This window comes from Lysobacter sp. GX 14042, from assembly GCF_021390425.1.
Lineage (GTDB): Bacteria > Pseudomonadota > Gammaproteobacteria > Xanthomonadales > Xanthomonadaceae > Novilysobacter.
The window spans coordinates 1-56,768 of record NZ_JAJUWY010000007.1; the positions used below are offsets into that span (position 1 = coordinate 1).

Genomic DNA, 56,768 nt, shown 5'->3' on the forward strand with positions numbered 1-56,768 from the left:
CTAGTGAGGCGGTAATGGATTACCACCCTGCTTCCGAGGCGGTAACGCCGGTCGGCCGCCCCTTGCGCCTGCTCGACCAAGTTCGTGCAGCCTGCCGGGTTCGGCATTACAGCCTGCGCAACGAGCGCGCGTACGTTGGTTGGACCCGGCGCTTCATTCTCGCCAACGGCAAGCGCCACCCCGGGACATGGGCGCAGAAGAGGTCACGGCCTTCCTGACCCGGCTGACCACTCAGGGGCAGGTGGCAGCCAGTACCCAGAACCAGGCGCTCTCGGCGCTCTTGTTTCTGTATCGCCAGGTATTGGACACCGACCTTCCCTGGCTGGAAGGAATCGTCCGGGCCAAGCGCCCGGCCAGGGTTCCGGTGGTCCTGACCCGCGAGGAGATCACCCGCCTGCTGGCAGCGCTCGAGGGGCCGCACTGGGACATGGGCGCACTCATGTATGGCGCGGGGCTCCGGCTGATGGAATGCGTACGCCTGCGGGTGAAGGATGTCGACTTTGCGCGGCGGGAGATCGTCGTGAGGCCTGGCGCTGCCGCGATGGGCGACACTGGCGGCCGCGCTCGCCGCCCCGGGGCTCACGGGGCGGCCTGACAGGAGGCGTCGTCCACTCAATGGATTTCACCCGGGGCTCCATCCCGCCGAAGCTGTTCCGCTTCTCCCTTCCCATCCTGCTGGCCAACCTGCTGCAGGCCTCGATGCAGCTGGTCAACGGCTTGTGGGTCGGGAACCTGCTGGGCAGCGAGGCATTCGCGGCGGTGACGGTGGGCACGACGCTGCTGGTCGTGGTGCTGGCCTTCGTGCTGGGCATGAACAACGCGACCCTGACCATCTTCGCGCAGCTGCGTGGCGCCGGCGACGGGCGCGCGATCGACGCCTACCTGGGCGGTTTCGTCCTCATCCTGGGCGTCTTGTCGCTGATCGTGGGGGTGGCGGGCCATGCGTTCGCCGAGTCGCTGCTCGTCGTGCTCAATACGCCGGCGCCGATCATGGAGGAGGCGAGGGGCTACCTGCAGGTGAGCTTTCTCGGGACGGTGTTCCTGGTGGGCTACAACTTCATCGGCACGATGCTGCGGGCCTTCGGGGACAGCCGGACGCCGCTGTATTTCGTGCTGCTGGCGACGGTGCTCGCGGCCATCATCACCCCGCTGCTCATCGTGGGGCGGGGCATGGGCGTGAACGGCGCCGCCTGGGCGGTGGTGCTGGCGCAGGCGGCGGCGTTCCTCTACAGCCTGTGGTACCTGGCGCGCAGCTCCGGGCGTTACCGGCTGCGGCCGCAGCGGCCGAAGTTCGCGCAGCTGCGGACGATCCTGGAGCTGGGTATTCCGTCGGGCGTGCAGATGATCGTCATCTATGCCGGCATGACGGTGATCCTGTCGTTGGTGAACGCCTTCGGCGCGGACGTGGTGGCCGGCTTCGGTGCCGCCCAGCGACTGGACAGCATCATCCTGCTGCCGGCGATCGCGCTGGGTACCGCGGTGAACGCGATGGCGGCGCAGAACATCGGCGCCGGACAGTGGGGCCGGGTGGAGCAGATCTCGCGGGTGGGAGTGCTCCACAACGTGGGCGTCATGACGGCGATCGCGGTCGTGCTGCTGGTCTGGGCCGAGCCGTTGGTCCGTCTGTTCATCCGCGACGAGGGCAGCGTCGCGTTCGGCGTGTCCTACCTGCGCACGATCGCGCTGTTCTACCCCTTCCTCGGCCTGAACTTCATCTTCAACGGGGTGGTCCGCGGCTCGGGCGCGATGGTCCAGGTGCTGGCGCTGAACATCATTTCGCTGTGGATCCTGCGCGTGCCGCTGGCGTACTGGATGGCGTCGCTGTACGGCGAGCGCGGCATCGCGCTGGGCATGGGCATCGGTTTCCTGCTCAGCAGCCTGTTTTCCGCCGCGTATTACCGCTGGGGTGGGTGGCGCGACAGGCAGCTGTTCCGGGAGTCGTCGGCACCGGCCGGTCCTGGCTGATCAGCCGCGCCCGGGCGGCGCCTGGCGTTCCAATGTTTCGGCATCCACCGCCTGCTTGATTGCGTCGACAAAGTCCCGCCGGGCTTTCACCAGCTCGCTGGAGGTCGCGCGCGGCCACGCCGCCAGCTGCACGATGACCAGGTCCCGCGAGGGATCGACGTAGACCATCTGGCCGAAGATGCCGACCGCCGAGTAGCTGCCGTCGGTGTCGGTCCACCACTGGTAGCCATAGCCGCGTTCCGGTGCGTCCTCGCTGCCGTGCCCTTGCACCGCGCCCTGCATCCAGGCCTCGGCGATCACCGACTCGCCGTCGATGCGGCCGCCCTCGAGCATGAACTGGCCCAAGCGGGCGTAGTCCTCCAGTGTTGCCGACAGCCCGCTGCCACCGGTGTTGCTGCCGTCGCACTCGTCGCGGATCCAGGTCGCGTCGGCGGCCATGCCGTAGGGCTTCCAGATCGTGTCCGACAGGTAGTGGGCGAGCGGGTGGCCGGTGGCGCGCTCGACCACGATGCCGAGCAGGTCGGTCTCGGCGGTGTTGTAGTTCCAGTGCGTGCCGGGCGCCCACTGCCGCGGCAACCCGCGCAGGTAGGACAGCACGTGCGCCTGGCCGTCGACGCAGGCGCCGCGGTACATCTGCGCCACGTCCGACTGGTCGTCGGCGTAGTCCTCGTTCCAGCGCACCCCCGAGGTCATGGTCAGCAGCTGGCGTACGGTGACCCCGTCATAGGCGCTGCCGGCGAGCTCGTGGATGTAGGTCGGCAGGGTGTCGTCCAGGCTGCCGATATCCCCCTGCTGCAGGGCAATGCCAAGCAGGGTGGAGGTGACCGACTTGGCGACCGAGAACGACTCCCAGCGGTCGTCCGGTCCGAAGCCGAGGCCATGGCGCTGCAGGCGCACCTTGCCGTCGTGCAGCACCATCAGGCCGGCAACGTGGTGGCGGTCCATGTAGCCGTCCAGCGCGTCGTCGTCCAGCCAGGCGCTGCCGGAGAGGGGCAGCGGCTCGCCGGCGGGCAGTTCGCGCACCTGCATGCCATGGGAGGCAACGTCGCTGGGGAATTGCGCCTGCATCCGCCGGAACCCGGCCTCGCGCTCGGCCTGCGACCAGAACAGCACGGCCTCGCGTTGTTCGCCGATGGTGGGTTCCGGTGCGCGGGTGCCCGTCGTGCCGCCGGTCGTGCAGCCCAGCAGGGCAAGGGCCAAGGTGGCGGCGAGCAGGTGGTGGAAGCGGGAAGGGGACATGGCGCTGTGAAGGAGAAGAGGCCGCCGCAGTTTACCGGCGGACGCCGGCTTCCACCCTTCGAGGTAGGAGGTCTTCGCCATGAGCGATCTGCCCGAACGCTCCATCGGTGCGGCCTGGAGAGGGCGAGCCACCGCTCGACGATGCGGCACTGGCCGGGCTGCAGCGGGAGATCCTGGGCGATTCGACCACGCTGACACCTGTCCAATGTCATCCGGCGCACCATCACCGAGCAGATGCGTGAGGAGTCGCGTTACCTGCGCAGCCATGCACAGGCACGTGCGGCCCTGAAGGAGATCGTGGAGATGCCCGACCATCAGGCGGACCGGGTGTTGCGCTCGATAGAACAGAGTCAGGGCAGGCTCAGCAATGTACGGGCCAGCGAAATGCCGATTCTGCAAAAGCCCGGGATCTGGGACGACATCGTCGGCGCGGTTGGACGGGCGTTTGACGATGGCCCGCCGTTCGACGCTCACGTTGTCCGGCGGTACCGCCCGGGTCGGCCCGCCGGAAAGTGACCGGGCAAGGCGCCTTGGCGTAAAGGCGGATATACTCCCCCCCACTATTCGTTCGACTGTCGCCGTGCCCCACTCCCCCGAGGAAAAAAAGAAGGTCCTCGCCCGCATCCGCCGGGTGCGCGGCCAGTGCGAGGCGCTCGAGCGCGCGCTGGAAGCCGGCGCCGACTGCGCCCCGGTGCTGCAGCAGATCGCCGCCATCCGCGGTGCGGTCAACGGGCTGATGAGCGAGGTGCTGGAGTCGCACCTGCGCGAGCAGTTCGGCCAGCCCGCCTCCGATCCGCAGGACCGGCACGCCCGGGTCACCGAGATGACCGGCCTGATCCGTTCCTACCTCAAGTAAGCCTTCCCCTTTGCCGGCGCCCGGCGCCGGATCCGCCATCAGGAGTACTGCCATGAAGACCCGTGCCGCCGTCGCCTTCGAAGCCGGAAAGCCGCTGCAGATCGTTGAGCTCGACCTCGAGGGCCCGAAGAAGGGCGAGGTGCTGGTCAAGATCACCCACACCGCGCTGTGCCACACCGACGCCTTCACCCTGTCGGGCGAGGACCCGGAGGGCGTGTTCCCGGCCGTGCTCGGCCACGAGGGGGCGGGCATCGTGGTCGAGGTCGGCGAGGGCGTCACCAGCGTCAAGCCCGGCGACCATGTGATCCCGCTGTACACCGCCGAGTGCGGCGAGTGCCTGTTCTGCAAGTCCGGCAAGACCAACCTGTGCGTGGCCGTGCGCGCCACCCAGGGCAAGGGCGTGATGCCCGACGGCACCACGCGCTTTTCCTACAACGGCGAGCCGGTCTACCACTACATGGGCTGCTCGACCTTCAGCGAGTACACCGTGGTCGCCGAGGTCTCGCTGGCCAGGGTCAACCCGGAGGCCAACCCGGAGCACACCTGCCTGCTGGGCTGCGGGGTGACCACCGGCATCGGCGCGGTGCACAACACCGCGAAGGTGGCCGAGGGCGACAGCGTCGCCGTGTTCGGCCTGGGTGCGATCGGCCTGGCGGTGATCCAGGGCGCCAAGCAGGCGAAGGCCGGCCGGATCATCGCCATCGACACCAACCCGGACAAGTTCGCGCTCGCCCGCGAGATGGGCGCCACCGATTGCGTCAACCCGAAGGACTTTGATCAGCCGATCCAGCAGGTGATCGTCGAGATGACCGGCTGGGGCGTGGACCACAGCTTCGAGTGCATCGGCAACGTCGAGGTGATGCGCGCCGCGCTGGAGTGCGCGCACCGCGGCTGGGGCCAGAGCGTGATCATCGGCGTGGCCGGCGCGGGCAAGGAGATCGGCACCCGTCCGTTCCAGCTGGTGACCGGACGCAAGTGGATGGGCACCGCCTTCGGCGGGGTGAAGGGCCGCAGCCAGTTGCCGGGCATGGTCGAGGACGCGATGAAGGGCGACATCCAGCTGGAGCCTTTCGTCACCCACACCCTGCCGCTGGACCGGATCAACGAGGCCTTCGAGCTGATGCACGAGGGCAAGTCGATCCGGACGGTGATCCGGTACTGAGCAGGAGCTGCCCTCACCCCAACCCTCTCCCGCGAGCGGGAGAGGGGGTAATGCAATTGGAGGTTTTATCCCATGGAGCGCATCGAACACCACGCCTGCTTCGGCGGCTGGCAGGACGTCTACCGGCACCGGTCGAAGGTGCTGGGCTGCGACATGACCGTCGGCGTGTACCTGCCACCGCAGGCGCAGGAGGGTCCCTGCCCGGTGCTGTACTGGCTGAGCGGACTGACCTGCAACGAGCAGAACTTCGTCACCAAGGCCGGCGCGCAGCGCTACGCGGCCGAGCACGGGATCATCCTGGTCGCGCCGGATACCAGCCCGCGCGGCGAGGACGTGGCCGATGACGAGGCGTATGACCTGGGCAAGGGCGCGGGCTTCTACCTCAACGCCACCCGTGATCCGTGGGCGAAGCACTACCGGATGTACGACTACATCGTCGAGGAGCTGCCGGCCTGGGTGGAGGCCAACCTGCCGGCCAGCGGCGCGCGCGCGATCAGCGGGCATTCGATGGGCGGGCATGGCGCACTGGTGATCGCGCTGCGCAATCCCGGTCGCTACCGCAGCGTCTCGGCGTTCTCGCCCATCGTCGCGCCAACGCAGGTGCCCTGGGGCGAGAAGGCCTTCAGCACCTACCTGGGCGAGGACCGCGAAGCCTGGAAGCAGTACGACGCAGTCGAGCTGGTGAAGGCCGCGCAGGAGAAGCTGCCGCTGCTGGTCGACCAGGGCGGGGGCGACGACTTCCTGGCCGGGCAACTGCGCCCGGAGCTGCTGCGCGACGCCTGCGAGGCCGCCGGCCACCCGCTGACCCTGCGCATGCAGCCGGGTTACGACCACAGCTACTACTTCATCTCCAGCTTCATCGGCGAGCACCTCGCCCACCATGCCCGCGCACTGAAGGGCTGAGCCATGCGGCTGTGGTCCCTGCATCCGGCCCACCTGGACCGCCAGGGACTCACGGCGCTGTGGCGGGAGGGACTGCTTGCGCGTGCGGTGCTGTCGGGCCGCACGCGCGGCTATCGCAACCACCCGCAGCTGGAGCGGTTCCGGGCGCAGCCGGAGCCGCTGGCGGCGCTGGATGCCTACCTCGCCGCGGTCGTGGACGAAGCGGTCGTGCGCGGCTACCGCTATGACCGCGGCAAGCTCGGTCCGGTGCTTGTCGTGCCGCCGGTCGAGGTGGCGCAGGGGCAGCTCGGGTTCGAGTGGCAGCACCTGATGGGCAAGCTGGCACGGCGCAGCCCCGACTGGTACGCCGCGCAGCAGGCGAGCGGGCCGCCGCGCTGCCACCCCTGCCTGATGGTCGTGCCGGGGCCGGTCGCGGGCTGGGAGCGCGGAAACGCCAGCGCGCCCGCTACGCCAGGTGGAAGTCGGTGAAGGCGAAGCGGTCCTCGCGCAGGACCGTTTCGCCCCGTTGCAGCCGCAGGGGGCGCTGGAACATCGGCCCGTCGGTGACCAGGGTGTGGAACTCGCCGTCCTCGCCGCAGGGGTCGCAGCCGTCGGGGAGCCTGGCCAGCAGTGCCGCGTCGAAGCGGCATCCGGCGTAGCGTGCGTCCAGCTGGGTGGTGTCCACGCAGCACAGCCACGGCTGCAGTCCGCCGGCGATCATCTCCCGCGCCAGTCGCCCGGTGTCGGCGCCGAACAGCGGGGTCGTGATTTCCCAGCCATGGCGCCGGCACAGTGCCTCGCGCCACGCCCGCACGTCGGCCAGCTTCAGGTCGCCATAGGCGATGGTGGCCAGCCCCGGCCAGCGCCGGGTGGCCTCCGCGAGGGTGGCGGCGAACGCCGCCTCGTACGCGGCGTTGTCGGCGCCGGCGTGGATTGTCGATTCCAGTACCGGCAGGCCGACCGCGGCCGCCTGCGCATGCAGCACGTCGCGGCGGATGCCATGCATGGCGACGCGACCGTAGTCGGCCGTGACGGTGGTCAGCAGGCCGACCACGCGGACGTCGTCGTGGGCGCGCAGGTGCTGCAGGGTCCAGGCGGCGTCTTTCCCGCCGCTCCAGGCCAAGAGGAGGTTCTTCATGGGGGCATTGTGCCGGCCCGGACGTCCACGGGTTCCCGCGTGCGCGGGAACGACGGTGGTGCGTACTGCGTCAGGCGGCGGTGACGTTGCGCAGTTCCCAGGCGTGGCCGGCCAGCCAGCGCAGGCGCTGCTGCAGCAACTGGCCGGACAGGGTGGTGGTGGCGATCAACTCCATGCGCAGGTCGTCCTGGCGGCCGGTGACGGTCGCGTCCGGGTCGGTCGCGCCCAGGGCCGGGTCGACCTCGTCGGGCTCGTCCTGCTTGAGCCGCCAGCGCTCGAACAGCGCGTCGCTGCGCAGGGCCTGCTGCAGTTCCGCGGCGAAGCCTTCGGCGCTGACCGCGGTGAACGAGAGCTCCGGGTCGCTGCCGCGGGCGCGGTGGGCGTCGGGAAGGTGGATGTAGAAACGCGTACCCATGGTGGCCTCCTGTGCGGGGGCCACTGTAGGACGTGGGCGCGGCGATGAATGTGAACAGGGCCGCCCGGCGAAGGGCGGCCCCGTGCCATGCCATCGGGAACCGGCCGGTCCTCAGTCGATCTGCAGCCAGTGCTGGTGCGACTTCGGGCAGTGGCCGACGCCGGTCGGTCCGAACTCGGCGCCGAACTGCACCCCGCTGCCATGGTGCTGCCAGTAGAAGGTCGGCGCCGGCACCGCGCGGTTGCCGATCTCGGCCATGTCGGCCCCGACGTCGAACAGCCGCCCGCCAACCATCACGTAGCGGGTGTCGGCGGTGGCGCGGATGTCCTCAAGCGGGTTGGAATCCAGCACCACCAGGTCGGCCTTCTTTCCGGCCTCCAGCGAGCCGATGTCCCCGGCCAGGCCGATGTAGTCGGCGCCGTCGATGGTCGCCGCGCGCAGTGCCTCGAAGTTGCTGAAGCCGCCCTGCTCAAGCATCCAGATCTCCCAGTGCGGGCTCAGGCCCTGCAGCTGGCCGTGGCCACCGACCTGGATCCTGACCCCGGCATCGCGCAGCACCTTGGCGGCCTTGGCCACCTCGATGTGCCAGTAGTCCCAGTCCGGGGCGGTCTCGCGCCGGATGGAGCGGGCGTCCAGGGTCTCGCGGGGAAAGAAGCGGTTGAGCTTCGGGTCTTCCCACACGTTGTCGCGGGCGTACCACCAGTACTCGCCCGACAGTCCGCCGTAGTTCACCACCAGGGTCGGGGTGTTGCGCACGTCGGTCTGCGACCACAGCTCGACCACGTCCCTGTACAGCGGGGCGACCGGGATGTTGTGCTCGATGCCGGTGACGCCGTCCAGGATCATGGTCATGTTGTGGTGGAAGGTCGAGCCGCCTTCCTCGACCACCAGCATGCCCAGCTCGCGCGCGGCGGTGTTGATCTGCTGGCGCTGGTTGCGCCGCGGCTGGTTGTAGCTCTTCACCGAGAACGCACCGTTGCCCTGCATCCGCCGCAGGTGGCTGCGCGCATCGTCGAGCGAGTCGACCACGACCTTGGAGCCGCCATCGGCGCCGTACAGGACGGTGCCGGTGGAGAACACCCGCGGGCCGACCATCATCCCGGCCTTCTGAAGCTCGGCCTCGGAGAACACGAACTCGGTGGTCGCCGAGGGGTCGTGCAGGGTGGTGATGCCGAAGGCCAGGTTGGCGTAGTAGGCCCAGTTCTGCTGCGGCACCACGCCGCCGCCGAAGTGCGAGGCGTGGGCGTGCACGTCGATGTAGCCCGGCACGATGGTCTTGCCGCTGGCGTCGATCACGTTGGCGCCGGCCGGCACCTCGACCGAACCCGACGGGCCGACCGCGGCGATGGTGTCGCCGCGCAGCACGATGGTGCCGCCTTCGATCACCTCCCGGGTGTCCTCGGCATCGCGCATGGTGATGATCCGCGCGTTGGTGAAGGCCACCACCTGGTCCGGTGCATCCACTGGCGCGGTCAGCCCCACCGGCACGCCACCGCCATGCACCGGCTCGGCGATGTCGGCGCCGCCGGCGAGGAAGCCGAAGCTCTCGTCCAGGCTGCGCGAGTGGTAGCGGTCGCCGACCATCCAGTGCAGCGACTTCGAGTCCGCCGCCCAGTGCAGGTAGCTGCCGACATCGGCGCTGACCCGCGCGACCGGGATCGCCCTGGTCTCCTTGCTCAGCTCGACCGCCTTGCCGGTGTGCACCATCGGCGCGACATAGGCGTTGAACAGCTCGGTGAAGGCGACCCACTCGCCGTCCGGGCTGACCTGCACCGAGTCGACGTACTTCAGGTCGAACAGTTCGCGCGGGTCCTCGCCGTGCAGGCCGACCGACATCAGCTTCTTCTCCATGCCGCCGCCGGCCAGGTACAGCACCCGGGTGCCGTCGGCGCTGAACTGCGGTGCCTGGCCGTTGTCGGCGACCTTGACCGGCGTGCCGCCGGAAGCCGGCATGACGTAGATGCCGCGGTCGCCCGACCACAGGCTGCCGGTCAGGCTGCCGCCGCCGGAGCGGGCGTAGACCACGCGCTTGCCGTCGGGCGAGAACCGCGGGTGGTAGTAGAAGCCCGGTTCATCGGTCAGCTTGCGCCCGGTGCTGCTGCCGCCGGCATTGCGCAGGTACAGCGCGCCCAGGCCGGCGTCGCTCCAGGTGGTGTAGAGCAGCTGGCGGCCATCCGGGCTGAAGCTGGGCTCGTACTCGTACACGCCTTCGTTGCCGGTCAGCCGGCGCGGCTCGCCACCGGGCAGCGGCTTGCGCCACAGCTTGCCCAGGGCGTGGAACACCAGGGTGTCGCCCTGGGTCGAGGTGGCGACGTCGCGGATCATCTTCGGTGCGAACCGGCCTTCCTCGATCCCGCGCTCGAAACGCAGCGGATCGATCACCTTCTGCTCGACCCGGGCGGTGAACGGGATCTGCCGGGCCTCGCCGTTGCCCATGTCGATCCGCCACAGCTTGCCCTGGGCCCAGGCCACCACCGACCTGGAGTCCGGGGTCCAGCCGAAGCCGGTGTACGGTCCGAAGATCGACCACGCCTCCTGCTGGTCGTGCGCCAGGCCATCCCAGACCGGCCGCACCTGGCCGCTGGCCAGGTCGAGCGCGTGCAGCACCGACTTCTCGCGCACCCGCTTGACGAAGGCCAGCGACTTGCCGTCGGGCGAGGGCACCGGGCGCACCGCGCCGCCGGGGCTGGCGACCAGGGTATCGATCGCGCCGGTCTCGCGGTCCAGCCGCTTGATCGCGTAGATCACCCCGTGCGGGTCGCGGTTGTACTCGAACTGTGGACCCGGGCTGACGTCCTGGGAAAAGTAGACGTAGCGGCCGTCGGGCGAAACCGCCGGTTCGCCCAGGTCCTGTTGCTCGTTGCGCTTCTCGACCAGTTGCAGGCCCTTGCCGCCGCCGGCGGCGTGGTACATCCACAGCTCGCCGGCACCCAGCGAGCGGCGCGAGGTGAAGTGCTTGCGGCCGATCAGGAAGTGCCCGTCGGGGGTCCATGCCGGCGTGTTGAGCAGGCGGAAGTCCTCGTCGCTGACCTGCACCGGGTCACTGCCGTCGGCGGCGATGGTCCACAGGTTGTTGCCGCCGCCGCGGTCGGAGGTGAAGGCGATCCGCTTGCCGTCCGGCGACCAGCGCGGCTGGATGTCCCAGGCCATGCCGGAGGTGATCCGGGTCGCGCTGCCGCCGTCGATCGGCAGCCGGTACAGGTCGCCCAGCAGCGCGAACACCAGCTCGCGGCCATCGGGGGAGACATCCACGTCCATCCAGGTGCCTTCGTCGGTTTCGAAGGCGATGGTCTTCGACGCGCCGGGCGGGTTGTCTACATCCCAGGTGTCCTTGTCGGTCTGCCCGTCCGGGGCGTCGCGGTGCTGGGGAGCCGGTTGCGTCGGGGGCTGGGCCGCGGCGGGCAGGGCGAGGGTGGCGGACAGGGCGCTGGACAGCGCCAGCACGAGCAGGCGTCGGGTCATGGCAGGCACACGGTGACGGATGATCACGGCAGCCTAGCCCGGCGCCGGCGCCGCCCGCGCAGGCTGGAAGTCCCGGACGGTGTGCCGAACATGGCGGCTACGGCTCAGCTGCCCGCGGGCGGATACGCCCGCGGCAGCCCACCCTGGTCGGCGGCCACCTGCGGCCGCAGGTAACGGTCGCGCAGCTCGGTCTGCCGGCTGCGCATCTCGATCGGCCGGCCATCCATCCACACCTGCAGCGCGACCGAGGCCACGTCCAGCGGATCGCCGGTCCACAGCACCAGGTCGGCGCGCTGCCCCGCGGCGATTCGGCCCATGCGGCCGGCCACCCCCAGCGCCTGTGCCGGCACGGTGGTCAGCCCGGCCAGGCCGGCCTCCCAGGGCAGGCCGTTGGCCACCGCGTTGCCGGCCAGCTGGCGCACCTTGCGCGCGTTGTGCGAGGCATCGCCGCTCTGGGTGAAGCCGACCTCCACGCCGGCCGCGGCCAGCCGCGCGGCGTTCTCCATGGTGGCGCCGACCTGGTCGAAACTGTCGGGCAGGTTGGCCAGCGGGTCGACGAAGACCGGCACCTTCGCCGCGGCCAGTGCCGGGGCCACGCGCCAGGCCTCGGCGCCGCCGGAGATCGCGATGTCGACCCCCTTGTCGCCGGCCCAGCGCAGCAGCTGGTGGATGTCGGCGGCACGGTCGATGTTGACCATCAGCCGGCCCTTGCCGTCGAGGAAGGCAGCCAGGGCCTTGCGCCCGGCGGGGGTGAGCATCGCCGCGTGCGAATCGGCGGCGATGCGGCCGCGGGCCTCGTCGACGAGCTGGTCGAGCAGCATCCACTGCGCGGCGCGCGAGTTGCCGCTCAGCCGCGCGGCGTCGGAGCCGAGGTCGACGAACAGCAGCTTCGGCCCGGCCGGGTCGATGCTGCCGTCCAGCCGCATCACCGCGCCCTGGCCGCCGATGATCGAGCCACCCTGCCCGCTGGAGGCGCCCAGCAGGGTCCAGCCGATCCCCTCGGTACGGGTGACCGGCAGCAGCACCGAATCCGGGTTGTAGGCCAGGGTCACGTCGAACTCCGGCCGTACGTCCATGCGCTCGCCACCCAGCCCGGCGCGGTTGTCGACCGTGGACTGCTCGCCCGACACCTCCTCGATGCCGATGCCGGTGATCCCGCCGAACAGGGTCGGCGACAGCGGCCGCCCCTGGGCGTCGATCACCTCCGCACCGGCCGGCGCGGCCAGGCCGCTGCCGACCTGGGCGATGGTGTTGCCGCGGACCAGCACGTCCGCGCCCTGCAGCGTGCCCTGCGGCCCGGCGGTATGCACGGTGGCATTGCGGATCAGCAGCGACGGCCCGGCGGGGGCGGCGTCCTGGGCGAAGGCGCCGGCGGCGGCCAGGGCCAGGCCGGCGGCCAGCAGGCTGCGGCGGGCAGTGCGCCCGAGAATCCCGATGCGGTTCACAGCACACCTCCGTTGCCGGCGGCGGCCGGCTGTCCAAGCATGAAGTCACGGGTGGGCTGGCGCGCCGGGTCGTTGCGGTCGTACAGGCGCGCGCCGTCGATCCAGACCTGTTCGGCCTGCGCGTAGACGCTGAAAGGATTGCCGCTCCACAGCACCACGTCGGCCATCTTCCCCGGGGACAGGGTGCCGACCTCGTCGGCGATGCCCATGGATTTCGCCGGATGCGAGGTGATCCAGCGGATCGCGTGCTCGGGGGTGATGTCGATGCCGGCCAGTCCGGCACGGGCGATGACCTTGGCCGCTTCCTGGTTGAGGCGTTGGATGCCTTCGGCCGAGTCGCTGTGCACGATGGCGCAGCTGCCCGCCGGGCGGTCGACCAGGGCGATGTTCTCCTGGATGCCGTCGAAGGCCTCCATCTTGAAGCCCCACCAGTCGGCCCACAGCGCGCCGCAGATGCCACGTTCGGCCAGCTGGTCGGCGATCTTGTAGGCCTCCACGCCGTGGTGGAAGGCGGCGATCCGGAAATCGAACTCCTCCGCCAGCGCCATCATGTTGGACATTTCGTCGGCGCGGTAGCAGTGGATGTGCACCTTGATGTCGCCGTTGAGCGCGCCGGCCAGGGTCTCCATCTTGAGGTCGCGCTTGCCGCCGTTGCCGTCGTCCCCCGAACCGGAGTCCGAATCGGCCGACTGCCACCAGCGGCGCTTGCGCGGCTCGCCGCCGTCGCCGTCGCGGCGGGTGCGTCCGCCGTGCTTTTCCAGGTACTCGGCGGCCTCGATGAAAGCCGCGCGGTGGCCGGCCATGTTGCCCATCCGGGTGGCCGGGCCGCCCTTCTGGCCGTATACGCGCTTGGGGTTCTCGCCGCAGGCCATCTTCAGCCCCCACGGCGCGCCCGGGAACTTCATCGCCTGCACCGAGGTGCCCGGCACGTTCTTGAGGGTCACCCCGCGGCCGCCGAACAGGTTGGCCGAGCCGGGCAGGATCTGCAGCGAGGTGATCCCGCCGGCCAGCGCGGCGCCGAAGCCCGGGTCCTGCGGCCAGACCGAGTGCTCGGCCCAGACGTGCGCGGTGTTGGGCGAGACCATCTCGTTGCCGTCGCTGTGGGCGCGCACGCCGGGGCTGGGATACACGCCCAGGTGCGAGTGCACATCGATCAGGCCCGGCGTCACCCACTTGCCGCTGCCGTCCACCCGGCTCGCCCCGGCCGGGGCCTGCAGCCCGTGGCCGACCGCGACGATGCGGCCGTCGGCCATCAGCACGTCGGCGCCCTCCAGCCGGTTGCCCTCGCCATCGAGCACGGTCGCCCCGGTGATCAGCACCGGCGGCGCGGCGATGCGCTGATAGGTGCTCGGATAGGCGTCATGGGCGAATGGCGAGCGGTCTCCGGCGTGCGCCTGGCCGGCCGCCAGCGCAAGGCCGAGCGCAACCGCGAGTGCGGCGCAGGTGGGTCGGATCATCGTTTTTCCCCGGTCGAAAGTGGCCGGCGCAGGGCCAGACACCGCACCCTAGCCGCAGCCCGGAGGGGTGCCAAGCCAACCGACGGCATGGGGCGTGGCGGTTGACCTTGCCTTGTCGGGCGGCTGCTACCGTGGCCGTCCCCGATACAGGAGCACGGACATGAGCGGGACCGGGATCGTCAGCGCCGCCGAGGTCGTGGAGTTCTGGCGCCAGGCCGGTGCGGAAAAGTGGTTCCGCGGCGGGCCGGACTTCGACGCCCTGTGCCGCGAGCGCCTGCTGGCCACCCACATGGCGGCTTCGCGGGCGGAACTGGCCGACTGGGAGGCCGACGCCGGGGGCTCGCTGGCGCTGGTGCTGCTGCTGGACCAGATCCCGCGCAACGTCTTCCGCGGCAGTGCCCATGCCTACGCGACCGATCCACTGGCGCGCGCGGTGGCCGAGCGGGCGATCGGCCACGGCCACGACATGCAGGCCGAGCCGGGCCTGCGCTTCTTCTACTACCTGCCGTTCACCCACTCCGAGGCACTGCTGGACCAGCAGCGTGCGGTCGAGCTGCACCGCGCGCTGGAAGGGCCGGACGCCGACAAGTGGGCCGTCCACCACCACGGGATCATCGAGCGCTTCGGCCGTTTCCCGCACCGCAACGCGTTGTTCGGGCGCGCCAGCACGCCGGTCGAGCAGGCGTGGCTGGAGGAGGGCGGGTTCCGGGGGTAATCAATACCGCGGAATGCTGCTGTCCACGTCCTGCGCCCAGGCATCGATGCCGCCGGCGACGTTGTAGACCCGGGTGAAACCCAGGCCGCGGAAATGCTCGGCCGCCGAGCCGCTGCGCTGGCCGCTGTGGCACAGGAAGGCGATCTCGGTGTCCTTCGGCAGCTTCTCCAGCTCGGCGGCGCCACCGCCCTCGCGGTCCAGGGTGCGGAACGGCACGTTGACCGAGGCCTGCCCGCGCTCGCTGGCCGGACGCACGTCCACCAGCACCAGCTCGCCGGCCCCGGCCTTCCGTGCGGCCTCGGCGGGCGCCAGCGGCTTGACCTTCGGCGGGGCATTGGGGTTCTCGATCACCAGCCCGCGGCCGCGCTCATCGTCGACCCAGTCGATCGACAGCCCGCGCGCGCGCTGGGCGCTGGCCAGGTCGAACTGCACCTTCAGGCCGGCCGCCTCGCTGGTGATCGCCGAAGGGTCCACCGGGGCCAGCTGCAGGCGGGCGTTGTAGCGCGGGTCGATGTCGACCTGGAGCACGTAGCCCTCGCCGGCATTGTCGATCGACTGGCGCAGCATCTCCGCGGCCGCCTCGCCGATGGTGATCGCCGGCGGGGTACGGTCGGGGGCGGGCACGCCCAGCGCGCTGTACAGCTCGCCGGAGTTGGCCATCTGCTCGATGATGTCGCTGCCGCCGACCAGCTCGCCCTGGATGTAGAGCTGCGGGATGGTCGGCCACTGGCCAAAGGCCTTGATGCCTTCGCGGATGTCCTGGTCGGCCAGCACGTTGACGTGGGCGTACTCCACGCCGGTGGCGCCCAGTGCGCCGACCGCCTTGGCCGAGAAGCCGCACTGCGGCGCGCCCGGCTCACCCTTCATGAACAGGACGACGCGGTTGTCGTTCAGGAGGCTTTCGATGCGCGAGCGCAGGGCGGGGTCGAGCTGCATGGCAATGGATCCGTCACACGTGGGGAAGCCGGCAGTGTAACGAGCGCATGCTGAGGCTGGCATGATCCAGGTCATGGCCCCTCCCGACCTGCACCGCCCGCCGCGTCGCCCGCATGCGTGGCTGCCGGTCGCGGCCGCCTCGCAGCTGCTGGTGGGGCTGGCGTGGTGGCAGTGGGGCTGGCCGGCCGGCGTGGCGCTGCTGCTGGCCACCCACGGGGTGTTCTTCTGGGGGGTGATGAAGCCCGGCTCGCGGCTGTTCGCGCCCGTGCTGACGCGCCTGCCCACGCGCGAGCCCGTCGTCTGGCTGACCATCGACGATGGCCCGTCGGATGACACCGGGCCGATCCTGGACCTGCTCGATGCCCACGCTGCGAAGGCGACTTTCTTCCTGGTCGGCGAGCGCGCCGCGCGGCGGCCGGAGCTGGTGCGCGAGATCGTCCGCCGTGGCCACGAGGTCGGCAACCACAGCCAGCGGCACCCGCAGGCCTGGTTCTGGGCGCTGGGGCCGCGCCGGATGCGCCGCGAGGTGGCCGAAGCGCAAGGCGTGCTGACCGCGCTGGCCGGCACCCCGCCGCGGTGGTTCCGGGCGGTGGTCGGCATGGCCAATCCGTTCCTGGCCGCGCCGTTGCGCGAGCACGGGCTGGCGCGGGTGGCCTGGAGTGCACGTGGATTCGACGCGCTGGAGCCGGAGCCGCGGAAGGTCGTGGCGCGGATCGGGCGCGACCTGCGGCCGGGCGCGATCGTGCTGCTGCACGAAGGTGCGGGACACGGGCGCAATGTCGAGGTCCTGGGATTGCTGCTGGAGCGGGTGGCGGAGCTTGGCTACCGGTGTGTGGTGCCGGAGCCGTGAGGCCTGGCCACGACCAGCCAGTTGTTGAACGGCGTGCGCCCGTACAACGGCGTGAACCGGCTCTCCAGTCCCGCGGCGTCAAAGCTCGCGCGCAGCAGGTCCGGGTCCGGATAGCGGCCGGGCGCCGTGCCCATCCAGCCCACCACGCGTGAGAACACGTCCACCGCGCGGGTGATCCGGGCGCGCCGGCTGCCATCGGCCAGGCCGGTGCGGATCACCAGCCGGGAGCCGGGCACGAGCAGGCCGGTCACCTTCTCCAGCAGCCGCTGCTGTGCCGTTGCCGGCATGAATTGCAGCACGTCGAGCAACGCGACGTTGCCGCGGTGGCCGAGGCTGGCCAGGTCGAATGCGGGGTCGGCGAGGTCCCGCGCCTCGAGCACCACCTCATGCAGGCCGGCGCGGCCGGCGGCCCGCCGCCCGCGCTGGATCTTGGCCGCGTCCAGGTCGATGCCGTGGTAGGCCATCTGCTGGCCGTCGGCGCGCAGCGCGTGCGCCAGCAGGCCCAGGCCGCAGCCCAGGTCGAGCACCGGCGCACCGCTTCCGCGCAATGCTTCGCAGACCCCGGGATAGAGCGGGTCGCTGGCGAGTTTGGCGCGGGTGTAGTGCAGGTCCCAGCGGTTGCCATACCAGCGCTCGGGCGCGAATGCGGCGGAAATGCTGCGCACGCGGTCCGGCGGCACCGGGCGGGTGATGCCGGGCTCCGGCCCCGCCGCCACGCTCATCCGGCCAGCAGCCTGCGCGCGACCGGCAGGGCCCGCTCGACCCACAGCGCGTACATCGCCGCCGAAGGGTGCAGGCCGTCGTCGACCCGCATCGATCCATCGGCGCCCTGCTCGCGGCTGATGCCGGTGATGTCGACGAAGGCCGCCCCGTGCTCGTTGCACAGTTCGGCGGCGACCGCGTTGTATTCGTCGATTTCGGCGGCGACCGTGGCCGCCTCGCGCCCCTGCTGCGTGGCGAACGGGGTGACGCCCCAGTCCGGGATCGACAGCACCAGCACCCGCGACGGGGCGTCTCCAGCCAGCCGGATCGCCCGCCGCAGCAGTTCGTGGAACTCGCCGCGGTAATCGACGGCGCTGCGCCCGCGGTACTGGTTGTTGACCCCGATCAGCAGCGAGACGAAGTCGTACCGCCCCAGCGGCGGGGTCGCGAGGTCCATCGCGGTGGACAGCTCGTCGGTGGTCCAGCCGGTGGTCGCCAGGGTGCGCGGGAACTCCAGCGGAATGCCTTCCCCGCGCAGGGCGAGGGTGAGGCGCACCGGCCAGCGATCGGCGGACGCGATGCCCTCGCCGATGGTGTAGCTGTCGCCCAGGGCGAGATAGGTCAGGGCGTGCGGGTCGGTGGCCATGTCGGGCTCCTGTCAGGCGACCGCGCCGCGGCGGCGTGCGCCGGCAGCGGTCGCGGCGCGGCGGGCGAGCACCCGGTCGATGCGCGCGAAGACCTCGCGCAGCACGTCGGGCTCGGGCAGCAGGGTGACGCGGAAATGGTCGCGCCAAGTGACGTTGAAGCTGGAACCGGGAACCACCAGCACCCCCTCGCTGTCCAGCAGCTCCAGGGCAAAGGCGTGGTCGTCGAAACCCTCTGCCGCGGCGCCCACCACCCGCGGGAAGGCATACAGCGCGGCGGCGGGCGCCACCAGCTCCAGGTGTCCGCTGGCGGCGACCGACTCGATGACCGCGCGCCGCGCCTCGTGCAGCCGCCCACCGGGCGCGCACAGCGGGGCGATGGTGTCCTCGCCGTGCAGCGCGGCGCCGATGGCGAACTGGCCCGGCACGTTCGCGCACAGCCGCAACGCGCCCAGCAGGTCCATGGCGTGGTGGAAGCCGCCGGTGGCCACCGGGTCGCCGGACAGCACCGCCCAGCCGATCCGCCAGCCGCAGGCGCGGTGGACCTTGCTCAGCCCGCCCAGCGACAGGCACGGCACGTCGCCGGCCAGGGGGGCGAGCGGCTGGAACGGCGCGCCGTCGTACAGGATCGAGTCGTAGATCTCGTCGGCCATCAGCAACAGGCCGTTGCGGGCGGCGATGGCGACGATGCGCTCCAGCAGCGCCCGCGGGTAGCTGGCGCCGGTCGGGTTGTTCGGGTTGATCAGCACGATCGCGCGGGTGCGCGCGGTGAGCTTCGCCTCGATCTCGTCGGGGTCGGGCAGGAAGCCGTGGTCGGGGCGGCAGCCGTAGTACACCGGCACCCCGTCATTGAGGATCGTCGCCGCGGACCATAGCGGGTAGTCCGGCGAGGGCAGCAGCACCTCGTCGCCGGGGTCGAGCAGGGCGCGCAGCGACAGGTCGATCAGCTCGCTCACCCCGTTGCCGACGAAGACCCGCTCCGGGCTGGCGTTGGGCGTGCCGCGGGTGCGGTGGAAGGCGGCGATCGCCTCGCGCGCGGCCGGCAGCCCCTGCTGGTGGGTGTACGGGTCGGCCTGGGCGATGTTGCCGGCCACCGCCTGCTGCAGGTGGGCCGGCGCCCGGAACCCGAATGCCCCCGGATTGCCGATGTTGAGCTTGATCAGGCTGCGGCCGGCCGCCTCGAGCTCGCGGGCGCGGCGGGCAAGTTCGCCGCGGATCTCGTAGCGGACCTCGGACAGGCGGGTGCGGGTCTTCAGGATCGGAGCGGACACGGCAGTGCGGCGCAGGGGCAAGGCCGCCAGCCTATCGAAATGCAGGCGCTGCGTGGGCGGCCGCGGATAGAATCCGGCCATGGACTCCGGCATGCCACCCCGCACATGAGTGATCCCCGCGCCCTGCAGGTGATCGGCTGGCCCCTGGACGAGCAGGGACGACCCGCGGTCACGCAGTGGCGCGAGTGCCTCCAGGACCATCCGGGGGCGCGGCCGGCCCGGGTGGTCGAGCAGCACCGCAGCGGTTACGTGGTGGCCGACGGGCCGGAAAACAGCTTTCCGGTGGAGTCGCCGCCGGAATGGCAGCGCCCGCCCAGCTACCGCAAGGGCGGCATCCCGCCGGAGGCGCGCGCGGCGGTGGGCGACTGGGTGCTGGTGGAGCGCTCCGGCGACGTCATCCAGATCGTCGCCCTGCTGCCGCGCCACAGCGCGATCAAGCGTGCCGCGGCCGGCGAGCACTACCGCCAGCAACTGATCGCCGCCAACGTCGACACCGTGTTCGTGGTCTGTGGCCTGGATGCGGACTTCAACCCGCGCCGCATCGAGCGCTACCTGCTGCTGGTCAAGGGCAGCGGCGCGCAGGCGGTGGTGGTGCTGACCAAGGCCGATCGCGCCGGGGACGTGCCCGGCGCGGTGGCCACGATCGCCGGGCTGGCCAGTGCCGACATCCCGGTGCGCGCGATCAACGCCCGCGATCCCGACAGCGTCGCCGCCCTGCGGCCGTGGCTGCAGCCGGGCCGCACCGTGGTGGTGGTGGGCAGCTCGGGGGCCGGCAAGTCCACGCTCACCAACACCCTGCTGGGCAGCGACCGGATGAAGACCGCCGAGGTGCGGCAGACGGACTCGCGCGGACGCCACACCACCACCCACCGCGCGCTGTTCCCGCTGCCCGGTGGCGCCTGCCTGATCGACACCCCCGGCATGCGCGAACTCAAGCCGACCGGCGAAGAGGACGTCGCCGACAACTTCGCCGACATCGAGGCGCTGACCTTGGCCTGCCGCTTCCGCGACTGCCGGCACCTGAAGGAACCCGGCTGCGCGGTACTCGCGGCGGTCACCGCCGGCGAGCTGGACCCGCAGCGGCTGGCCAACTACCGCAAGCTGGGCGGCGAAGTCGCCGGCGCGGCCGCCAGCCTGGCCGGCCGCAGGGGGCAATAGCCGCAGGCGTATTGCGGCGGATGCCCGGTTTGTGCCGCCGTGTGCCATCCGGCGCACTACGTCGCTTTGCGGCTATTGCGCCTTACCAGGTGTGGACACGGGGCCGGGTAGGGTCCGCCCATGCCGCACGCCACGCCCGACATCGCCCATCACGCCACGCTCGATGCGCGGCTGGTCGAGGCCGCCTCGGGCATCAAGCTGCTGACCCTGGCCAGCTGGCCTTCGGAGGTCGTCGGCGGGTTCCTCGCCGACCAGCGCCGTGGCGTCACCCGGATGCCCGAGGTGGCGTACCCCCGGCACGACTTCACCGCCGAACGGCGCGAGCTTGCGGCGATTGCCTCGGAAGCCGACCCGGACCACCCGCTGGGCCAGTACCTGGTCGAGTCCGCGCGCAGCTGGGATACCGCCGCGCGGCTGTGCGAATGCCTCGGGACCGACAGCGCGACCGGCCTGTCGATCGAGCTGTACGGGCATCCGGAGTCGCCGCTGCCGGGCCAGGGCCCCGGCGTGCGCTGGGCCGCGCGCAAGTTCATCGCGGTGGCCGACGAGCTCGATCGCGAACTGGTATCGCCGGCCGAACAGTGGCCGGTGTCCGCCACCGCGCTGGCCCTGCAACTGCAGCGTGACCTGGACGAGTTCTTCAACGACCGGGTCATCGAGGTGGTGCTGGATCCCGGCCTGGTGGCCAAGGCCGCCGCCGGGGCAACCCGCATCCGCCTGCGCACCGGTGCGGCCTTCACCGAGTACGACCGCCACCAGCTGCGCGAGCACGAGGCCTTCGTGCATTCCATCACCGCGCTCAACGGCGGTGCGCAGCCGGTGCTGGGCAGCCTGGGCCTGTCCTCTCCGCGGGTCACCGCGACCCAGGAGGGGTTGGCGACCTTCGCCGAGCAGGCCACCGGCACCCTCGACATCGAACGCATCAAGCGGCTCAGCCTGCGGGTGGAGGCGGTGGCGATGGCGCTGGACGGCGCCGACTTCATCGACGTGTTCCGCTACTTCCTCGACGCCGGGCAGGCGCCGGAGGAGGGCGCGGCCTCGGCGCAGCGGGTGTTCCGCGGGGTGCCGGTGGGCGGCGGGGCGGCCTTCACCAAGGACACCGTGTACCTGCGCGGGCTGGTCGGGGTGCACACCTTCTACCGCTGGGCGCTGCGCACCCGGCAGCTGCGCCTGGGACGCTGGCTGTTCGCCGGCAAGATGACCCTGGGCGACGTGCAGCGCTTCGCACCGCTGTTCGAGGCCGGGGTGCTGCTGCCACCGCGCTGGATCCCGCCCTGGCTGGCGCGGGCCAACGGACTGGCCGGAATGCTGGCGTTCTCGCTGTTCGCCAACCGCATCCGACTGCAGGCGATCGACGACGCGGGGTTCCTGGATATCTGACTGGCCGCCGGTTCAGGCTTTCACGCGCGTGCACGGTGGCGGCGTGGTGGCATCGGTCCCGCGCCTGGCGGCGGCGAGCGATGTCCGGAAGTGCTGGAGGAACGCTTCGGCGGCATGGGACGGCGGCCGGTCTTCCAGGTACACGCACTCGATCTGGAACCGGATCGCTGGATCGAGTGGACGGAAGTCGAGTCCGGCCGTTGCGCTCGCGGTGGCGGTGAACTCGTCGACGATGCTCATGCCGGCCCCGCAGCGGGTGAGCGCCGCGGCCAGGTAATAGGTCTGGTTGGAAACCACCTCGCGGATGTCCACGCCGTGCTGTTCCAGCTCCCGTTCCAGCAGGTCGCTGATCGGGCCGCTGTTGGCCAGCCCGACCATGTCGCGGCCGGTCAGCCGGCCAAGCGCTACCCGTTCGCCCGGATTGGGGAATGCCGTCTTCTCGAACAGCAGCATGAGCTCTCCGGTCCCCAGCCGACGGCGCTGGATACGCGGGTGCATGGGCGGGGTATAGGCGAGGGCGATGTCGCACTCGCGCTCGTACAGCGCCCTGAAGATGTCGTCGTGGTGCAGCGTCTGGACGTCGAAGGTGACCTGCGGGAACTGCTGGCGGCAGCGCGCGATGGCGTGCGGGGCGACGTGCAGCCCCAGCGATGGCACCACCGCCAGGCGCACATGGCCGCCGTCCATGTTGCGGATGTTGGCCACGGTCTTGCGCAGCGACCCCATGCGCTCGAAGATTTCCTTGACCTCCGCGAACAGCGCATGTGCCTCGTCGGTGGCCACCAGCCTCCCGCGGACCAGGGTGAACAGTTCGAAGCCCAGCTGGTTCTGGGCATGGTGGAGCACCTTGCTCACCGATGGCTGGGATACGTGGAGGGACCTGGCCGCGGCGCTGATAGAGCCGGTGGTGTAGACCGCATAGAAGACTTCGATGTGGCGCAGGCGCATCGCTAGAGGTTAGGCCATCACCCTCGGCCTGGCCACGGCGTGGTGCCCGCCTCGCCCAGCGCCAGGGCAACCGCGCGCTCGGCGCTGCCCATGGCCAGAGTCCAGCCGAGCATGCCGTGGCCGACGTTGCAGGTCAGGCCTTCGCGGGCGTTTGCGATGATCGGGACCGAGTCGGGCGTGGCAGGCCGGAGGCCGGCCCATCGGTGCAGGATGCGGGTGTAGTCGCCCGCGTCGGGCAGTGACTGCCGCGCCAGGTCCAGCATCTGCCCGAAACGGGCCGGGTCCACGGCCGGGTCCCAGTCGTTGATGTCGGCCAAGCCGGCGATCCGGAGCCGGTCGCCCAGGCGGCAGAACACGAGCTTGCGCGCGGTGTCGGTGATGCTGGTGGCGGGTGCCCGCGGGCCGCACGGAACAGTGAGGGAATGGCCCTTGATCGCCATCAGGGGCAGGCGGATGCCCAACGGCCGCAGCAGTGCCGCGCTGTCAATGCCGGCGCATACGATCAGCTTCCGGGCTTGGATCACCTCGCCCTCGCGCGAGGACAGCAGCCATTCGCCGGCGCTGCGCCGGATCGACTCGAGGCTGAAGCCGAACCGGGCCTGCAGCGGATACCGGCCGCGCATCGTGTCCAGGAGCCCGGCGGAGAAACGCCACGGATCGCCGACCGCCTCGTCCGGCGAGTACACCGCGCCGCGGATCCCCTCCACCTGCGCGAGTGCGGGTTCGACATCGCTGGCGGCCTCCGCGTCCAGCAGGACCTGCCGCACGCCATGGGCACGCTTGAGCTCCACCATCTTCGCGCCGGCGCGAAGCGCGGCATCGTTGAAGTACAGGTGGAGCTTGCCGGCGACGTGGTGCTGGAAATCGATCGGATGGCGTTCGAGCAGTGCCTGCATCGCCTGCCGCGAGTCGCGCGCCAGGGCGAGCGTATGCAGCGTGTTGCGGCGCAAGCGGGAGCCATTGGCGTTGGCCAGCAGGGACAGCCCCCAGCGCCAGATCGCCGGGTGCCCGTTGAGCCGGAGGCGGAACGCCGGGTCGCTGCCGGCCAGCAGGCCCGGGATCTGCTTCCACAGCGACGGACCTGCCATCGCATCGGTGTACGCGTAGCTGAGCTGGGCCCCGTTGGCGTACGAAGCGCCCAGTCCCGGCCCCTCGGCGCGGTCCACCAGTTCCACCGACAGGCCACGCCGGACGGCGGCCCAGGCGGTCGCCACGCCGACCACGCCGGCGCCTACGACGGTGATGTCACAGGGTCGGGAGTGCGGAGCCATCGTCGCGGGTGGGGTTCGGGGGAGTGGTGGGAATGGCAACGCCCTCGCGGCGCGGGTCGGCCGCCCCGTGCAGGCGGCCGGAACGCAGCTGGACGCCATGCAGGCCGGAATCCTCGCCGCTGCCGGGCCGGACCCGCACGCCCAGTTCCTCCAGTGCCTGCCGCAGCGCTGGCGCGAGCGCGTCGGCTTCGCCGTCATGGCGTTCGCCGCGCGCCACCAGGTTGGGAAGCGCGATGGCCTGGTCCAGCGGCAGGTCCCAGAACAGCCAGCCGAGCAGGGTCTTGCCGATGTAGGCCGGGATCGCGTTGCCACCGGGCGAGCCGATCGCACCGGCAAAGTTGCCTTGCGGATCGAGCACGATCACCGGCGACATGGACGATCGCGGCCGCTTCCCCGGGGCAATCGCATTGGCGGCCGCGCCGCCCGGCTGCCAGGAGAAATCGGTGAGCTGGTTGTTGAGCAGCATTCCACCCACCACGCGGCCGGAGCCGAAGTACGATTCGATGGTGGTGGTCATGGACACTGCGTTGCCTTCGCCGTCCACCACCACGAAGTGGCTGGTGCCGGCCGGCTCGGCGGTGTCGTCGCCGGCATTGGCGGGGGCTCCCGCGGGCACGCCGGGGGAAACCGCCCCGGCGGCGGCGCGCTCGCCGAGCAGGCGCCGGCGGCTGTCGAGATAGTCCGGATTGAGCATGCCCTCGATCGGCACCTCCACGAAATCCGGGTCGCCCACGTAGTGGTCGCGATCGGCGTACATCAGCCGGCTGGCCTCGGCGAAGGTCAGCCAGGCCAGCGGGTCGTCGGGCGAGCGTCCGGCGATGTCGGTGCCTTCAAGCAGCAACAGCAGCTGCAGCAACCCGACCCCGCTGGAGGGTGGTGGCGGCACGCACACCACGTGGGCTCGGATGGTCCGGCACAGCGGCCGCACCTTTTCCGCCCGGTAGCCGGCGAGATCCTCCGCGCGCATCGGCGAAGGCCCCGGCGGCTCCTGGATACGCCCCAGCAGGGCCTCGGCAAGCGGTCCGGTCTGCAGGGCGGCGGCGCCACGGGTGGCGACCTCCTGCAGGCTGCGTGCATAGGCGGGGTTGCGCATGACCTCGCCGATCCGCAGCGGCTGGCCACCGGGCCCCGAGAAGAGCCTGGCCACGTCCGGTGCAGAGGCCTGCGGAAAGTTTCCGACGATGTGCCGGTGCAGGCGCGGAGTGACGCTGAAGCCGGTGGTGGCCGTTTCCGCCGCTGCCGAGAACAGCGTCGACCATGGAAGCCGGCCATGGTCGGCGTGCGCGGCCTCCAGCGCCGGCAGCACGCCCGGAACCCCGGTGGCGCGCCCGCTGAGCATGGCCTCCGAACGCGGTAACGGATCTCCGGCGGAATCCAGGAACAGGGCGGCGTCGGCGCCGGAGGGCGCCCGTTCGCGGCCGAGGTAGGCATCGACTTGGCCGTCGCGTGCCCGGTAATGGAGCAGGAACGCTCCCCCGGCCAATCCCGAACTCTGCGGCTCCACCAGGCCGAGCATGGCCTGCACCGCGATGGCGGCATCGATCGCACTCCCGCCGCCCTGCAGCACGTCCACGCCTGCGCGTGTGGCAAGCGGGTGCGCACTGCTCACCATTCCGCCGCCGCCGGACGATGGAGCCGGCGGATCCTCCCGCAAGCGGGCTGGCGAACACGCTGCAAGCAGCGCGCCGGCAAGCGTCGCCAGCACCGCGAATGCGCGTGCCCGGCGCCGGATATGCATGGACAACAGGCCGTCTCCCGCAAGTGGGTGGGTGCAGTTTCCGGCAACAGGCCGGCCGGTGCGCAAAGCCTAAACCGCGGCCGCGGGAGCGGACCTCATTTTGATTCCAGCGGGCACAACCTGCGGTTATGGGGCGCCATAACCGCAGGGTATGTGCTGCCCCAGCATTGATGGGGGGCACCCGGCGGGGATTTATGCATGGTGGTGGGCGACCGTTGCCCTGGGAGGAGGAAGCATGGTCTGGAGCGTTGCACGCAGGGGTGCCGTGCTTGTTGCCGGCTGTCTTTTTGCACTGTCGCTGGCCGCGCCGGCGCAGACCCGCCAGCTGCTCAACTACGAAGCCATCCACAAGCCGGAGGTGGGCAGCGCCGGCATGGTGGTCAGCCAGAACGAGGCGGCCAGCAGGGCCGGTGCCCAGGTCCTGCGCGACGGCGGCAATGCCGTCGATGCCGCCGTGGCGACCGCCTTCGTGCTGGCCGTGACCCTGCCGCGGGCGGGCAACATCGGCGGGGACGGGTTCATGTTGATCCACCTGGCCGACGGGGATCGCTACACCGCCATCGACTACCGTTCGGCGGCACCGGCGCTGGCGACCCTGGACGCCTATGTTGGCGCTGACGGTGGGCTCGACGGCCATTCCGCGGGCATCCGTGCGGCGGGCGTGCCGGGCACCGTGGCCGGCCTCGCGCTGGCCCATGAAAAGTACGGCCGCCTGCCCTGGAAGCGGTTGCTGGAGCCGGCGATCGAGATGGCCGGGCAGGGAATCGTGCTGACCGCCGACGAGGCGTTCGCGTTGGACTGGGGCCGGGAGCGGCTGGCGCGCAGCGCGGCGGGGGCCGCGGTGTTCCTGCGTCCCGGCGGGGAAGCGTTGGGCGCGGGCGAGCGGCTGGTGCAGCCCGACCTGGCCTGGACGCTGCGCCGCATCGCGGAGCATGGCGCCCGGGATTTCTATCGCGGGCAGATCGCCGACCGCCTCGACGCAGGCATGCGCGCTCACGGAGGATTGCTGCGCAAGCAGGACCTGGCGGGCTACCAGGCGATCGAGCGGCCGGCGCTGCGCAGCACCTACCGCGGCGTCGGGGTGGTGACGATGCCACCTGCCAGCGGTGGCGGGGCGGGCATCGTCGGGATCCTCAACGTGCTCGAGCATTTCGACCTGCCCTCGATGGGGGCCGGATCGGCCGACGCGCTGCACCTGTTCGCCGAGGCCAGCAAGCTGTCCTGGCGCGACCGGCTGGCGCATGTCGGTGATACCGGCTTTCACCCGGTGCCGTTGCGTGGCCTGGTCGACAAGCGGTATGCGGCCGAGCGCGCCGCCCTGGTGCGGATGGATCGCGCCAGCCCGGCGGCCGAAGTGGAAGCGGGGGATCCCTGGGCGCACGAGAGTCCCCAGACCACCCATTTCTCGGTCGTCGATGCCGACGGCAACGTGGTCAGCAACACCTACACCCTCGGCGCCGATTTCGGTTCGGGAGTGATGGTGGAGGGAACCGGGTTCCTGCTCGGGAACCTGATCGGCAACTTCTCGCTGCGCGCGCAGCTGGAGGCGCGGCGCGAGGGCGGCACCGCACCGCCCAATGCGCTGCAGCCCGGGCGGCGGCCGGTATCCAGCATGGCGCCGACGATGCTGGTGCGCGACGGCAAACCGTGGCTGGTGACGGGAAGCCCCGGCGGCAACACGATCCCCGGAACGATCGCGCAGACGGTCATCGACGTGGTCGATTTCGGCATGAATGTCGCCGAAGCCACGATGGCTCCGAGGGTGCACCAGCACATGTCCGGCGAAGGCGCGCTCCAGGTCGAGCGCGGCCTGAGCCCGGACACGCTGCGGCTCCTGGAGGGCCGCGGCCACGGCATTTCGTCCGGACAGACGATCGGCAGCACCCAGATGCTGCTGATCGGCCCTGGCCGGGTCGAGGGAGCGGCCGACCCCCGAAGGCCCGGGGCGGCGGCCATCGCGCAATAGCAACGGCAACGGCAGCGGTCGCTGGACGGCAGCGGTGTCCGGCGTGGCCATGACAAGGAACCGGATGGTTCGTGGGAGCAAAGACAGATGAAGACGTATCGGAAGACCGTACTCGCCATGGTCGTGGGCGCGACCCTTGCCGGCACGCCGGCTTTCGCGCAGACCCCGCCGGCGGTGGAGCCCGACGCCACCCGGCCGCCAGCGAACGATGATGCGCAGCCCCGGGCCGCGGACCGGGCCACCGGGCAGGATCCGGCCGGGCGCATGGCCGAGCTGGACCAGGTGGTCGTCGTCGGAAGCCGCTTTGCCGGCAACAACGAAGCGGGCATGGTCCCGGTCGCGGTGATGGACGAGGCGGAGATCGAGGCCACCGGGGCGGTGTCGGGCGAGGAGCTGCTGCGCAGCCTGCCGCAGGTGGGCGACATGATGTTCGACAACACGGACACGGCCGCCAACATCAATGCCGCGCGCGGCGACATCGGTTCGGTGAACCTGCGCAACCTGGGTACCGGCAACACCCTGCTGCTGGTCAATGGCAGGCGCATGGTCCCGCATCCGGGAACCCAGACGGAAAACCTGGTGCCGCGCCAGACCGCCAACATGAATGCGGTCCCGCTGTACGGGGTGCGGCAGATGGAGGTCCTGATGGGCGGCGCCTCGGCGCTGTACGGGTCGGATGCCGTGGCCGGCGTGCTGAACGTGGTGATGGATACCCATTTCCAGGGCTTGGAGGTGCAGGCTCAGTACGGAGGGTCGGAAGACATCGACCTGCGACAGGGCAACCTCAACTTCAAGGCCGGCAGCTGGTTCAACGATGGCCGCACGCGGGTCACCCTGCTGGGTGGCCACACCTACCGCTCCGAGGTGGCAGCCAGCGAACATCCACTCACCGCCGACATGGATCGCCGCGCGCTCCTGCAGGGGACGTCGCTCGAAGGGCATCTTTCGTTCGACGACCGCTACACCACCACTTCATGGGGCGCCTTCCAGACCGTGGGCGGGGTTCCCGTCGCAAGGGACGGCACGCCGCTCACCAGCGCCAGCGGCTACTTCAACATCCAGCCGCCGGAGCACCGCTGCGGGGTGGAACTTGATTCGGGCGTGTGCATGCAGACCGGCGGCTTCAACTCCAGCCTGGACCGTCCGCTGCGCTTCAATGCGCTCACCCAGCGCAACATCCTGGGCGGGGTGGGCAGGAGCAACCTGTTCGGAACGGTCGAACAGGACATCAATGACGATTTCGTCGCCTTCGGCGAAGTCAGCTATTACCAGGCGAAGTTCGAAAGCATGCGCGAACAGGCGGCGTCACTGGGCGCGGCGCCGATGATCGTGCCCGCGTCCAACTACTACAACCCGTTCGGCGCCATGTACCTGCCGGACGGGTCGCCCAACCCCAACCGCCTGCCCGGCATCGATGCACCGGAGGAAGGGCTGGACCTGCGGATCACGAGCTACCGTGCCACCGACACCTCGCGCCCGTACGAGGTCAACGATGACTCCTATCGGGTCCTGGGCGGAGTACGTGGCTACCTGGGCGGCTTCGACTGGGAAAGCGCGGTGCTGTACTCGCGTGCCACCACCGAGGACATCCAGCACGGCTCGATCAGCAACACGCTGTTCGCCGAGGCGCTGGCGCGCTCCGACCCGGGCGCCTACAACCCGTTCAACGGCGGCGACCCGGGTGACTGGACCGGCGTGGATGGCACCCCGAGCGATGCCGCGACGATCGCCGGCTTCACCGTGCCGGTGCGCCGGTACAGCACCGCCAGCCTGTTCCAGGTCGACTCCAGGTTCCTCCACGAGCAGATCTTCAGCCTGCCGGCTGGCGACGTGGGCCTGGCCTTCGGTGCGGAGTGGCGGCGGGAGAGCCTGTCGGACCAGCGTGATCCACGGCTGAATGGGGACATCACCTACACCAACCCGATGACCGGGGAGGTCACCAGTGACGTGTTGGGCGCCAGCCCGTCGGCGAGCAACTCCGGATCCCGGAACGTGGCCTCGTTCTATACCGAACTCGCGGTGCCGGTCGTCTCACCGCAGATGCAGGTGCCGCTGGTCCGCAGCCTTGACCTGCAGCTGGCCGGCCGCTGGGAGAAGTACTCCGACTTCGGCTGGGTCGCCAATCCGAAGGTCGCCCTGGCCTGGACGGTGACCGATGACTTCATGGTGCGCGGCAACTGGGCCCAGAGCTTCCTGGCACCCAACATCCTGCAGCTCTATGCCGATGGCGCCACCGTCAGCAACACCCGCACCGACTATTACGTATGCGAGGCCGACATCCGGGCCGGGCGGATCGAAAGCTTCTCGCAGTGCGGCCGCTCATCCAGTACCCAGGCGGAGCGCAGCGGCAACCGCGAGCTGCAACCGGAGACCTCCGATGCCTATTCGGTTGGTTTCGTCTTCCAGCCGACGTTCCTGCCCCAGGGTGCCGGCAAGCTGACCCTGACCGCGGACTACTGGGTGATCGAACAGGAGGACGTCATCGGCATCCTCGGCGAGCAGGCCCAGCTGGCACTGGACTACCTGGCGCGCATGCAGGGCTCGTCCAACCCGAACGTGATCAGGAACGATCCGGATGACACCAGGGTGGCGGACTTCGAGGGAACCGGGCTGGACCCGGTCGGTACGGTCAGCCTGGTGTACGACCGCTACATCAACCGGCTTCCCCGCACCACGCGCGGGATCGACTTCGGCCTGACCCAGCGTATTACCACTGACCACGCCGGCACGTTCAACCTCAGCGCCAACGCCTCGCGCCTGATCGAGCGCACCCAGGATCCGGTGCCCGACGAGCAGATGATCCTGGAGGCGCAGCAGGCCGGGATCATCAATGACGGGTTCCGCCTCAGCAGCGCCGGCAACCTGCTGGGCATCAACGGCTCGCCGGAGTGGCGGGCGACGTTCAACGCCTCGTGGCGCCAGGGCGACTGGCTCACCGGCACGCACGTGCGCTACGTGGGGCCATTCGAGACCACCGGTGTGCTGCACGACGACGGCAGCCGCATGCGGATCCCGAGCTGGACCACCGCCAACCTGTACCTGGAGCGCCGCTTCGAAGGGCTGGGCAACTTCCTCGACGGTTCCCGTGTCCGGCTCACGGTGCGCAACGTGGCCGATCGCGATCCGCCGATCTCGGGCACGGCGATCGGTTTCTACTCCTCGGTGCATAACGTGCTGGGGCGTGGCTACTACCTGACCTTGACCAAATCGTTTGACTGAGGCCGGCCACTGCACGGTGCCGGGCGGCGCATGCCGCCCGCCCGGCGGGCCGCCGAGGGGAGTGGAATGAAAAGAAGGAACCTCGCCAATCGTGTCCCTGCACCCTTCGCGGCCCTGCTGCTGGCGCTGTCGGCGCTGGTCCCTGCCTGGGCCGGGGAAATCGGGGAGAAGCTCGGCGCACTCATGGCAGAGCACGATGCCGTCGGCCTGGCCGTGGTGGTGGTCAGGGACAACGACCTGGTCTACCGCGACAGCCTGGGCTGGAAGGATCGGGAGGCGCGCCTGCCCCTCAAGGGGGACGACGTATTCCGGATCGCGTCCATATCCAAATCGTTCGCCGCCACTTCAGTGCTGCAGCTGGTCGAACAGGAAAAGCTGTCGCTGGATGACGATGTCGGCGGGCTGCTTGGATTCCCGGTCCGCAATCCCGGATTTCCCGAGCACGTGATCACCCTGCGGATGCTGCTGAACCACACCTCCTCGATCACCGACCGCCAGCAGTACGGCAGCCTGGACCTCATCAACCCGCAGGCCAGCGCAACCTGGACGGAAAGCTACTCCGCGCATGCCCCGGGGGACCACTACGAATACTCCAACCTGGGCTACAACATGGTCGGTGCGATCATCGAGCGGGCCTCGGGGCAGCGGTTCGACAGGTACGTGGGCGAGCACGTGCTCGAGCCCCTGGGGCTGTACGGTGGGCATTGGCCCGACGTGCTGGAGGCGGGTCGTTTCGCGCAGATCTACCGCTACCGCGTAGGCGAGGGCTTCGTGCGCTCGGAAGCCGCGTACGCGCTGCTGGGCGAGCGGCTGGACGACTACCGGCTGGGCTACAGCGCACCGCTGTTCTCCCCCACCGGCGGACTGAAGATCTCGGCGCCGGACCTCGCCCGGTACATGCTCATGCACATGAACCAGGGCGAGTGGGGCGGCGTGCGGATCATCAGCCCCGAACACGCTGCCCTGATGCAGTCCCCGACGACCCCGATCGACGGGGATGCCGGCTACGGCCTGGCCTTGCGCACCGACCGGAACCTGGTCCCCGGGGTCACCCTGACCGGCCATACCGGCTCTGCCTACGGGCTGTACAGCTCCATGTTCTTCGACCCCGAGCGCAAGTACGGCTTCATCGTGATCACCAACGGCGCCAGGGATCCAGGGATCCGGGAGGCGGTGAACCGGGCGCTGTACGAGCATTTCATCGCCCCGCTCAGCGCCAGAAATTGATGAACCCGGTGATGATCAGCGCGTTGGTGAAGTCGATGAAGAACGCCCCGACCAGCGGGGCCACCAGGAAGGCGCGCGGCGCGGTGCCGTAGCGTTCCACCAGTGCGCGCATCACCGCCATCGCGTTGGCGGTGGTGCCCAGCATGAAGCCGATGAAGCCGCCACCCATGACCGCTGCGTCGTAATCGCGCCCCATGACCCGGAAGACCACGACGCAGAACGCCACCACCGCGCCCACCTGCAATGCCAGGTTCAGCACCAGGGGCAGTGCCAGCCCAGCCAGCTCCCAAAGCTTGAGGTCCATCAGGGCCACCGACAGGAACAGCGCCAGGCACACGTTGCCGATCAGGTCGGTGGTGGACACCGGAAGGCCGACCCAGCCGGTCCAGTCATCCAGGTTGCGGATGGCCGCGCCCACCAGCATCGCACCCACGTAGGCGGGCAGGGTGATGCCGGTCGAGGAGATCAGGCCGCTGACCCATGCACCCAGCCACATGGCGATCAGCAGCGTCACGATGCTCTTGAGGGCGTTGAATTCCCGGACCGCCTCGGACGGGCCTGGAGAAATCGTCGTTTCGGGTTCCACCGCGGCCCGTGCCTGCGGCCGGGGATGGGACAGGTTGAAGCGGCGGATCAGCACCGTGATGGCCGGGCCGCCCACCAGCCCACCCAGCACGATGCCGGCCATCGCCGAAGCGACCGCGATCGATTCCGCGCCGCGTACCCCGGCTTCTTCGAACAGGGGCGCGAAAGCCAGCCCCGTGGCCGGCCCGCCGGTGAGGGTGGTCGAACCGGCCAGCACCCCGAACAGCGGATGCAGGTCGAAGCCCACCGCCACCGCCATCCCCAGCAGGTTCTGGAACACCGCGAAGCCGCTGGCCAGGCCCAGGAAGACCATCACCTGGGCGCCACTGATCTTCAGCAGCCTGAGGCTCGCGTTCATGCCGATCGTGGTGAAGAAGGCGACCATCAGCGGTGCCTGCAGGCCGGTGTCGAGCACGAACAGCGTGGTGTCCCGGGTGTGTGCGATCCACGCCACGATGGCGAAGACCAGTCCGCCGATCACCGGCGGCGGGAGGTTGTACCTGCCAAGCACCGGTATCCACCGGCACAGGCCGTAGCCCAGGAACAGGGCCACGCCCGCGAGGGCAAGGGTCTGTACCGCATCAAGTTGCAGCATCGATAGGAGCTCCTGTCGTCAATCGGGTGGCAACCGGGCCCGGTCGCAGGTGCCCGCGGGCGGGCGGTGGCGCAGGACGCGTCCCGGCAGCGCGTCCGCCGCGCTGCCCCGGTCGATCATGGCCACGCCATTGACGAACAGGTATTCCACGCCCCTGGACGGGACCGCCGGCTCCAGGTAGGAGGCCGCGGGGGCGTAGCGGGCAGGGTCGAACACCACCACGTCGGCGTAATATCCGCCGCGCAGGTAGCCGCGGTCCTCCAGGCCGAAGGTGGTGGCGCTGAGGCCGGTGGAGCGGTGGATGAACGCCTGCAGGTCGATCACCCCGTCTTCCACCACGTATCGGGCGTATTTTTCCGGGAAGGTGGCGTACTGGCGTGGATGCCCGTCGCCGCCGTCGGAGGCGGTCAGCATCCAAGGCTGCTGCATCAGCGCCTTCACGTCGTCCGCGTGCATGTTGAAGGAAGCGATCTTGCGTGCCGAGCCGCTGCCGTCCGGACCGCCATGGCGGATGATTCTCAGCGCCGCGTCCACCGGCTCCAGTTCCCACGCTTCGGACATCTGCGCCAGCGTCCTGCCGGACCATGGCCAGCCGTCGCCGATCATCAGCACCGCGCCCGCTCCGCCGCGGCGGCGCAGGTTCTCCCCCATCTCGCCGCGGATGCGGTTCGCGGTGGCCGGGTCGTCGAGCCGGGTGAGCAGCGCGTCGCGGCCGCCGTCCTGCGACCAGCGCGGCAGCAGGGCGGCCTCGATGCCGGTGGCCGAGGCCAGCCACGGGTACTGGTCGGCGGTCACCTGGAGGCCATCCGCACGCGCGCGATCGATGCGGTCGATGATCTTCCCTGCGCTTCCATGCACGTCCGTCCCAAGCGCCTTGAGGTGCGCGATGTGCACCGGAATCCGCGCCCGGCGGCCGATCTCGAGCACTTCCGCGATCGACCCCATCAGTCCGATCGAGTAGCTGGACTCGTCCCGCTGGTGGGTGTCGTAGACGCCGCCGCGCACTGCGGCCTCCGTGGCCAGCGCCACCACCTCGTCGGTGGTCGCGAAGCTCTGGGGCGCATAGAACAGGCCGGTGGAAAGACCCAGGGCGCCCTGGCACATCGCCTCGGCCACCAGGCGGCGCATCTGCTGCAGTTCCCCGTCGTCCGGCGCGCGGTCCGTGTTGCCGAGCACCCGGCGCCTCACCGGCCCCAACCCGACGTAGGCGGCGATATTCGTGCCCACCCCGTGGTCCTCGAACCACTCACGCTGCCCGGCGATGTCCGGCGTGCCGCCTCCGTCTACTCCGATGAAGATGGTGCTGACTCCCTGGTACAGCCACGGCAGGTTGCGCCGGACCCGCGGATCGGGGGAGCGGATGTGGCTGTAGGGATGGGTATGGGGATCGATGAAGCCCGGCGCCACGATCATCCCGCGCGCGTCGATGGTGCGCGCAGCCCGGTAGCGGCCTTCCAGGTCCTGGCCCACCTCGACGACCCGGTCCCCGGCGATCGCGATGTCGGCCGTGCGGGCGGGGTTGTCGCTGCCGTCGAACACGGTGCCGCCCGCAATCAGCAGGTCTGCCGTGCCGGCGGGCGGTGCAGGGTGCAGCCCGGAACAGGCGGTGAGCAACAGCGCGGCCGCCAGCAGGCCGGCGGGCTGGGCGGTTCGCGCGGGGCGGCGTGGACGGGACATCGGAGCCTCGCTGGTCGGGTATTGGCCACGGCCCGCAGGACGGCGGCCGGGCGCAGGTTCGTCCATCTTCATCGCTGCCGTGCGAGGTCACCATTGAAATAGGGCCAGTCCTGCATAGCCCGCGGCTATGTGTCGCGTTCGGCGGGGATGGACGCGCGGACCGGCCGGAGTCGTTGCCGCCCAGCCAAGGGCCATCACGGACGCGGGATTCCCGGATATCTGACTGTTGGCCCGGAACGGCACGCCCGGGATGGCGGGCGGCCGCTAGAATCGGGAGTTTCCGCCCCGCACGCCGCAGCCGTCCATGTCCAGCCCCGAAGACCTCAAGCAAGCCGCCCTCGACTACCACCGCCAGGCCCCGGCCGGGAAGATCCGGGTCACCGCGACCAAGGCGATGGTCACCCAGCGCGACCTGGCGCTGGCGTACTCGCCGGGCGTGGCCTATCCCTGCGAGGCGATCGTGGCGGACCCGGGCGCGGCCCGTGACTACACCGCCCGCGGCAACCTGGTGGCGGTAGTGTCCAACGGTACCGCGGTCCTTGGCCTGGGCGACATCGGGCCGCTGGCCAGCAAGCCGGTGATGGAAGGCAAGGGCGTGCTGTTCCAGAAGTTCGCCGGGATCGACGTGTTCGACATCGAGATCGACGAGCGCGATCCCGACAGGCTGGTCGACATCATCGCCAGCCTGGAGCCGACCTTCGGCGGCATCAACCTGGAGGACATCAAGGCCCCGGAATGCTTCATCGTCGAGCGCAAGCTGCGCGAGCGGATGAAGATTCCGGTGTTCCACGACGACCAGCACGGCACTGCGATCATCGTCGGCGCCGCGGTGCTCAACGCGCTGAAGGTCGCCGGCAAGGACATCGGCCAGGTGCGGGTGGCCACCACCGGCGCCGGCGCGGCGGGCATCGCCTGCCTGGACATGCTGGTCGCGCTGGGGGTGAACCCGGAGAACATCCTGGCCTTCGACCGCGAAGGAGTGATCCACAGCGGCCGGGCGGACCTGGACGAGGGCAAGGCCCGTTATGCCCGGGACACCGGCAAGCGCACGCTGGCGGAGATCGTCGAGGGCGCCGACGTGTTCCTGGGCCTGTCGGCCGGCGGCATCCTCAAGCCGGAGATGGTCGCCAGCATGGCCGGGCGGCCGATCATCCTGGCGCTGGCCAACCCGCACCCGGAGATCCTGCCCGAGGCCGCCAAGGCGGTGCGACCGGACGCGATCATCGCCACCGGCCGCTCGGACTACCCCAATCAGGTCAACAACGCGGTCTGCTTCCCGTACCTGTTCCGCGGTGCGCTGGATGTTGGTGCCACCGTGATCAACGAGGCGATGAAGCTCGCCTGCGTGCACGCCATCGCCGAGCTGGCGCAGAAGGAGGCCTCGGACCTGGGCGCCGCCTATGGCGGCGAGGTGCCGACCTTCGGCCCGGAGTACCTGATCCCGCGTCCGTTCGACCAGCGGCTGATGGTCGAGCTGTCGGCCGCGGTGGCCCAGGCGGCGATGGACTCGGGCGTGGCCAGCCGGCCGCTGGCCGACATGGACGGCTACCGCGAGCAGCTGCGCCAGTTCATCCACCGCACCGGGCTGGTGATGAAGCCGGTCTACGACCGTGCCCGCGCCGACCGCAAGCGGGTGGCCTACGCCGAGGGCGAGGAGCCCGTGGTGCTGCGGGCGGTCCAGACCGTGGTCGACGAGGGCCTGGCGCGGCCGATCCTGATCGGCCGCCCGGAAGTCATCAACGCCCGCATCGAGAAGCTCGGCCTGCGCCTGCGCGAGGGCGTGGACTTCGAGCTGACCAACATCAACGATGACCCGCGCTTCCCCGAGTACTGGCAGCAGTACCACGCACTGACCGAGCGCCGCGGGGTGACCATCGACGCGGCCAAGAACCTGGTGCGCTCGCGGCCGGCGCTGATCGCCGCGCTGATGGTCGAGCGCGGCGAGGCCGACGCGCTGATCTGCGGCATCGTCGGCCGCTTCCACAAGAAGCTGGGCTACCTGCGCAGCATCTTCGATTTCGACCGCGGAGTGACCGGCACCGCGGCGATGACCGGGGTGATCAACGATGCCGGGGCGTGGTTCTTCCTCGACACCCACGTGCAGTACGACCCGAGCGCCGAGCAGATCGCCGAGGCGACCATGCAGGCGTCCTACCGGCTGAAGCTGTTCGGGGTGGAGGCCAAGGTCGCGCTGCTGTCGCACTCCAACTTCGGCAGCCACGACAACCCGTCGGCGCAGAAGATGCGCCAGGTCCGCGAGATCCTCGCCCAGCGCTTCCCGAAGCTGGAGGTGGACGGCGAGATGATGGCCGACACCGCCTGGAACGATGCCCTGCGCCGCCGGGTCTTCCCCAACACCACGCTGTCGGGCCGGGCAAACCTGTTCGTGTTGCCCAACCTGGACGCGGCCAACATCACCTACAACATGTTCCGGGTGGCCACCGACGGCGTGGCGATCGGCCCGATCCTGATGGGCCTGGACAAGCCGGCGCACATCCTGACCCCCGACGCGACCTCGCGCCGCGTGGTCAACCTGACCGCCATCGCCGCCATGGACGCCCAGATCCGCGCCGCCCGCCGCGGGTGACGTCCAGGCCGTCATCCCGCGCACGCGGGCATCCACCCGGCGGGGAAAACCCGCCCGCTGATAGAATCCAACGAACCGCATTCCCCCACATACCGAGGCGCGGCCAAGGGGCCGCGAGGCGCATGACCACGACGTACGAAAGCCCGTTCGCAGCCCTGTTCCAGGACGATCCCGATCCCGCCGAGACCCAGGAATGGATCGACTCGGTCACTGCCGTCATCCAGAACGACGGTGCCCAGCGCGCCCACCAGCTGCTGCAGGGGATGGTCGAGGTCACCCGCCGCGCCGGCGCCCACCTGCCGTTCGCCCCCACCACCGAGTACATCAACACCATCCCGCCGCACATGGAGGCCAAGAGCCCCGGTGACCACGCGCTGGAGTGGAAGATCCGCTCGATCATCCGCTGGAACGCCATGGCCATGGTGGTCCGCGCCAACCGCAAGCCGGGCGACCTGGGCGGCCACATCGCCAGCTTCGCCTCCGGCGCGACCCTGTACGACGTGGGTTTCAACCACTTCTGGCGCGCCCCGTCGGAGGACCACCCGGGTGACCTGCTGTACATCCAGGGCCACAGTTCGCCGGGCATCTACGCGCGCTCCTTCCTGGAAGGCCGCATCAGCGAGGAGCAGCTGGACTGCTTCCGCATGGAGACCGGGGGCAAGGGGCTGCCGTCCTACCCGCACCCGTGGCTGATGCCGGACTACTGGCAGACCCCGACCGTCTCCATGGGCCTGGGCCCGATCGCCGCCATCTACCAGGCGCGCAACTGGAAGTACCTGGAGGCCCGCGGCCTGATGCCGAAGACCGACCGCAAGGTCTGGTGCTTCCTGGGCGACGGCGAGACCGACGAGCCCGAGTCCCTGGGCGCGATCTCGGTGGCCGGCCGCGAGGGCTTGGACAACCTGGTCTTCGTCATCAACTGCAACCTGCAGCGCCTGGACGGCCCGGTGCGTGGCAACGGCAAGATCATCCAGGAACTGGAAGGCGTGTTCCGCGGCGCCGGCTGGAACGTGATCAAGAACATCTGGGGCAGCTACTGGGATCCGCTGCTGGCCCGCGACACCAGCGGCAAGCTGCGCCAGCTGATGATGGAAACCGTCGACGGCGAGTACCAGAACTGCAAGGCCTTCGGCGGCGCGTACACCCGCGAGCACTTCTTCGGCAAGTACCCGGAGACCGCACAGCTGGTCGCCAACCTGAGCGATGAAGACATCTGGCGCCTCAACCGTGGTGGCCACGACCCGCACAAGGTCTACGCCGCCTACGACCAGGCGGTGAACACCAGGGGCATGCCGACCGTGATCCTGGCCAAGACGGTCAAGGGCTACGGCATGGGCGCGTCGGGCGAGGCACTGAACCCGACCCACCAGACCAAGAAGATGGACGACGAGGCGGTGAAGCTGTTCCGCGACCGCTTCAACCTGCCGATCAGCGACGAGCAGCTGGCCGACGGCCAGGTGCCGTTCTACCACCCCGGCGAGGATTCCGAGGAAGTCCAGTACATGAAGGCTCGCCGGGCCGAGCTGGGCGGCCACCTGCCGCAGCGCCGGCGCAAGGCCAGCCAGAGCCTGAAGGTGCCGGGGCTGAACACCTTCGAGCGCCTGCTCAAGGGCACCGGCGACCGCGAGATCAGCACCACCATGGCCTTCGTGCAGGCGATGAACATCACCCTGCGCGACAAGCAGGTCGGCCCGCGCATCGTGCCGATCGTCGCCGACGAGGCGCGCACCTTCGGCATGGAGGGCATGTTCCGCCAGATCGGCATCTACGCCCCGCACGGCCAGAAGTACAAGCCGGTCGACCGCGACCAGCTGATGTACTACCGCGAGGACCAGTCCGGCCAGGTGCTGCAGGAAGGCATCACCGAGGCCGGCGCCTTCGCCAGCTGGATGGCCGCGGCGACCAGCTACTCGACCAACGACCTGCAGCTGCTGCCCTGCTACATCTACTACTCGATGTTCGGCTTCCAGCGCGTCGGCGACGCCGCCTGGCAGGCCGGCGACATGCGCGCGCGCGGCTTCCTGCTGGGCGGCACCGCCGGCCGCACCACGCTGAATGGTGAAGGCCTGCAGCACGAGGACGGCCAGAGCCAGGTCCAGGCCGGCCTGATCCCCAACGTGCGCAGCTACGACCCCTCCTTCAGCTACGAGGTCGTTACCCTGTTCCAGCACGGCATGAAGCGCATGCTCCAGGACCAGGTCGACGAGTACTGGTACCTGACCCTGATGAACGAGAACTACACCCACCCGGAGATGCCCGAGGGCAGCGCCGAGGGGATCATCAAGGGCATGTACCTGCTGAAGGACGGCGGCAAGCCGGGCAAGGACGACAGGCGCGTCCAGCTGATGGGCAGCGGCACCATCCTCAACGAGGTGATCGCCGCCGCGGAGCTGCTGGAGAAGGACTTCGGCGTCACCGCCGACATCTGGTCGTGCCCCAGCTTCAACGAGCTGGCCCGCGACGGCCACGACGCCCACCGCGCGGCCGCCCTCCACCCGGAGGCCAAGAAGCCGCGCAAGCCGTACGTGACCGAACTGCTGGAAGGCCGCCAGGGCCCGGCGGTCGCCGCCACCGACTACGTGCGCCTGTTCGCCGAGCAGATCCGCGCCTTCGTGCCGATGCGCTACACCGTGCTGGGCACCGACGGCTACGGCCGCTCCGACACCCGTGCCAACCTGCGCTCGCACTTCGAGGTGGACCGTTACCACGTGGCGCACGCCGCGATCGTCGCCCTGGCCGCGGAGGGCAGGATGACTGCCAAGGACGTGGCGCGGGCGATCAAGGAGTACGGGATCGATACTGACAAGCCGAACCCGCTGCTGGCGTAATTCCGATGCCCCTCTCCCGCTTGCGGGAGGGGGGTGTGGTGCGGCAAGGGCGCAGCACAGGCCCCGGGACACGCCTCCGCATCAACCACGCCGGGGCCGGCAACGGTCGTCCCACGCCGGCTCTCGGCACCTGACGTGCCAGCTTCCGAACAGATGAAGGCGCTGGCATAGCAGTCCAGTCCGCGCAAGGCACCAGGGCTGGCTATACTCGACGCTCCACTGCGGTTCTGGGGAACGGCTTGGGCGGCGAGATCTTCCTGATCGACTTCGAGAACGTGCAGCCGACCAGCATCGGGCGGCTCAAGCCGGGCGCGTGCCGGATCCACGTGTTCCTCGGCCAGAACCAGAAGAGCGTTCCGGTGGAACTGCCGCAGGCCCTGCAACCGTTCGGGGCCGATGCCTGCTACACCCGGATCACCGGCAACGGCCCCAACGCGCTGGATTTCCACATCGCGTTCTACATCGGCCGTCTCGCTTGTGAGCATCCGTCCGCGCGGTTCACGATCGTTTCGAAGGACACGGGCTTCGACCCGTTGGTGAAACACCTCGCGACGTTGGGGATTGCCTGCAGGCGTGTTGGCGCGCTGCCAGGGGCTCCGAAGCAGGCGAAGGCTGGCATTGTCGCAACGCCAGTCGCGAAAAAGGCGACCACGCCTGCGTCGAAGGCGCCAGCAAAGCCGAACAATGTCGTGGTCACGGTGCTGCCGGAGAAGAACGGCAAGGCGGCTCCGCCTGCGGGCTCCCGGCCAGGCGCCAAGATCAACGAGGACGAGGTGTTGAAGCGCCTGGAAGGCATGAAAGCGGCCAGGCCGGCGAAACTGAAGACGCTGCAATCTTCGATGCTTGCCTGGTTTACGCCAGCCCTGGCTGCCAGTGAGGTAGACACAATCATCAAGAGCCTCGCCGACCGGAAGAAGATCAGGGTCGAAGGGGCGAAGGTCACGTATTCATTGGGTTGAAGGCCGGGCCGGAGGGTCCATCAAGCAACAAGTGCGAAGCCAACCACGGCACGGGCCGCAGAGGGGATGTGCCTCAAGAATCCAGCACCGTGGCCGATCTCCAGGCATCCACCCGTGTCTGATCCGGTGCCGCGTATGTCCGTTCAAGCAACGCCTTACGCCTTGGCAGCTGGCCGTGCACGCCGGCGCGCCGTCATTTTCCGGTCGGCCTGGCTGCTGCTGGCCATCGGACTGACTTGCTTCGCCTGGGCCGCTCCAGCTGCCGCTGCGATGGCGGAGCCCGTCGCGATGACCGGTCAGTGGGCACCGGTCGAGCCGCCGGTCGCGGCTCCAACGCACCCAGCCGGACCACAACTGCGCAGCTTCGACCCGGGCGCGCTGCATTCGTTCGGTCGCCCGCCGGGTGGCGCGCTTGTGCTGCTGCATCCCCGCGCCGGCGCATGGCCGGAGGGTCCGCTGGTGTTGTCGATCACCTCGCCCGGATTCCAGCACATCACCCTGCAGCGGCCCGGCGCGCCACCGCAGGACGCGCGCATGATCGACGCCGGCGAAGGTCGCTGGCCGGGACATGGCCGTCTGGTGTTCGACGTTCCCGAGTTGCCGGCCGGCGGTGAGCCGCTGCGGCTGCACGTCGATGCGCGCGATGCGATCCCCTCGGCGATGACGTTCGAGCTGCGCAGCGTGTCCGACCACCTGCGGGCCGATGCGCGCTGGCTCGCGTTCGCGACCGCCTGTCTCACGACGATGGTGGCGACGGCTCTGATCGCGCTGTTTTTCGGCCTGTGCCTGCGCGATGGGGCCTTTGTGCTCTACAGCGTCTACGTGCTCACCTATGCCGCCATCCAGGGGGCGCAGACCGGTTATTTCATGCATCCGCTCGAGTGGGAGCGCGTGGCCGCCACCGTGCCGGCCTGGGGACGCGCCGTCACTGCCGTGTCGGTTGTCGCCGCGGTGCTGTTCCTCGACCGCTTCGCACCCCTGGAGCGCTGGCTGTCGTCGATGCGGCGCTGGCTGTGGCTGTACTGCGGGCTGATGCTGGTCCTGGTGGCAATGGGGTACATCCCCACGCTGCAGACGACCGCGCGACAGCTGATCAATCCGGTGCTGATCCTCGGCGGCCCGCTGTTGCTCGGCACTGCCGTGGTCGCAGCGTGGCGGGGATCGCGCTATGCGGCAATTTTCCTGCTCGGCTGGTTGCCGCTGCTGGGCGTGACCGTGCTCGGCAGCCTGCAGCTCTACGGCATCGCCCGGGGTTGGACATGGAGCGGCGATGCGGCTTTGGCGGCCGGCGCATTCGAGGCGATCGTGCTGTCGCTGGGCCTGGCTGAACGCGCCGCGTCGGTGCGCCGCCAGCGCGACCAGGCGCAGGCACTGGCCGACCAGGACCCGCTGACCGAGGTACTCAACCGCCGTGCCTGGCAGCAGAAGGTGCAGGCGCTCATCGCGGCGGGCGGGCCCGGATTGTCCGTGCTGTTCCTGGATATCGATCGCTTCAAGCAGATCAACGACCGCGTTGGCCACGACGGCGGCGACCGCGTGCTCAGGCTGTTCGTCGAGGTGCTGCGAAGCGTCCTGCGCGAGCGCGACATGATCGGCCGGTACGGTGGGGAGGAGTTCGTGGTCGGATTGCCCGCCACCCCCACTGGCGAGGCCTGCGCGGTGGCCGATCGCATCCGTGCCGCACTGCGGGACGCTTCACCCTATGCCGGGATGGACATCGCCTTCACCGTGAGCGTCGGCGTGGCGACACTGCGGTCCGGAGAGTCGCTGGACGTACTGCTGCGCCGCGCCGACGCTGCGGTGTATGTCGCCAAGGACCGCGGGCGCGACTGCGTGGTGGTCGGTGAAGGAGAGGCTGTCGGCGATGCCGTAGCGCTCCTCCAATGATAGGCAGTGGACCGCCCGCTGCCGCTCCGTCGACCGCTTGCGGCATCATCGGCTTCCCGGGAGCGACACTCCCACCAGCACCGGAGCCGCCATGCGCCGCACCCTCGTCGTATCCGCCCTGTCCCTGGCCCTGCTGACCGCCTGCTCGGCGCCCGCACAGACGGGTGCCAACGCCTCGGCTCCCGAGGCCACGTCCGCGCAGGCCAATGCCGCCGCCGAGGACGCCCGGCTCAACGACTGGTTCGAGCGCAAGTACGAGGAGCAGCTCCAGTTCAGCCCCATCCAGATGGCGTTCCTCGGCCGCAAGGACCGTTATTCCGAGCTCGACGACATGTCCCGCGAGGCGGCGGATGCGCAGCTGGCCTGGCAGGTCGCGGCGGTCGAGGAGATGAAGTCGAGCTTCGACTACGACGCACTGGGCGCCGACGCCCGGCTGTCCTGGGACCTGTTCGAATACCAGATGGAGACCGCCCGGGCGGCGCACCGCTTTGCCGACCACCACTATCCATTCGAACAGATGGGCGGCGCGCAGTCCTTCCTGCCGACCTTCCTGATCAACTTCCACAAGGTCGAGGACGAGTCCGACTACACCGCCTACATCGCGCGCCTGCGTGAGGTGCCGCGCGCGTTCGGGCAGCTGATGGAGCAGGTGGAGCGCTCGGCGGAGCTGGGGATCCGGCCACCGCGCTTCGCCCACGAGGGCGTGATCGAGCAGGCCGGCAAGGTCGTCACCGGCGCGCCGTTCACCGGGGGCGAGGACAGCGCGTTGTGGGCCGATGCACAGGCCAAGGCCGATGCACTGGTGGAGGCCGGCGTGATCGACGCCGCCCGTGCCCGGGCGCTGAAGGACGAGGCGCGCGCGGCGCTGGTCGAGGCAGTGCAGCCGGCTTTCGACGAGGTGATCGCCTGGTACACGGCCGACCTGCCGAACGCGCTGGAGAACCCGTCCGGCGTGGGCACCACGCACCCGGACGGCGCGGCGTACTACGCCGAGCGCCTGCGTGCCTCCACCACCACCGACCTGACGGCCGAGCAGGTCCACCAGATCGGCCTGGAGGAGGTCGTCCGCATCCGCGGCGAAATGGAGGCGCTGAAGGAGCGCGTCGGCTTCGAGGGCGACCTGCAGGCGTTCTTCGAATTCGTCCGCACCGACCCGCAGTTCAAGTACCCCGATACCGACGCCGGGCGGCAGGCCTACATCGACGATGCCACCGCCGCGATCGAGACCATCAAGGAGCATCTGCCCGAGTACTTCGGCCTGCTGCCCAAGGCCGACCTGGTGGTAAAGCGCGTGGAGCCGTTCCGCGAAGTCGACGGCGCCGCCCAGCACTACTATCCGAGCACGCCGGACGGCTCACGCCCGGGCATCTACTACGCCCACCTGTCCGACATGGACGCGATGCCGAAGACCGAACTGGAGGTCATCGCCTACCACGAGGGGTTGCCGGGCCATCACATGCAGATCGCCATTGCCCAGGAGCTGGAGGGCATGCCGGAGTTCCGCAAGCAGGCCGGTTTCAGCGCCTATGCCGAAGGCTGGGGTCTGTACGCGGAGTGGCTGGCGCGCGAGATGCCGGGGACCTACACCGATCCGTACTCCGAATACGGCCGCCTGACCTCGGAGATGTGGCGGGCGATCCGCCTGGTGGTCGACACCGGCCTGCACGCCAAAGGCTGGACCCAGCAGCAGGCGGTCGACTTCTTCTCCGAGAACAGCTCGGTCCCGGCGGAGGCGATCCAGGCCGAAGTGCGCCGCTACATCACCTGGCCCGGCCAGGCGACCAGCTACAAGATCGGCATGATCCGCATCCAGGAACTGCGCGCGAAGGCCGAGGCCGAGCTGGGCGACGACTTCGACATCCGCGGCTTCCACGATGCCGTGCTGGACGGTGGCGCCCTGCCGCTGACGCTGCTGGAGCGCAAGGTCGGGCAGTGGATCGAGGACCAGAAGCGGGGCTGATCCCCGCTGGCCATGACGGGGTGCAGCGCCGTAGCGCGGAGCGTTCCACCGCCTTCGCCCCGCCTCCACGACCGATATGCTGGTGTGTCCCCGCATTCAGCCGCGCCTTATGGAGGTGCCACATGGCCGTCATCCACGACCGGACCCGCTTGCGGTCGGTCCACCCGTTCCATGCCTTCTTCGTCGCCGGCATGGTTCCGCTGTTCCTGGGCGCGCTGCTGTGCGACTGGACCTACTCCGGCAGCGCCCACATCCAGTGGAGCAACTTCGCCTCCTGGTTGATCGTCGGGGCGATGGTGCTGTGCGGCATCGCGCTGGTGTTCGCGATCGTCGACCTGGTCCGCGTGCGCGGGCGCGATGGCCGCACGCTGCTGCAGCTGCTGGTGGTGGCCGCCACGTTCGTACTCGGCTTCATCAACGCGCTGGTCCACGGCCAGGATGCATGGGCGATCATGCCCGAGGCTCCCTGGCTGTCATTGCTGGTGTTCCTGCTCGCCTGCGTGGCGGCGTGGCTCGCCTTCTCCGGTCGCCGCGTGGGAGGTGTGGAATGAACCGTTCGATCCTGTTTTCCGCCGTCGCCGCTTCGGTCCTGCTGGCCGCCTGCGGAAGCGAGCCGCCGCCGCCGAATCACGGTACCAATCCGACCCTCGGGGAATACGAGCGCGGATTGCTGCCCAGCATGGTCATCGCCAGCCCGGCCGAGTGGGGTGATCGCCAGCCGGTGGTGCCGGACGGCTACCAGGTCTCGGCCATCGCCACCGACCTGGGCATCCCGCGCCAGACACTGGTACTGCCCAACGGCGACATCCTGGTGGCGGAAGGACGGGGCGGCAACGCGCCGTCGCTCAAGCCCAAGGACATCATTGCCGGGCCGATCAAGTCGGCGGGCACCACTTCGGTCGACAGCGGAAACCGCCTGACCCTGCTGCGCGATGCCGACGGCGACGGCACCTACGAGCTGCAGACCGTGTTCGCCGGCAACCTCGACGCGCCGTACGGGCTGGCGCTGGTGGGCGACCAGTTGTATGTCGCCAACCAGGGCGAGGTGGTCCGCTTCGACTATAGCGTCGGCCAGACCCGCGCCAGCGGCGAGCCGGTCACGGTCACTCCGCTGCCCTCGGAGATCAACCACCACTGGACCAAGGCGATGACGGCGAGTGCGGACGGCCGCTTCCTCTACGTCGGCATCGGCTCCAACAGCAACATCACCGAGCGCGGCATGACCGCCGAGCAGAACCGCGCGGTGGTATGGGAGATCGACCCGCAGACCGGGATGCACCGCGAGTACGCCAGCGGCCTGCGCAATCCCACCGCGCTGGCCATCCAGCCCGGTACCGGCCAGTTGTGGGCGGTGGTGAACGAGCGCGACGAGCTTGGGCCCAACCTGGTGCCCGACTACCTGACCGCGGTGCGCGAAGGCGGCTTCTACGGCTGGCCCTACGCCTACTGGGGTCCTAACGAGGATCCGCGGGTGAAGCCGCAGGACCCGGAAAAGGTCGCCTCGACCATCACCCCGGACTACAGCCTGGGCTCGCACGTGGCCTCGCTCGGGGTGGACTTCTCGGTGCCGGCGATGGGCGCGGAATTCGCCGAGGGCGCGTTCGTCGGCATGCACGGCAGCTGGAACCGCAGCGTGCCGGTCGGCTACAAGGTGGTGTTCGTGCCGTTCCGCAACGGCATGCCCGTTGGCGATCCCATCGACTTCGTCACCGGCTTCCGCGACGACGACAACACCTATGGCCGTCCGGTCGGGGTGACGGTCGACCCACGCGGTGCGCTGATCGTGGCCGACGACCTGTCAAATACGATCTGGCGCGTGACCCCGGTCCGCTGAACCGGCGGCGCACGGGGGAACCGGGCCACCGGCATCCACGCACAGGTGGATGTGGGCCAGGCCCGGTACCTGCCGGCTGTCGCCACTGTCGAGGGTGAAGCGCTTCAGCGGGTGCAGCCCGCACGCGGCCGGGTTCCCGCAGCCGCGGGGATAGACCGTGTAGTGGCAGTGCCCGCTGACGCTGCGCAGGCACTCGAAATGGCCCACGCCGGCATGCACCACCACGCGGCTGTACAGGATCTCGGCATTGCCGTGGCGCAGGTGGTGGACGAAGGTGCCGCCGCCGAAATCGACGCCGACCAGCGACAGCACGAAAGCACACAACGCAAGCAACGTGTTCATGGGTCACCTCGAAGAAGCCGGGTTCACATGTGCCGGAACAGCGCCATGAACGCCGCGCTGACGGCGAGGGTCTCGGGGCGCGACTTCAGCCGCACGGTGCCGCGGCCGCTGTCGTCGCGGACCACGCCGGCGATCGCCCGCAGGTTGACGATCGTCGAGCGGTGGATCTGCTTGAAGCTGTTGGCATCGAGCACCGCCAGCAGGTCCTTGATCGGCGTGCGCAGCAGCGCCTCGCCGTCGGCGGTGACGACGCTGGTGTACTTGTTGTCGGCGCGGAAGTAGGCGACGTCGTCGACCAGGATCAACCGGGTCTCGCGGCCGGCGCTGGCGGTCAGCCAGGTCAGCGGCAGTGGCGCGTCGTCCCCCCGCCGTTGCAGACCCGGGTGCGCGCCCAGGCGTTCCAGCAGGCCGGCCAGTGCCGCGGCCTCGTTGTTGCCGCTGCGCGCCTGCAGCCGCTCGACGGTCGCGGCCAGGCGCCCGGGCTTGATCGGCTTGAGCAGGTAGTCGACCGCGCCATGCTCGAACGCATCCACCGCGTACTGGTCATAGGCGGTCACGAACACGATCTGCGTCGCGGGGCTCGCCTCGACCGCGGCGGCCGCGACTTCCAGCCCGCTCAGGCCGGGCATGCGGATGTCGAGGAAGGCGACGTCCGGGCGGTGGTCGGCGAGCGCTTCGACCGCACTGGCGCCGTCCTCGCACTCGGCCACGACCCGCAGCTGCGGCCAGGCGGTGGCGAGCTGGTCGAGCAGGGCACGGCGCAGCAGCGCCTCGTCCTCGGCGACGATGCAGGTTGGCGCGTGCTCAGGCATGGACGGCCTCGCGTTCGGAGCGGGCGGGGACCGAAATGGTGGCCGCGACGCCGGCCGGGAAGTTGGCGACCACCGCCAGCGACGCAGTACCGCCGAATGCCAGCCGCAGCCGCTCGCGTACGTTCTTCAGACCGATGCCGGTGCCGGTGGTCCTGGAGTTGAAGCCGTCGCCATCGTCGGCCACCGTCACCGCCACCTCGCCGTCGCTGCCGCGCGCACGGATCCACACGGTGCCGCCGCCGGTGCGTGGTTCCAGCCCGTGCTTGATCGCGTTCTCGACCAATACCTGCAGCATCATCGGCGGCAGCGCGGTCGCGCGCAGCGGTTCGGGGACGTCGATCTGCACGCCCAGGCGCGGGCCCATGCGGATCTTCAGGATCTCCAGGTAGGCGATCGCGCGCTCGAGCTCGGCGCCGAGGGTCGACATCGCCTCGTCGGCGCTCGGCAGCGAGTGCCGCAGGTACTGGATCAGGTGGCCGAGCATCTCGTCGGCGCGCGCCGGGTCGCCGCGGGTCAGCAGCTGTGCGCTGGCCAGGGTGTTGTAGAGGAAGTGCGGCTCGACCTGGGCGTGCAGCAGGTTCAGCCTGGCGACGGTGAGTTCCTTCTCGGTCGCGGTCTGCGCGGCATCGGCCTTCTCGCCGCGGCGGCGCTCGGCGACCCGGCGGCTGATCGCGCGGGTGATCGCCTCGGCGTTCTCGTAGTTGGTGGCGTCGTCGACCAGGAACCAGTCGCTCCAGGCCGGGCTTTCCGGCTCGCAGATCAGGGTGACGCTGCCGCTGTCGTCGCCCGGGGTGACGGTGGCGAGGATCTGGTTGCGCGGAATCCCGAACCACCACAGCAGCGGGTTCCAGCGGCCCAGCGAGTGCTCGCCGTAGCTCTTGGGCCGACCGACCCGGGCGCGGACCTGCAGGCTGTCGCGGGCGCTCTCGACGTGCTCGATGCGTGGCAACTCGCGGATTGCCGCGTCCAGCAGGTCGAACGCCTCCCCGGCCTCGAACGGGATCTCGACCTGCCGGCGCTGGCGGTTGGCCAGGGTCGACTTGTCGATGCGCCCGGCGATCAGCCGCACCCGGCCCAGGTGCGAGAGCGCGCCGGCGACCACCAGCGCCATGGTGATCATGCCGGCGAGCACGACCGGCCATTCGATCCAGCCGATCAGCGGCAGGCTGGACCACAGCGACGCCACCAGGACGATCGCCAGCAGCCAGGCGATGGCGAGGCGCAGGACGAAGAAGATGCTCTTGATCACGGGCGGGTCCATGGAGGTCGATTGCGGCCGAGCATAGCGAGCGGGAACCCGGTGGAGCCGGCCGGTCCGACCAGTCGCCGGATGCGCCGACGAAACGCGGCCAGGGCGGATCGGCGGCATGATGACGGGCGGTGTGCTCCAGTACGTCCGATGCTCCGGATCCACGACCTGCACAAGAGTTACCCCACCCCGCAGGGCCTGCTGCCGGTGCTGCAGGGCGTCGACCTGCGGCTGGAGCGCGGCGGCAGCCTGGCGTTGATGGGCGAGTCGGGCAGCGGCAAGAGCACGCTGCTGCACCTGGTCGCCGGCCTGGACCGGGCCGACCGCGGGCACATCCACGCCGATGGCCGCGCCCTGCATGCGATGGGCGAGCGGCAGCTGGCACAGTGGCGGCGCTGCGGCATCGGCCTCATCTTCCAGCAGTTCAACCTGGTCGGCAGCCTGACCGTGGCCGATAACCTGGCGTTCCAGGCGCGCCTGGCGGGGCGCCACGATCCACGCTGGGAGGCGGAGCTGGTGGAGCGGCTCGGCCTCGGGGCGATACTCGGGCGCTATCCGGAGCAGCTGTCCGGTGGCCAGCAGCAGCGCGTGGCGCTGGGTCGTGCGCTGGCCTCCAGGCCGCCCCTGGTGCTGGCCGACGAGCCCACCGGCAACCTGGACGAGGCCACTGCCGACCAGGTGCTCGCCCTGCTATTGGCACTGGTGGAGGGCAGCGGTGCCACGCTGCTGATGGTGACCCACAGCCCGCAGGTCGCCGCACGGCTGCAACGCACGGTGGTGTTGCGCGCCGGGCGGGTGCATCCGGGGCCAGGCGACGTGCCGTGAGCGTGGTCGGCTGGACGCTGCGCGCGCTGCTGGGCCACTGGCGCCGGCACCCGGTGCAGTTCTTCAGTCTGTTTGCCGGCCTGTGGCTGGCCACCGCGTTGCTGACCGGCGTGCAGGCGCTCAACGGCCAGGCGCGCAAAAGTTACGCGCTGGCCAGCGCGCTGGTCGGCGGTCCGCCGCAGCTGCGGCTGGAAGCGGTCGACGGGCGGCCGCTGCCGCAGGCGGCCTTCAGCGAACTGCGGCGGCAGGGTTGGCCGGTCTCGCCGGTGCTGGAAGGCCGGGTCGGGCTGGCCGACGGCGGGCGCCGGTTGCGGGTCACCGGGATCGAGCCGGTCAGCCTGCCCGACGGCAGCCGGATGGCCGGCGAGTCGACCGGGGCGTCGGCGGTGATCGATTTCATCTCGCCGCCCGGCGAAACCTGGATCGCGCCGCAGACCCTGTCCGAGCTCGGGCTGCGGGCGGGTGACACGCCGTTGCTGGACAACGGCGAGCGCCTGCCGCCGTTGCAACCGCGCGGGCGGATGGCGCCGGGGACGCTGCTGGTCGACATCGGCGTGGCCCAGCGCCTGCTGCGCGCGCCGGGGGAACTCACCCGCCTGCTGCTGCCTGCCGACGCGGAAGGCGCGTTGCCGCCACCCTGGAGTACCCGCTTGCGCTGGAACCGCCCGGGCGAGAACGAACTCGACCGCCTCGCCGACAGCTTCCACCTCAATCTGACCGCGCTGGGATTGCTGGCCTTTGCCGTCGGCCTGTTCATCGTGCACGCGGCAATCGGGCTGGCGCTGGAGCAGCGTCGGCCGCTGTTACGGACCCTGCGGGCGACCGGGGTCGAGGTCCGCGTGCTGTTGCTGGCACTGGTGCTGGAACTCGGTGCATTGGCCTTGCTTGGCGGCCCGGCGGGGGTGTTGAGCGGCTACCTGCTGGCCAGTGCGCTGCTGCCGGACGTCGCCGCCAGCCTGCGCGGGCTGTATGGCGCCGAGGTTGGCGGGACACTCGCGCTCAGTCCGGCGTGGTGGCTGGCCGGCATCGGACTGGCGGTGCTGGGCGCCCTGCTGGCCGGCGCCAGCAGCCTGTGGCGGGCCGCGCGGCTGCCGCTGCTGGCACTGGCCGGCAGCGAGGCCTGGGTCCAGGCGCATCGCGCCTGGTTGCGGCGCCAGGGCGCGCTCGCGGCGATCGCGGCCGTGGTCGCGCTGCTGGCTTGGGCGCTGGGTGACAGCCTCGCCAGCGGCTTCGTGCTGCTCGGAAGCCTGTTGCTGGCGGCCGCGCTGGCCCTGCCGTTGATGCTGGGCGGCCTGTTGCGGCTGCTGCCGGTACGCGGCCGTTCGCCGCTGGCCGGCTGGTTCCTCGCCGACTGCCGGCAGCAGCTTCCGGCGCTGAGCCTGGCGCTGATGGCCCTGCTGCTCGCGGTGGCCGCGAACGTCGGCGCCGGCAGCATGACCGAAGGCTTCCGCTGGACCTTCACCGGCTGGCTCGACCAGCGGCTGGCCGCCGAGTTGTACGTGCGCCCGCTGGACCAGGCGCAGGCTGCGGCGGTCACCGCCTGGCTGAATGCCGAGCCCCGGGCGGGCACGGTTACCCGGGTCATCGACCTGGAGGTGGACGTGGGCGGCAGCCCGGTCGAGGTGTCCGGCATCCCCGACGACCCGCTGTACCGCGAGCACTGGCCGCTGCTGGCGTCCGCGGCTGCACCCTGGGACGCGCTCGCGGACGGCGGGACGCTGATGCTGAGCGAGCAGCTGGCACGGCGGCTGGGCGTGGGCGTGGGTGACCTGCTCGCGCTGCCGGGTGCCTCCGGCCCCTGGCAGGCCCGGATCGTCGCGGTCTATGCCGACTACGGCAACCCGCGCGGGCACGTGCTGGTCGGCCTGGACGAATTGCGCCGCCACTGGCCCGGGGCGCCGGTCACCCGGCTCGCAGTGCGGGTCCACCCGGCGGCGGTCGATGGCCTCGCCCTGCGCCTGCAGCAGGCGTTCGGCCTCGGCGATGACCGGGTGATCGACCAGGCGCGGCTGAAGGGCTGGGCCACCCAGGTGTTCGAGCGCACCTTCAGCGCCACCACCGCGCTCAACACCCTGACCCTGGGGGTGGCCGGCGTCGCGTTGTTCATCGCCCTGCTGACCCAGGCCGAGGGGAGGCTGGCGCAGCTGGCGCCGCTGTGGGCGGCCGGCGTCACCCGTGCGCGCCTGATGCAGCTCAACGCCGCGCAGACCTGGTTGCTGGCCGGATTGACCCTGCTGCTGGCGCTGCCGCTGGGCATCCTGCTGGCGTGGTGCCTGGTGGCGGTGATCAACGTGCAGGCATTCGGCTGGCGGTTGCCGCTGCAGGTGTTTCCCGGCCAGTTGCTGCGCCTGGCTGGCTGGGGTGCGCTGGCGACGCTGCTCGCCTCCGCCCTGCCGCTGTGGAAGCTGTGGCGCAGCCGGCCGGTCGAACTGCTGGGGGCCTTTGCCAATGAACGTTAGGGTGCTCGCCTTGGTGCTGGTCCTGCTGGGCGGCTGCGCGGAGCCGGCGCCGACGACCGAGGGCTTCGCCGGGCTGGGGCGGGAGAGCGGAGGCTTCGCCCGGGTGCTGCCCGGCAGGCCACTCGCGTTTCCCGCCGATCACGGCGCACACCCCGACTTCCGCATCGAATGGTGGTATCTCACCGCCAATCTCGAGGATGCGGAGGGCAACGACTATGGCGTGCAGTGGACGCTGTTCCGCAGCGCGCTGCGCCCGGGTGCGGACGAGCCTGGCTGGGGCAACGGCAACCTGTTCATGGGGCACGCGGGGGTGACCGGCGAAGGCGTCCACCGCGCCGCCGAACGCCTGGCCCGTGGCGGAGTGGGGCAGGCCGGGGTCGATGCAGTGCCGTTCCGCGCCTGGATCGATGACTGGACACTCGGCGGCGATCCGGAGGCGGGCATGCAGGTGCAGGCCCATGGCCGGGATTTTGCCTACCGCCTGGCACTGGACCCGCGCGGCCCGCTGGTGCTGCAGGGCGACGCCGGCTACAGCCGCAAGTCGGCCGACGGGCAGGCCTCCTACTACTACAGCCAGCCCTTCCTGCACGCCACCGGCACGTTGGAGATCGACGGTCGGCAAGTCGAAGTCAATGGCCCGGCCTGGATGGACCGCGAATGGAGCAGCCAGCCGCTGGCCGGCGACCAGCTCGGCTGGGACTGGTTCTCGCTGCGGCTGGACGACGGGGCCCGCCTGATGGCGTTCCAGCTGCGCCACCGCGATGGCGGCCGGTACCTGAGCGGGACCTGGATCGCGCCCGATGGCCGCGCGAGCGCGCTTGACGGCAGTGTGATCAAGCTGCGGCCACTGGGGTGGACCACGGTGGCCGGGCGCGAGCTGCCGACGCGCTGGTCGCTGTCGGTGCCAGGCCACCTCGCGCAGGTCGAGCTGGCCACAGTCAATCCGCAGGCGTGGATGGACCTGGACACACCCTACTGGGAAGGGCCGGTGCGGGTGCACGGCGGCGCCAGTGGGGTCGGCTTTCTCGAGATGACCGGGTACTGAGCGCGCCCGCGCTTGAGCTTCGCGCCGCAGCCCCCAACCATTGGATGTTCCATCGCCGGCCCCGCCCTCAGTTGCAGGAGTCCCCCCATGCACCAGTACAGCAAGAACCCCGACGCAATCGCCCGGCTCACCCCGGAGCAGTATCGCGTCACCCAGCAGAGCGGCACCGAACCGCCCGGCACCGGCGAGTACCTGTCCAACAAGGCACCGGGCATCTACGTCGACGTGGTCTCCGGCGAGCCGCTGTTCGCCTCGTCCGACAAGTTCGAGTCCGGCTGCGGCTGGCCGAGCTTCACCAGGCCGATCGAGCCGGCCCATGTCGCCGAACTGCGCGATACCACCCACGGCATGATCCGCACCGAGGTGCGCTCGACCCGTGGCGACAGCCATCTGGGGCACGTGTTTCCCGATGGACCGCCGGACCGCGGGGGACTGCGCTACTGCATCAACTCCGCGGCGCTGCGCTTCATTCCGCGCGAGCGGATGGAGGCCGAGGGCTACGGCGATTACCTTGACCAGGTGGAGGACATCCGATGAACACCGAACGCGCGGTACTGGCGGGTGGCTGTTTCTGGGGCATGCAGGACCTGATCCGCAAGCGGCCCGGGGTGCTCTCCACCCGGGTCGGCTACAGCGGTGGCGACGTGCCGAACGCGACCTACCGCAACCACGGCACGCATGCCGAGTCGATCGAGGTCGTGTTCGATCCGGAGATCGTCGGTTATCGCGACCTGCTGGAGTTCTTCTTCCAGATGCACGACCCGACTACCGAGGACCGGCAGGGCAACGACATCGGCAGTTCCTACCGTTCGGCGATCTTCTACACCTCCCCGGAGCAGAAGCAGGTGGCCGAGGACACCATCGCCGATGTCGACGCCTCCGGGCTGTGGCCGGGCAAGGTGGTGACCCGGGTCGAGCCGGTGGGTGACTTCTGGGAAGCCGAGCCGGAGCACCAGGACTACCTGGAGCGGCTGCCGGACGGCTACACCTGCCACTTCGTGCGGCCGGACTGGAAGCTGCCGCGGCGCCAGGGCTGAAGCGACGCGGCCATAACGGCCGGGGCGCAACAGAAACAAGGCGGCCAGATGGCCGCCTTGTCTGTTTCCATGAACGGCGGGGCTTACCGCTGGAGGTCGCGATCGGCCTCGTTGATTTCCTGCTCGATCTCCTCGCCGGTGTCCTCGAGGGGATCGTTCTCCATGTACTCGCGGTCCACCGCGCCGTCACGGACGCGGTCGTCGGCGCGGTATGGATCGTTGACATCACCCATGGTGCGCACGTCGCGATCGCTGCGGTCGAGCGCGTCGTCCTGCAGGCGCGGGGTGTTCTCGTCGAGGATCGGCTCCGCCGCAGCGGTGGTTGCCGGGGTGTCGACGCGGTCGTCGGCGGTATGGACGCCTGCCTCGCCACAGGCGGCGAGCGCCAGGGTGCCGGCGAGTGCAAGGGCGAGGGCCGGGGTGTTGAATCGGGTCACGGTCTTCTCCTCTGGCGGCCCTCTCGCGAGAGCCATCGGGTGGCGCCAGGAACACCCTGGCATGGTCCGGGAGGCTCGCAGGCTGCCCGTTAAACTCGGGCTAAGCGCGGGTGAAGGGTGCGTGGGCGTTCAGTTCAGCGGTGGATCGCTGTCGCTGCTGTCATCGCGACCGCTGCCATACCAGAACGCCCGCTCGCGGCCGGGCCGCACCTCCCGCTGGCCGAGTACGCCGAAACGCAGGAACAGCCGTGCGTGCTCCAGCACCCCATGGGTGCGCAGCTTCCGCCCGGAGGTGGTGACCGTCTCGCGCAGCACCACGCAGTGCCCGAGCCGGCGCAGCGCCCGCACGAACGCCAGGTCCTCGCCGGCCGAACGGGACTCGTCGAACCCGCCTGCGGCCTCGTAGGCCGGCCGGGTGCAGAACAGGAAGGCGCCGCCGGCGATTCCCGCGATGCGGAACAGTGGCGCGGCCACGCGCTGCAACCGCCGTGCACGTGCCGGCGCATCGCCGCCCAGCACCACGCTGGCGCCGCCACCGGCCGCGCCCGCGCTCAGCGCCCGCATGGCGGCCTCCAGCACCGGGGCATTGATCCGGGTGTCGGCGTCGACGAAGAACAGCCACGCGCCGCGGGCCTGCCGCGCTCCGGCGTTGCGGGTGGCGGCGATCTGCCGGTAGTGGACCGATACCACGATTGCGCCGTGCTTGCGCGCCACCGCGGCAGTGGCGTCGGTCGAGCCGTCGTCGACCACCAGGACCTCGTGCGCCAGCCCGGCGGCGCCGGCCGCTTCGGCGATCGCCTGCAGCGTGCCGCCCAGCAGCGCCTCCTCGTTCCAGGCAGGGACGACGAAGGAGATCATCTGCCGGGCATCATGGCGGCGACCGCCGACATCGCCGCGGGCAGCACGCTGCCGTGGCCTTCGCCCTCGATCAGCTCGAACCGGCAATCGGCGCCGAGGCCGGACAGCCGCTCGGCGAACGCGCTGGTGTAGTCGATCATGTGCGGCTCGCCCAGCAGCGCGGCCGCCTGTTCGCCTTCGATCCGGACGGGCTTTTCCGGGCCGACCCGTTGTTCCTCCGAGCCCACAGTCAGCAGCACCCGGCGGCCGCGGAGCGCGTCGCCGGCATGCCGGTCCAGTTCGGTGAAGATCCGCTTCCCGTCCCACCACAGCGACGGGCTCGCCGCCGCCCAGGCGCAGAACAGGTCCGGCCGCCGCACCAGCGTGTCGAGCACGAACAGTCCGCTGAGCGAATGCCCGGCCAGCACTTGCGCGGACGGATCGACTGGCAGCTGTTCCGCGGCCAGGGGTTGCAGCGTGCCGGCCAGGAGATCGAGGAATCGCCCGCAGTCGCCGTCATGGCCCCATTCGCCGCCCCCTCTCGGAGCCGGCACCCCGCCGTGCGCGGGCGGGGTGAAGTCCCGCCGCCGCAATCCCTGGTCGACAGGGCCTGCGCCTTGCCAGCCGAGGCCGATCACCACCACCGAATCCGCGCGGTCCGCCGCGTCGAGTGCCTGTTGCATGGGCCCCCAGGTCGTGGGCGCATCCAGCAGCCACAGCAGCGGGAAGCCACCGGGCGGGGGGTCGGCGGCCGGCAGGTGCAACTG

At 70.3% G+C, this 56,768-nt stretch carries 47 protein-coding genes and 1 pseudogene (1 of these 48 running past the window's edge); 27 read left to right on the plus strand and 21 right to left on the minus strand.

What is annotated here, in order from left to right; all coding sequences use genetic code 11:
• Positions 1-14: 14 nt before the first annotated feature.
• The 3 genes and pseudogenes from LY625_RS13510 to LY625_RS10250 all read left to right on the plus strand — a co-directional run.
• A pseudogene (locus LY625_RS13510) lies at positions 15-259 on the plus strand (site-specific integrase); the annotation flags it as partial.
• A 168-nt stretch (positions 260-427) separates the two neighbouring features.
• Positions 428-595 (plus strand): hypothetical protein, encoded by a 168-nt coding sequence (locus LY625_RS13515; RefSeq protein WP_343223485.1) that lies wholly within the window; start codon positions 428-430, stop codon positions 593-595.
• 20 nt (positions 596-615) lie between these two features.
• Positions 616-1,965, plus strand: a complete 1,350-nt coding sequence (locus tag LY625_RS10250; protein WP_233740110.1) for an MATE family efflux transporter — start codon at positions 616-618, stop codon at positions 1,963-1,965.
• On the opposite strand, the gene LY625_RS10255 is transcribed toward LY625_RS10250, so the two are convergent.
• The gene (locus tag LY625_RS10255; RefSeq protein WP_233740111.1) at positions 1,966-3,204 is read right to left on the minus strand and encodes a serine hydrolase domain-containing protein; all 1,239 of its coding nucleotides are present in this window, start codon (positions 3,202-3,204) and stop codon (positions 1,966-1,968) included.
• Between the two features lie 234 nt (positions 3,205-3,438).
• On the opposite strand from LY625_RS10255, the gene LY625_RS10260 reads away from it, so the two are divergent.
• From LY625_RS10260 to LY625_RS10280, 5 genes are all read left to right on the plus strand, one after another.
• On the plus strand, positions 3,439-3,720 hold the full coding sequence (locus tag LY625_RS10260; protein WP_233740112.1) for a hypothetical protein: 282 nt from the start codon (positions 3,439-3,441) through the stop codon (positions 3,718-3,720).
• Positions 3,721-3,784: 64 nt separating this feature from the next.
• Positions 3,785-4,060 (plus strand): formaldehyde-responsive transcriptional repressor FrmR, encoded by a 276-nt coding sequence (gene frmR / locus LY625_RS10265; RefSeq protein ID WP_233740113.1) that lies wholly within the window; start codon positions 3,785-3,787, stop codon positions 4,058-4,060.
• 52 nt (positions 4,061-4,112) lie between these two features.
• Positions 4,113-5,222 carry an S-(hydroxymethyl)glutathione dehydrogenase/class III alcohol dehydrogenase gene (locus LY625_RS10270; RefSeq protein ID WP_233740114.1) on the plus strand — a complete coding sequence of 370 codons (1,110 nt, stop codon included), beginning with the start codon at positions 4,113-4,115 and terminating at the stop codon, positions 5,220-5,222.
• A 72-nt stretch (positions 5,223-5,294) separates the two neighbouring features.
• Positions 5,295-6,125, plus strand: a complete 831-nt coding sequence (gene fghA / locus LY625_RS10275; RefSeq protein ID WP_233740115.1) for an S-formylglutathione hydrolase — start codon at positions 5,295-5,297, stop codon at positions 6,123-6,125.
• Positions 6,126-6,128: 3 nt separating this feature from the next.
• The gene (locus LY625_RS10280; RefSeq protein WP_233740116.1) at positions 6,129-6,593 is read left to right on the plus strand and encodes a pyrimidine dimer DNA glycosylase/endonuclease V; all 465 of its coding nucleotides are present in this window, start codon (positions 6,129-6,131) and stop codon (positions 6,591-6,593) included.
• Here LY625_RS10280 and LY625_RS10285 read toward each other — a convergent pair.
• The 5 genes from LY625_RS10285 to LY625_RS10305 form a co-directional block, all read right to left on the minus strand.
• Positions 6,571-7,242: an ATP-binding protein gene (locus LY625_RS10285; protein ID WP_233740117.1), complete on the minus strand. Its 672-nt coding sequence runs from the start codon at positions 7,240-7,242 to the stop codon at positions 6,571-6,573. The genes LY625_RS10280 and LY625_RS10285 overlap by 23 nt on opposite strands.
• Before the next feature lie 70 nt (positions 7,243-7,312).
• On the minus strand, positions 7,313-7,657 hold the full coding sequence (locus LY625_RS10290; protein WP_233740118.1) for a hypothetical protein: 345 nt from the start codon (positions 7,655-7,657) through the stop codon (positions 7,313-7,315).
• A 111-nt stretch (positions 7,658-7,768) separates the two neighbouring features.
• Complete coding sequence (locus tag LY625_RS10295; RefSeq protein ID WP_233740119.1) at positions 7,769-11,119, minus strand: amidohydrolase family protein; 3,351 nt, start codon at positions 11,117-11,119, stop codon at positions 7,769-7,771.
• A 104-nt stretch (positions 11,120-11,223) separates the two neighbouring features.
• Positions 11,224-12,507: an amidohydrolase family protein gene (locus LY625_RS10300; protein WP_233740246.1), complete on the minus strand. Its 1,284-nt coding sequence runs from the start codon at positions 12,505-12,507 to the stop codon at positions 11,224-11,226.
• A 53-nt stretch (positions 12,508-12,560) separates the two neighbouring features.
• Positions 12,561-14,021: an amidohydrolase gene (locus LY625_RS10305; RefSeq protein ID WP_233740120.1), complete on the minus strand. Its 1,461-nt coding sequence runs from the start codon at positions 14,019-14,021 to the stop codon at positions 12,561-12,563.
• 160 nt (positions 14,022-14,181) lie between these two features.
• On the opposite strand from LY625_RS10305, the gene LY625_RS10310 reads away from it, so the two are divergent.
• Positions 14,182-14,736 (plus strand): DUF924 family protein, encoded by a 555-nt coding sequence (locus LY625_RS10310; RefSeq protein WP_233740121.1) that lies wholly within the window; start codon positions 14,182-14,184, stop codon positions 14,734-14,736.
• Here LY625_RS10310 and grxD read toward each other — a convergent pair whose 3' ends face one another.
• A complete protein-coding gene (gene grxD, locus LY625_RS10315) occupies positions 14,737-15,672 on the minus strand; it encodes a Grx4 family monothiol glutaredoxin (protein ID WP_233740122.1) in 936 nt (311 codons plus the stop codon).
• 73 nt (positions 15,673-15,745) lie between these two features.
• Here grxD and LY625_RS10320 point away from each other — a divergent pair, with 73 nt between their 5' ends.
• The gene (locus LY625_RS10320; RefSeq protein ID WP_233740123.1) at positions 15,746-16,522 is read left to right on the plus strand and encodes a polysaccharide deacetylase family protein; all 777 of its coding nucleotides are present in this window, start codon (positions 15,746-15,748) and stop codon (positions 16,520-16,522) included.
• Here the strand turns inward: LY625_RS10320 and LY625_RS10325 are convergent.
• The 3 genes from LY625_RS10325 to LY625_RS10335 are packed head-to-tail and all read right to left on the minus strand — an operon-like array spanning position 16,495 to position 19,139.
• The gene (locus LY625_RS10325; protein ID WP_233740124.1) at positions 16,495-17,244 is read right to left on the minus strand and encodes a methyltransferase domain-containing protein; all 750 of its coding nucleotides are present in this window, start codon (positions 17,242-17,244) and stop codon (positions 16,495-16,497) included. The genes LY625_RS10320 and LY625_RS10325 overlap by 28 nt on opposite strands.
• Positions 17,241-17,870 carry an SGNH/GDSL hydrolase family protein gene (locus LY625_RS10330; protein WP_233740125.1) on the minus strand — a complete coding sequence of 210 codons (630 nt, stop codon included), beginning with the start codon at positions 17,868-17,870 and terminating at the stop codon, positions 17,241-17,243. The genes LY625_RS10325 and LY625_RS10330 overlap by 4 nt, the downstream gene beginning before the upstream one ends.
• Positions 17,871-17,882: 12 nt before the next feature.
• A complete protein-coding gene (locus LY625_RS10335) occupies positions 17,883-19,139 on the minus strand; it encodes an aminotransferase class I/II-fold pyridoxal phosphate-dependent enzyme (protein WP_233740247.1) in 1,257 nt (418 codons plus the stop codon).
• A 105-nt stretch (positions 19,140-19,244) separates the two neighbouring features.
• On the opposite strand from LY625_RS10335, the gene rsgA reads away from it, so the two are divergent.
• Together rsgA and LY625_RS10345 are read left to right on the plus strand one after the other, a co-directional pair.
• Positions 19,245-20,297: a ribosome small subunit-dependent GTPase A gene (gene rsgA, locus LY625_RS10340; RefSeq protein WP_343223482.1), complete on the plus strand. Its 1,053-nt coding sequence runs from the start codon at positions 19,245-19,247 to the stop codon at positions 20,295-20,297.
• Between the two features lie 120 nt (positions 20,298-20,417).
• Positions 20,418-21,677 carry a flavohemoglobin expression-modulating QEGLA motif protein gene (locus tag LY625_RS10345; RefSeq protein WP_233740126.1) on the plus strand — a complete coding sequence of 420 codons (1,260 nt, stop codon included), beginning with the start codon at positions 20,418-20,420 and terminating at the stop codon, positions 21,675-21,677.
• 12 nt (positions 21,678-21,689) lie between these two features.
• Here the strand turns inward: LY625_RS10345 and LY625_RS10350 are convergent, their stop codons facing one another.
• The 3 genes from LY625_RS10350 to LY625_RS10360 are packed head-to-tail and all read right to left on the minus strand — an operon-like array spanning position 21,690 to position 25,634.
• Entirely contained in the window at positions 21,690-22,625 is a 936-nt protein-coding gene (locus LY625_RS10350) for a LysR family transcriptional regulator (protein ID WP_233740127.1), read from the minus strand.
• Positions 22,626-22,642: 17 nt separating this feature from the next.
• Positions 22,643-23,896 carry an FAD-dependent oxidoreductase gene (locus LY625_RS10355; RefSeq protein WP_233740128.1) on the minus strand — a complete coding sequence of 418 codons (1,254 nt, stop codon included), beginning with the start codon at positions 23,894-23,896 and terminating at the stop codon, positions 22,643-22,645.
• Positions 23,871-25,634 carry a gamma-glutamyltransferase family protein gene (locus LY625_RS10360; protein WP_233740248.1) on the minus strand — a complete coding sequence of 588 codons (1,764 nt, stop codon included), beginning with the start codon at positions 25,632-25,634 and terminating at the stop codon, positions 23,871-23,873. The genes LY625_RS10355 and LY625_RS10360 overlap by 26 nt, the downstream gene beginning before the upstream one ends.
• Before the next feature lie 235 nt (positions 25,635-25,869).
• On the opposite strand from LY625_RS10360, the gene ggt reads away from it, so the two are divergent.
• The 3 genes from ggt to LY625_RS10375 all read left to right on the plus strand — a co-directional run bounded on the left by ggt (position 25,870) and on the right by LY625_RS10375 (position 32,046).
• Positions 25,870-27,600 carry a gamma-glutamyltransferase gene (gene ggt, locus LY625_RS10365; RefSeq protein WP_233740129.1) on the plus strand — a complete coding sequence of 577 codons (1,731 nt, stop codon included), beginning with the start codon at positions 25,870-25,872 and terminating at the stop codon, positions 27,598-27,600.
• Positions 27,601-27,687: 87 nt separating this feature from the next.
• Entirely contained in the window at positions 27,688-30,819 is a 3,132-nt protein-coding gene (locus LY625_RS10370; protein WP_233740130.1) for a TonB-dependent receptor, read from the plus strand.
• Positions 30,820-30,885: 66 nt separating this feature from the next.
• Positions 30,886-32,046, plus strand: coding sequence for a serine hydrolase domain-containing protein (locus tag LY625_RS10375; protein WP_233740131.1), 1,161 nt, complete (start codon positions 30,886-30,888; stop codon positions 32,044-32,046).
• Here LY625_RS10375 and gltS read toward each other — a convergent pair.
• Together gltS and LY625_RS10385 are read right to left on the minus strand one after the other, a co-directional pair.
• Positions 32,030-33,226 (minus strand): sodium/glutamate symporter, encoded by a 1,197-nt coding sequence (gene gltS / locus LY625_RS10380; protein WP_233740132.1) that lies wholly within the window; start codon positions 33,224-33,226, stop codon positions 32,030-32,032. The two genes, LY625_RS10375 and gltS, sit on opposite strands and share 17 nt — an antisense overlap.
• Before the next feature lie 18 nt (positions 33,227-33,244).
• Positions 33,245-34,903 carry an amidohydrolase family protein gene (locus LY625_RS10385; protein ID WP_233740133.1) on the minus strand — a complete coding sequence of 553 codons (1,659 nt, stop codon included), beginning with the start codon at positions 34,901-34,903 and terminating at the stop codon, positions 33,245-33,247.
• Positions 34,904-35,207: 304 nt separating this feature from the next.
• On the opposite strand from LY625_RS10385, the gene LY625_RS10390 reads away from it, so the two are divergent.
• From LY625_RS10390 to LY625_RS10420, 7 genes are all read left to right on the plus strand, one after another.
• Positions 35,208-37,490, plus strand: a complete 2,283-nt coding sequence (locus tag LY625_RS10390; RefSeq protein ID WP_233740134.1) for an NADP-dependent malic enzyme — start codon at positions 35,208-35,210, stop codon at positions 37,488-37,490.
• Positions 37,491-37,612: 122 nt separating this feature from the next.
• On the plus strand, positions 37,613-40,318 hold the full coding sequence (aceE, locus tag LY625_RS10395) for a pyruvate dehydrogenase (acetyl-transferring), homodimeric type (RefSeq protein WP_233740135.1): 2,706 nt from the start codon (positions 37,613-37,615) through the stop codon (positions 40,316-40,318).
• Positions 40,319-40,557: 239 nt separating this feature from the next.
• Positions 40,558-41,277 (plus strand): PIN domain-containing protein, encoded by a 720-nt coding sequence (locus tag LY625_RS10400; protein WP_233740136.1) that lies wholly within the window; start codon positions 40,558-40,560, stop codon positions 41,275-41,277.
• A gap of 135 nt (positions 41,278-41,412) precedes the next feature.
• Entirely contained in the window at positions 41,413-43,164 is a 1,752-nt protein-coding gene (locus LY625_RS10405) for a diguanylate cyclase (RefSeq protein WP_233740137.1), read from the plus strand.
• Positions 43,165-43,255: 91 nt separating this feature from the next.
• The gene (locus tag LY625_RS10410) at positions 43,256-45,124 is read left to right on the plus strand and encodes a DUF885 domain-containing protein (protein WP_233740138.1); all 1,869 of its coding nucleotides are present in this window, start codon (positions 43,256-43,258) and stop codon (positions 45,122-45,124) included.
• 122 nt (positions 45,125-45,246) lie between these two features.
• A complete protein-coding gene (locus LY625_RS10415) occupies positions 45,247-45,675 on the plus strand; it encodes a DUF2231 domain-containing protein (RefSeq protein ID WP_233740139.1) in 429 nt (142 codons plus the stop codon).
• A complete protein-coding gene (locus LY625_RS10420; protein WP_233740140.1) occupies positions 45,672-46,958 on the plus strand; it encodes a sorbosone dehydrogenase family protein in 1,287 nt (428 codons plus the stop codon). Before LY625_RS10415 ends, LY625_RS10420 begins: the two co-directional genes overlap by 4 nt.
• On the opposite strand, the gene LY625_RS10425 is transcribed toward LY625_RS10420, so the two are convergent.
• Genes LY625_RS10425 through LY625_RS10435 form a run of 3 tightly spaced genes read right to left on the minus strand, consistent with a single transcriptional unit; the run spans position 46,923 to position 49,373 of the window.
• A complete protein-coding gene (locus LY625_RS10425) occupies positions 46,923-47,300 on the minus strand; it encodes a hypothetical protein (RefSeq protein WP_233740141.1) in 378 nt (125 codons plus the stop codon). The two genes, LY625_RS10420 and LY625_RS10425, sit on opposite strands and share 36 nt — an antisense overlap.
• Before the next feature lie 23 nt (positions 47,301-47,323).
• Positions 47,324-48,112, minus strand: coding sequence for a LytTR family DNA-binding domain-containing protein (locus LY625_RS10430; RefSeq protein ID WP_233740142.1), 789 nt, complete (start codon positions 48,110-48,112; stop codon positions 47,324-47,326).
• Positions 48,105-49,373, minus strand: coding sequence for a histidine kinase (locus LY625_RS10435; RefSeq protein ID WP_233740143.1), 1,269 nt, complete (start codon positions 49,371-49,373; stop codon positions 48,105-48,107). The genes LY625_RS10430 and LY625_RS10435 overlap by 8 nt, the downstream gene beginning before the upstream one ends.
• A 138-nt stretch (positions 49,374-49,511) precedes the next feature.
• On the opposite strand from LY625_RS10435, the gene LY625_RS10440 reads away from it, so the two are divergent.
• The 5 genes from LY625_RS10440 to msrA all read left to right on the plus strand — a co-directional run bounded on the left by LY625_RS10440 (position 49,512) and on the right by msrA (position 54,727).
• Complete coding sequence (locus tag LY625_RS10440; protein ID WP_233740144.1) at positions 49,512-50,186, plus strand: ABC transporter ATP-binding protein; 675 nt, start codon at positions 49,512-49,514, stop codon at positions 50,184-50,186.
• Positions 50,183-52,645, plus strand: a complete 2,463-nt coding sequence (locus tag LY625_RS13520; RefSeq protein ID WP_233740145.1) for an FtsX-like permease family protein — start codon at positions 50,183-50,185, stop codon at positions 52,643-52,645. The genes LY625_RS10440 and LY625_RS13520 overlap by 4 nt, the downstream gene beginning before the upstream one ends.
• A gap of 1 nt (position 52,646) precedes the next feature.
• Complete coding sequence (locus LY625_RS10450) at positions 52,647-53,690, plus strand: lipocalin-like domain-containing protein (protein WP_233740146.1); 1,044 nt, start codon at positions 52,647-52,649, stop codon at positions 53,688-53,690.
• 87 nt (positions 53,691-53,777) lie between these two features.
• Entirely contained in the window at positions 53,778-54,227 is a 450-nt protein-coding gene (msrB, locus tag LY625_RS10455) for a peptide-methionine (R)-S-oxide reductase MsrB (protein ID WP_233740147.1), read from the plus strand.
• The gene (msrA, locus tag LY625_RS10460; protein ID WP_233740148.1) at positions 54,224-54,727 is read left to right on the plus strand and encodes a peptide-methionine (S)-S-oxide reductase MsrA; all 504 of its coding nucleotides are present in this window, start codon (positions 54,224-54,226) and stop codon (positions 54,725-54,727) included. The genes msrB and msrA overlap by 4 nt, the downstream gene beginning before the upstream one ends.
• 83 nt (positions 54,728-54,810) lie before the next feature.
• Here the strand turns inward: msrA and LY625_RS10465 are convergent, their stop codons facing one another.
• The 3 genes from LY625_RS10465 to LY625_RS10475 form a co-directional block, all read right to left on the minus strand.
• Positions 54,811-55,164: a hypothetical protein gene (locus tag LY625_RS10465; protein WP_233740149.1), complete on the minus strand. Its 354-nt coding sequence runs from the start codon at positions 55,162-55,164 to the stop codon at positions 54,811-54,813.
• 129 nt (positions 55,165-55,293) lie between these two features.
• Positions 55,294-56,022: a glycosyltransferase gene (locus LY625_RS10470; protein ID WP_233740150.1), complete on the minus strand. Its 729-nt coding sequence runs from the start codon at positions 56,020-56,022 to the stop codon at positions 55,294-55,296.
• Positions 56,019-56,768: the 3' portion of an alpha/beta hydrolase-fold protein gene (locus tag LY625_RS10475; protein ID WP_233740151.1), read on the minus strand. The gene runs 42 nt beyond the window's last position; 750 of the gene's 792 nt are visible here — the last part of the coding sequence; its start codon lies off the right edge, out of view; it ends in the stop codon at positions 56,019-56,021. Before LY625_RS10475 ends, LY625_RS10470 begins: the two co-directional genes overlap by 4 nt.

Excerpts from the sequence above, each read along its gene's own strand:
- msrA (WP_233740148.1), top strand. The coding sequence starts at position 54,224 with ATGAACACCGAACGCGCGGTACTGGCGGGTGGCTGTTTCTGGGGCATG.
- LY625_RS10420 (WP_233740140.1), top strand. The coding sequence starts at position 45,672 with ATGAACCGTTCGATCCTGTTTTCCGCCGTCGCCGCTTCGGTCCTGCTG.
- LY625_RS10425 (WP_233740141.1), bottom strand. The coding sequence starts at position 47,300 with ATGAACACGTTGCTTGCGTTGTGTGCTTTCGTGCTGTCGCTGGTCGGC.
- LY625_RS10385 (WP_233740133.1), bottom strand. The coding sequence starts at position 34,903 with ATGTCCCGTCCACGCCGCCCCGCGCGAACCGCCCAGCCCGCCGGCCTG.
- LY625_RS10410 (WP_233740138.1), top strand. The coding sequence starts at position 43,256 with ATGCGCCGCACCCTCGTCGTATCCGCCCTGTCCCTGGCCCTGCTGACC.
- LY625_RS10390 (WP_233740134.1), top strand. The coding sequence starts at position 35,208 with ATGTCCAGCCCCGAAGACCTCAAGCAAGCCGCCCTCGACTACCACCGC.
- LY625_RS10405 (WP_233740137.1), top strand. The coding sequence starts at position 41,413 with ATGTCCGTTCAAGCAACGCCTTACGCCTTGGCAGCTGGCCGTGCACGC.
- LY625_RS10285 (WP_233740117.1), bottom strand. The coding sequence starts at position 7,242 with ATGAAGAACCTCCTCTTGGCCTGGAGCGGCGGGAAAGACGCCGCCTGG.
- gltS (WP_233740132.1), bottom strand. The coding sequence starts at position 33,226 with ATGCTGCAACTTGATGCGGTACAGACCCTTGCCCTCGCGGGCGTGGCC.
- rsgA (WP_343223482.1), top strand. The coding sequence starts at position 19,245 with ATGAGTGATCCCCGCGCCCTGCAGGTGATCGGCTGGCCCCTGGACGAG.
- ggt (WP_233740129.1), top strand. The coding sequence starts at position 25,870 with ATGGTCTGGAGCGTTGCACGCAGGGGTGCCGTGCTTGTTGCCGGCTGT.
- LY625_RS10330 (WP_233740125.1), bottom strand. The coding sequence starts at position 17,870 with ATGGCCACCGACCCGCACGCCCTGACCTATCTCGCCCTGGGCGACAGC.
- LY625_RS10255 (WP_233740111.1), bottom strand. The coding sequence starts at position 3,204 with ATGTCCCCTTCCCGCTTCCACCACCTGCTCGCCGCCACCTTGGCCCTT.
- LY625_RS10305 (WP_233740120.1), bottom strand. The coding sequence starts at position 14,021 with ATGATCCGACCCACCTGCGCCGCACTCGCGGTTGCGCTCGGCCTTGCG.
- LY625_RS10360 (WP_233740248.1), bottom strand. The coding sequence starts at position 25,634 with ATGCATATCCGGCGCCGGGCACGCGCATTCGCGGTGCTGGCGACGCTT.
- msrB (WP_233740147.1), top strand. The coding sequence starts at position 53,778 with ATGCACCAGTACAGCAAGAACCCCGACGCAATCGCCCGGCTCACCCCG.
- LY625_RS10440 (WP_233740144.1), top strand. The coding sequence starts at position 49,512 with ATGCTCCGGATCCACGACCTGCACAAGAGTTACCCCACCCCGCAGGGC.
- LY625_RS10370 (WP_233740130.1), top strand. The coding sequence starts at position 27,688 with ATGAAGACGTATCGGAAGACCGTACTCGCCATGGTCGTGGGCGCGACC.
- LY625_RS10290 (WP_233740118.1), bottom strand. The coding sequence starts at position 7,657 with ATGGGTACGCGTTTCTACATCCACCTTCCCGACGCCCACCGCGCCCGC.
- LY625_RS10270 (WP_233740114.1), top strand. The coding sequence starts at position 4,113 with ATGAAGACCCGTGCCGCCGTCGCCTTCGAAGCCGGAAAGCCGCTGCAG.
- LY625_RS10375 (WP_233740131.1), top strand. The coding sequence starts at position 30,886 with ATGAAAAGAAGGAACCTCGCCAATCGTGTCCCTGCACCCTTCGCGGCC.
- fghA (WP_233740115.1), top strand. The coding sequence starts at position 5,295 with ATGGAGCGCATCGAACACCACGCCTGCTTCGGCGGCTGGCAGGACGTC.
- aceE (WP_233740135.1), top strand. The coding sequence starts at position 37,613 with ATGACCACGACGTACGAAAGCCCGTTCGCAGCCCTGTTCCAGGACGAT.
- LY625_RS10345 (WP_233740126.1), top strand. The coding sequence starts at position 20,418 with ATGCCGCACGCCACGCCCGACATCGCCCATCACGCCACGCTCGATGCG.
- LY625_RS10325 (WP_233740124.1), bottom strand. The coding sequence starts at position 17,244 with ATGAGCGTGGCGGCGGGGCCGGAGCCCGGCATCACCCGCCCGGTGCCG.
- LY625_RS10295 (WP_233740119.1), bottom strand. The coding sequence starts at position 11,119 with ATGACCCGACGCCTGCTCGTGCTGGCGCTGTCCAGCGCCCTGTCCGCC.
- LY625_RS10280 (WP_233740116.1), top strand. The coding sequence starts at position 6,129 with ATGCGGCTGTGGTCCCTGCATCCGGCCCACCTGGACCGCCAGGGACTC.
- LY625_RS10250 (WP_233740110.1), top strand. The coding sequence starts at position 616 with ATGGATTTCACCCGGGGCTCCATCCCGCCGAAGCTGTTCCGCTTCTCC.
- LY625_RS13515 (WP_343223485.1), top strand. The coding sequence starts at position 428 with ATGGGCGCACTCATGTATGGCGCGGGGCTCCGGCTGATGGAATGCGTA.
- LY625_RS10435 (WP_233740143.1), bottom strand. The coding sequence starts at position 49,373 with ATGGACCCGCCCGTGATCAAGAGCATCTTCTTCGTCCTGCGCCTCGCC.
- LY625_RS10260 (WP_233740112.1), top strand. The coding sequence starts at position 3,439 with ATGCGTGAGGAGTCGCGTTACCTGCGCAGCCATGCACAGGCACGTGCG.
- LY625_RS10430 (WP_233740142.1), bottom strand. The coding sequence starts at position 48,112 with ATGCCTGAGCACGCGCCAACCTGCATCGTCGCCGAGGACGAGGCGCTG.
- grxD (WP_233740122.1), bottom strand. The coding sequence starts at position 15,672 with ATGCAGCTCGACCCCGCCCTGCGCTCGCGCATCGAAAGCCTCCTGAAC.
- LY625_RS10350 (WP_233740127.1), bottom strand. The coding sequence starts at position 22,625 with ATGCGCCTGCGCCACATCGAAGTCTTCTATGCGGTCTACACCACCGGC.
- LY625_RS10415 (WP_233740139.1), top strand. The coding sequence starts at position 45,247 with ATGGCCGTCATCCACGACCGGACCCGCTTGCGGTCGGTCCACCCGTTC.
- LY625_RS10470 (WP_233740150.1), bottom strand. The coding sequence starts at position 56,022 with ATGATCTCCTTCGTCGTCCCTGCCTGGAACGAGGAGGCGCTGCTGGGC.
- LY625_RS10355 (WP_233740128.1), bottom strand. The coding sequence starts at position 23,896 with ATGGCTCCGCACTCCCGACCCTGTGACATCACCGTCGTAGGCGCCGGC.
- LY625_RS10310 (WP_233740121.1), top strand. The coding sequence starts at position 14,182 with ATGAGCGGGACCGGGATCGTCAGCGCCGCCGAGGTCGTGGAGTTCTGG.
- LY625_RS10320 (WP_233740123.1), top strand. The coding sequence starts at position 15,746 with ATGGCCCCTCCCGACCTGCACCGCCCGCCGCGTCGCCCGCATGCGTGG.